Source organism: Archangium lansingense, from assembly GCF_026626635.1.
GTDB classification, from domain to species: Bacteria; Myxococcota; Myxococcia; order Myxococcales; family Myxococcaceae; genus Archangium; species Archangium lansingense.
In genome coordinates this window covers 13517948-13572441 of record NZ_JAPNKA010000001.1, presented here as the reverse complement: position 1 = coordinate 13572441, position 54494 = coordinate 13517948, and the positions used below count along the sequence as shown (strand labels likewise).

The 54494-nt window shown below is 68.1% G+C and carries 55 protein-coding genes and 2 pseudogenes (2 of these 57 running past the window's edge); 24 read left to right on the top strand and 33 right to left on the bottom strand.

Going from position 1 to position 54494, the window contains the following annotated elements:
* On the top strand, positions 1-821 hold the 3' portion of the coding sequence (locus OV287_RS55040; RefSeq protein WP_267542114.1) for an Rpn family recombination-promoting nuclease/putative transposase. 214 nt of this gene lie to the left of the window's left edge; 821 of the gene's 1035 nt are visible here — the last part of the coding sequence; the start codon falls outside the window, past its left edge; it ends in the stop codon at positions 819-821.
* Between the two features lie 20 nt (positions 822-841).
* Here OV287_RS55040 and OV287_RS55035 read toward each other — a convergent pair whose 3' ends face one another.
* The 4 genes from OV287_RS55035 to OV287_RS55020 form a co-directional block, all read right to left on the bottom strand.
* Positions 842-2029: a winged helix-turn-helix domain-containing protein gene (locus OV287_RS55035; RefSeq protein ID WP_267542113.1), complete on the bottom strand. Its 1188-nt coding sequence runs from the start codon at positions 2027-2029 to the stop codon at positions 842-844.
* 42 nt (positions 2030-2071) lie between these two features.
* Positions 2072-2215 carry a hypothetical protein gene (locus OV287_RS55030; RefSeq protein WP_267542112.1) on the bottom strand — a complete coding sequence of 48 codons (144 nt, stop codon included), beginning with the start codon at positions 2213-2215 and terminating at the stop codon, positions 2072-2074.
* Between the two features lie 64 nt (positions 2216-2279).
* A complete protein-coding gene (locus OV287_RS55025) occupies positions 2280-3146 on the bottom strand; it encodes a hypothetical protein (protein ID WP_267542111.1) in 867 nt (288 codons plus the stop codon).
* 19 nt (positions 3147-3165) lie between these two features.
* Positions 3166-4059: a LysR family transcriptional regulator gene (locus OV287_RS55020; RefSeq protein WP_267542110.1), complete on the bottom strand. Its 894-nt coding sequence runs from the start codon at positions 4057-4059 to the stop codon at positions 3166-3168.
* Positions 4060-4101: 42 nt separating this feature from the next.
* On the opposite strand from OV287_RS55020, the gene OV287_RS55015 reads away from it, so the two are divergent.
* The 4 genes from OV287_RS55015 (at position 4102) to OV287_RS55000 (ending at position 8599) form a co-directional block, all read left to right on the top strand.
* Positions 4102-5505, top strand: coding sequence for an MFS transporter (locus OV287_RS55015; RefSeq protein ID WP_267542109.1), 1404 nt, complete (start codon positions 4102-4104; stop codon positions 5503-5505).
* A gap of 107 nt (positions 5506-5612) precedes the next feature.
* Complete coding sequence (locus OV287_RS55010; protein WP_267542108.1) at positions 5613-6578, top strand: hypothetical protein; 966 nt, start codon at positions 5613-5615, stop codon at positions 6576-6578.
* Positions 6579-6650: 72 nt separating this feature from the next.
* Positions 6651-8027 carry an AHH domain-containing protein gene (locus OV287_RS55005; RefSeq protein WP_444546337.1) on the top strand — a complete coding sequence of 459 codons (1377 nt, stop codon included), beginning with the start codon at positions 6651-6653 and terminating at the stop codon, positions 8025-8027.
* A complete protein-coding gene (locus OV287_RS55000) occupies positions 8024-8599 on the top strand; it encodes an imm11 family protein (RefSeq protein ID WP_267542106.1) in 576 nt (191 codons plus the stop codon). Before OV287_RS55005 ends, OV287_RS55000 begins: the two co-directional genes overlap by 4 nt.
* Positions 8600-8612: 13 nt before the next feature.
* Here OV287_RS55000 and OV287_RS54995 read toward each other — a convergent pair whose 3' ends face one another.
* From OV287_RS54995 to OV287_RS54965, 7 genes are all read right to left on the bottom strand, one after another.
* Positions 8613-9878: a hypothetical protein gene (locus OV287_RS54995; protein ID WP_267542105.1), complete on the bottom strand. Its 1266-nt coding sequence runs from the start codon at positions 9876-9878 to the stop codon at positions 8613-8615.
* A 448-nt stretch (positions 9879-10326) separates the two neighbouring features.
* Entirely contained in the window at positions 10327-12939 is a 2613-nt protein-coding gene (locus OV287_RS54990; RefSeq protein ID WP_267542104.1) for a hypothetical protein, read from the bottom strand.
* A 58-nt stretch (positions 12940-12997) separates the two neighbouring features.
* Positions 12998-13159, bottom strand: a complete 162-nt coding sequence (locus OV287_RS54985) for a hypothetical protein (RefSeq protein WP_267542103.1) — start codon at positions 13157-13159, stop codon at positions 12998-13000.
* A gap of 133 nt (positions 13160-13292) precedes the next feature.
* Positions 13293-13664, bottom strand: coding sequence for an Ig-like domain-containing protein (locus OV287_RS54980; protein WP_267542102.1), 372 nt, complete (start codon positions 13662-13664; stop codon positions 13293-13295).
* 77 nt (positions 13665-13741) lie between these two features.
* The gene (locus OV287_RS54975; protein ID WP_267542101.1) at positions 13742-14911 is read right to left on the bottom strand and encodes a hypothetical protein; all 1170 of its coding nucleotides are present in this window, start codon (positions 14909-14911) and stop codon (positions 13742-13744) included.
* A gap of 49 nt (positions 14912-14960) precedes the next feature.
* A complete protein-coding gene (locus OV287_RS54970) occupies positions 14961-16094 on the bottom strand; it encodes a hypothetical protein (RefSeq protein WP_267542100.1) in 1134 nt (377 codons plus the stop codon).
* Positions 16091-16588: a DUF4365 domain-containing protein gene (locus tag OV287_RS54965; RefSeq protein WP_267542099.1), complete on the bottom strand. Its 498-nt coding sequence runs from the start codon at positions 16586-16588 to the stop codon at positions 16091-16093. Before OV287_RS54965 ends, OV287_RS54970 begins: the two co-directional genes overlap by 4 nt.
* A gap of 212 nt (positions 16589-16800) precedes the next feature.
* Here OV287_RS54965 and OV287_RS54960 point away from each other — a divergent pair, with 212 nt between their 5' ends.
* Positions 16801-18375 (top strand): CapA family protein, encoded by a 1575-nt coding sequence (locus OV287_RS54960; protein ID WP_267542098.1) that lies wholly within the window; start codon positions 16801-16803, stop codon positions 18373-18375.
* 153 nt (positions 18376-18528) lie between these two features.
* Here OV287_RS54960 and OV287_RS54955 read toward each other — a convergent pair whose 3' ends face one another.
* Positions 18529-19239: a hypothetical protein gene (locus tag OV287_RS54955; RefSeq protein ID WP_267542097.1), complete on the bottom strand. Its 711-nt coding sequence runs from the start codon at positions 19237-19239 to the stop codon at positions 18529-18531.
* Positions 19240-19444: 205 nt separating this feature from the next.
* Between OV287_RS54955 and OV287_RS54950 the strand changes: the two genes are divergently transcribed.
* Complete coding sequence (locus OV287_RS54950; protein ID WP_267542096.1) at positions 19445-20746, top strand: MFS transporter; 1302 nt, start codon at positions 19445-19447, stop codon at positions 20744-20746.
* Positions 20747-20834: 88 nt separating this feature from the next.
* On the opposite strand, the gene OV287_RS54945 is transcribed toward OV287_RS54950, so the two are convergent.
* Together OV287_RS54945 and OV287_RS54940 are read right to left on the bottom strand one after the other, a co-directional pair.
* Positions 20835-21926 carry a hypothetical protein gene (locus OV287_RS54945; protein ID WP_267542095.1) on the bottom strand — a complete coding sequence of 364 codons (1092 nt, stop codon included), beginning with the start codon at positions 21924-21926 and terminating at the stop codon, positions 20835-20837.
* 333 nt (positions 21927-22259) lie between these two features.
* Positions 22260-22739, bottom strand: coding sequence for a hypothetical protein (locus OV287_RS54940; RefSeq protein ID WP_267542094.1), 480 nt, complete (start codon positions 22737-22739; stop codon positions 22260-22262).
* A 165-nt stretch (positions 22740-22904) separates the two neighbouring features.
* On the opposite strand from OV287_RS54940, the gene OV287_RS54935 reads away from it, so the two are divergent.
* Positions 22905-24683 (top strand): peptidoglycan-binding protein, encoded by a 1779-nt coding sequence (locus OV287_RS54935; RefSeq protein ID WP_267542093.1) that lies wholly within the window; start codon positions 22905-22907, stop codon positions 24681-24683.
* A gap of 86 nt (positions 24684-24769) precedes the next feature.
* Here OV287_RS54935 and OV287_RS54930 read toward each other — a convergent pair whose 3' ends face one another.
* The gene (locus OV287_RS54930; RefSeq protein ID WP_267542092.1) at positions 24770-25147 is read right to left on the bottom strand and encodes a hypothetical protein; all 378 of its coding nucleotides are present in this window, start codon (positions 25145-25147) and stop codon (positions 24770-24772) included.
* Positions 25148-25301: 154 nt separating this feature from the next.
* Positions 25302-26129 carry an acyl-CoA thioesterase gene (locus OV287_RS54925; RefSeq protein WP_267542091.1) on the bottom strand — a complete coding sequence of 276 codons (828 nt, stop codon included), beginning with the start codon at positions 26127-26129 and terminating at the stop codon, positions 25302-25304.
* Between the two features lie 227 nt (positions 26130-26356).
* Here OV287_RS54925 and OV287_RS54920 point away from each other — a divergent pair, with 227 nt between their 5' ends.
* From OV287_RS54920 to OV287_RS54885, 8 genes are all read left to right on the top strand, one after another.
* Positions 26357-26938: a hypothetical protein gene (locus OV287_RS54920; protein WP_267542090.1), complete on the top strand. Its 582-nt coding sequence runs from the start codon at positions 26357-26359 to the stop codon at positions 26936-26938.
* Positions 26939-27064: 126 nt separating this feature from the next.
* On the top strand, positions 27065-27922 hold the full coding sequence (locus OV287_RS54915) for a hypothetical protein (RefSeq protein ID WP_267542089.1): 858 nt from the start codon (positions 27065-27067) through the stop codon (positions 27920-27922).
* A 41-nt stretch (positions 27923-27963) separates the two neighbouring features.
* A complete protein-coding gene (locus OV287_RS54910) occupies positions 27964-28527 on the top strand; it encodes a 3-keto-disaccharide hydrolase (RefSeq protein WP_267542088.1) in 564 nt (187 codons plus the stop codon).
* A 429-nt stretch (positions 28528-28956) separates the two neighbouring features.
* Positions 28957-29778, top strand: a complete 822-nt coding sequence (locus OV287_RS54905; protein WP_267542087.1) for a DUF2381 family protein — start codon at positions 28957-28959, stop codon at positions 29776-29778.
* 11 nt (positions 29779-29789) lie between these two features.
* Entirely contained in the window at positions 29790-30623 is an 834-nt protein-coding gene (locus OV287_RS54900) for a serine/threonine protein kinase (protein ID WP_267542086.1), read from the top strand.
* Positions 30624-30630: 7 nt separating this feature from the next.
* Positions 30631-31560, top strand: a complete 930-nt coding sequence (locus OV287_RS54895) for a serine/threonine-protein kinase (protein ID WP_267542085.1) — start codon at positions 30631-30633, stop codon at positions 31558-31560.
* 116 nt (positions 31561-31676) lie between these two features.
* Positions 31677-32417 carry a hypothetical protein gene (locus OV287_RS54890; RefSeq protein ID WP_267542084.1) on the top strand — a complete coding sequence of 247 codons (741 nt, stop codon included), beginning with the start codon at positions 31677-31679 and terminating at the stop codon, positions 32415-32417.
* Between the two features lie 86 nt (positions 32418-32503).
* On the top strand, positions 32504-33307 hold the full coding sequence (locus OV287_RS54885) for a hypothetical protein (protein ID WP_267542083.1): 804 nt from the start codon (positions 32504-32506) through the stop codon (positions 33305-33307).
* 468 nt (positions 33308-33775) lie between these two features.
* On the opposite strand, the gene OV287_RS54880 is transcribed toward OV287_RS54885, so the two are convergent.
* Positions 33776-33979, bottom strand: coding sequence for a hypothetical protein (locus OV287_RS54880; RefSeq protein WP_267542082.1), 204 nt, complete (start codon positions 33977-33979; stop codon positions 33776-33778).
* A 49-nt stretch (positions 33980-34028) separates the two neighbouring features.
* Complete coding sequence (locus tag OV287_RS54875; RefSeq protein WP_267542081.1) at positions 34029-34832, bottom strand: hypothetical protein; 804 nt, start codon at positions 34830-34832, stop codon at positions 34029-34031.
* Between the two features lie 157 nt (positions 34833-34989).
* On the opposite strand from OV287_RS54875, the gene OV287_RS54870 reads away from it, so the two are divergent.
* Positions 34990-35292, top strand: a complete 303-nt coding sequence (locus tag OV287_RS54870; protein ID WP_267542080.1) for a hypothetical protein — start codon at positions 34990-34992, stop codon at positions 35290-35292.
* Between the two features lie 209 nt (positions 35293-35501).
* Here OV287_RS54870 and OV287_RS54865 read toward each other — a convergent pair whose 3' ends face one another.
* Both OV287_RS54865 and OV287_RS54860 read right to left on the bottom strand, forming a co-directional pair.
* Positions 35502-36998, bottom strand: a complete 1497-nt coding sequence (locus OV287_RS54865) for a M16 family metallopeptidase (RefSeq protein WP_267542079.1) — start codon at positions 36996-36998, stop codon at positions 35502-35504.
* On the bottom strand, positions 36998-38407 hold the full coding sequence (locus OV287_RS54860) for a M16 family metallopeptidase (protein WP_267542078.1): 1410 nt from the start codon (positions 38405-38407) through the stop codon (positions 36998-37000). The genes OV287_RS54865 and OV287_RS54860 overlap by 1 nt, the downstream gene beginning before the upstream one ends.
* Positions 38408-38706: 299 nt before the next feature.
* Here OV287_RS54860 and OV287_RS54855 point away from each other — a divergent pair, with 299 nt between their 5' ends.
* Complete coding sequence (locus OV287_RS54855) at positions 38707-39618, top strand: type IV toxin-antitoxin system AbiEi family antitoxin domain-containing protein (protein WP_267542077.1); 912 nt, start codon at positions 38707-38709, stop codon at positions 39616-39618.
* 9 nt (positions 39619-39627) lie between these two features.
* Positions 39628-40494: a nucleotidyl transferase AbiEii/AbiGii toxin family protein gene (locus tag OV287_RS54850; RefSeq protein ID WP_267542076.1), complete on the top strand. Its 867-nt coding sequence runs from the start codon at positions 39628-39630 to the stop codon at positions 40492-40494.
* 18 nt (positions 40495-40512) lie between these two features.
* On the opposite strand, the gene OV287_RS54845 is transcribed toward OV287_RS54850, so the two are convergent.
* The 6 genes and pseudogenes from OV287_RS54845 to OV287_RS54825 form a co-directional block, all read right to left on the bottom strand.
* Positions 40513-41868 carry a sensor histidine kinase gene (locus tag OV287_RS54845; RefSeq protein ID WP_267542075.1) on the bottom strand — a complete coding sequence of 452 codons (1356 nt, stop codon included), beginning with the start codon at positions 41866-41868 and terminating at the stop codon, positions 40513-40515.
* Positions 41869-41943: 75 nt separating this feature from the next.
* Positions 41944-42666 (bottom strand): class I SAM-dependent methyltransferase, encoded by a 723-nt coding sequence (locus tag OV287_RS54840; protein ID WP_267542074.1) that lies wholly within the window; start codon positions 42664-42666, stop codon positions 41944-41946.
* Positions 42667-42762: 96 nt separating this feature from the next.
* Positions 42763-43326, bottom strand: coding sequence for an imm11 family protein (locus tag OV287_RS54835; protein ID WP_308809818.1), 564 nt, complete (start codon positions 43324-43326; stop codon positions 42763-42765).
* A gap of 22 nt (positions 43327-43348) precedes the next feature.
* Positions 43349-43486, bottom strand: a pseudogene (locus OV287_RS56785) (AHH domain-containing protein); the annotation flags it as partial.
* Between the two features lie 6 nt (positions 43487-43492).
* A pseudogene (locus tag OV287_RS56780) lies at positions 43493-43642 on the bottom strand (AHH domain-containing protein); the annotation flags it as partial.
* A 146-nt stretch (positions 43643-43788) separates the two neighbouring features.
* Positions 43789-44658 (bottom strand): collagen-like domain-containing protein, encoded by an 870-nt coding sequence (locus OV287_RS54825; RefSeq protein ID WP_267542072.1) that lies wholly within the window; start codon positions 44656-44658, stop codon positions 43789-43791.
* A gap of 532 nt (positions 44659-45190) precedes the next feature.
* On the opposite strand from OV287_RS54825, the gene OV287_RS54820 reads away from it, so the two are divergent.
* A complete protein-coding gene (locus tag OV287_RS54820; RefSeq protein ID WP_267542071.1) occupies positions 45191-45322 on the top strand; it encodes a hypothetical protein in 132 nt (43 codons plus the stop codon).
* Between the two features lie 257 nt (positions 45323-45579).
* Here OV287_RS54820 and OV287_RS54815 read toward each other — a convergent pair whose 3' ends face one another.
* Positions 45580-46965: a cytochrome P450 gene (locus tag OV287_RS54815; protein ID WP_267542070.1), complete on the bottom strand. Its 1386-nt coding sequence runs from the start codon at positions 46963-46965 to the stop codon at positions 45580-45582.
* Between the two features lie 120 nt (positions 46966-47085).
* Entirely contained in the window at positions 47086-47301 is a 216-nt protein-coding gene (locus OV287_RS54810) for a hypothetical protein (protein WP_267542069.1), read from the bottom strand.
* Positions 47302-47430: 129 nt separating this feature from the next.
* Here OV287_RS54810 and OV287_RS54805 point away from each other — a divergent pair, with 129 nt between their 5' ends.
* Positions 47431-48213: a DUF4190 domain-containing protein gene (locus tag OV287_RS54805; RefSeq protein WP_267542068.1), complete on the top strand. Its 783-nt coding sequence runs from the start codon at positions 47431-47433 to the stop codon at positions 48211-48213.
* Between the two features lie 327 nt (positions 48214-48540).
* Complete coding sequence (locus OV287_RS54800) at positions 48541-49056, top strand: secretin N-terminal domain-containing protein (protein WP_267542067.1); 516 nt, start codon at positions 48541-48543, stop codon at positions 49054-49056.
* Here the strand turns inward: OV287_RS54800 and OV287_RS54795 are convergent.
* The 5 genes from OV287_RS54795 to dnaA all read right to left on the bottom strand — a co-directional run bounded on the left by OV287_RS54795 (position 49025) and on the right by dnaA (position 53693).
* A complete protein-coding gene (locus tag OV287_RS54795) occupies positions 49025-49678 on the bottom strand; it encodes a hypothetical protein (RefSeq protein WP_267542066.1) in 654 nt (217 codons plus the stop codon). The two genes, OV287_RS54800 and OV287_RS54795, sit on opposite strands and share 32 nt — an antisense overlap.
* Positions 49675-50553 (bottom strand): alpha/beta hydrolase family protein, encoded by an 879-nt coding sequence (locus tag OV287_RS54790; protein ID WP_267542065.1) that lies wholly within the window; start codon positions 50551-50553, stop codon positions 49675-49677. Before OV287_RS54790 ends, OV287_RS54795 begins: the two co-directional genes overlap by 4 nt.
* Positions 50554-50769: 216 nt before the next feature.
* Positions 50770-51396 (bottom strand): NAD(P)-dependent oxidoreductase, encoded by a 627-nt coding sequence (locus tag OV287_RS54785; protein ID WP_267542064.1) that lies wholly within the window; start codon positions 51394-51396, stop codon positions 50770-50772.
* Between the two features lie 154 nt (positions 51397-51550).
* The gene (locus tag OV287_RS54780; protein ID WP_267542063.1) at positions 51551-52228 is read right to left on the bottom strand and encodes a hypothetical protein; all 678 of its coding nucleotides are present in this window, start codon (positions 52226-52228) and stop codon (positions 51551-51553) included.
* A 112-nt stretch (positions 52229-52340) separates the two neighbouring features.
* On the bottom strand, positions 52341-53693 hold the full coding sequence (dnaA, locus tag OV287_RS54775; RefSeq protein ID WP_267542062.1) for a chromosomal replication initiator protein DnaA: 1353 nt from the start codon (positions 53691-53693) through the stop codon (positions 52341-52343).
* A 371-nt stretch (positions 53694-54064) separates the two neighbouring features.
* Between dnaA and rpmH the strand changes: the two genes are divergently transcribed.
* Both rpmH and rnpA read left to right on the top strand, forming a co-directional pair.
* Positions 54065-54217: a 50S ribosomal protein L34 gene (rpmH, locus tag OV287_RS54770; protein ID WP_267542061.1), complete on the top strand. Its 153-nt coding sequence runs from the start codon at positions 54065-54067 to the stop codon at positions 54215-54217.
* A gap of 16 nt (positions 54218-54233) precedes the next feature.
* A protein-coding gene (rnpA, locus tag OV287_RS54765) for a ribonuclease P protein component (RefSeq protein ID WP_267542060.1) crosses the window boundary here: on the top strand, positions 54234-54494 show its 5' portion. Its footprint extends 141 nt past the window's final position; only the first 261 of its 402 coding nucleotides appear in the window; the start codon lies at positions 54234-54236; its stop codon lies off the right edge, out of view.

The window sequence follows — 54494 nt, the reverse complement described above, 5'->3', positions numbered from 1 at the left end:
TGCTGTATGTGTTGCTGGAGCACCAGTCCCATGTGGACCGGTGGATGGCGCTGAGGATGCTGCGCTACGTGGTGCGCCAGGTGGAGCGCTGGCGCCAGGAGCACCCGAAGCAAGAGCTGCTTCCGCTCATCATCCCGCTCGTCATGTACCACGGGCCGGAGGGGGCTTGGACGGCACCGCGCCGGGTGGAGGAGCTCTTCGAGCTACCGGGCGAGGAGCGGGAGCGGTGGCGGGCGCTGGTGCCGCGCTTCGAGTACCTGCTCGATGACTTGACGACCGAGCGGGAAGAGGCGCTGAGTGCGCGCTCGGGTCCGCCCCTGGCCCGGCTGGCCTGGCTGGTGTTGCGCTATGGACGGACGGAGGAGCTGGCCCGGAGGCTGCCGGACTGGGGCATGCTCCTCGCGCAGGTGCAGGCGGGCCCCGAGGGGGCCGAGCATCTGGCGGTGATCATCCGCTACCTCACGTGGGTGGGGAACGAGGCCGTCCATGAAGGGGCCAGACGGGTGTTACATTCGGTGATGGGCAAGCAACGAGCGGAGGAGCTGATGCGCAGCTATGGCGAGCAACTCATCGAGCGCGGACTCCAGCAAGGGCTGGAGATGGGGCTGGAAAAGGGTCTGAAACGGGGCCGGGAGGAGGGGTTGACCCGAGGGCGTGCCGAGGATGTCCTGCGGATCCTCACTGCGCGGGGCGTACAGGTCGACCAGGAGGCCCGGCAGCGCATTCTCTCCTGCACGGACCTGGACGTGCTCGATCGCTGGTTCGACCGGTCCCTGAACGCCACCACCCTGTCCGAAGTCCTGGACGACCTCGCTCAGTAGACGCGGGAGCCCGAGGGGCCTCAGCCCACCCGGGCTCGGGGTCGGCGCACCTTCACCGCACCGCATGCCCGGGCATGACGCGCCAGGGCCTCGTCGAGCGCCGCGTCGTCCAGCTTCACGCCCTTCTCCCTCCACAACTTCTCCACACGCAGGACGCCCTCCTGCACCCGCGCTTCCAGCCTTCCCACGAGCTGGCCCCGGTGCAGCAGCGGGCACACGTACCAGCCCCAGCGGCGCTGCTCCTCGGGCTTGTACACCTCCCACACGTACTCGAAGCCGAAGAGCTGATTCACCAGCGCGCGGTCCCATAGCAGCGGGTCCAGCGGGCCCAGGATGCGCATGCGCTCGTCCGGCGCCGTCACGGGCCGCGAGCGGAAGCCCGTGGGTGCCAGGTAGCGCCGGGGAGAGCCGGGCAGCGCCACTTCCTCTAGCAGGCCCTCGCGCACCAGGGTGTCCGGCAGCGGGGAGGTGCGCACGGGCGACAGCGTGGACCAATGTGGGCCGCTTACGCGGGAGAGCAGACCCGCGGCCTCCACTCGCTCGGCGAGGGCCCAACGCGCGAAGCTCTCGTCGCCTGTGTGGCCGGCGTGGGCGCGCGCGACATCCGGCAGGGCCCGGTGCGGCACGTCGTAGCGCTTACCGCCGGGGCCACGGCCGCACACGACAATCTCACAGCGCGTCCACAGCACCTCGAGTGCCATGGACGTGGCCTTGCTCGTGCCCTTCCACCCACTCCAGTCGAGCGGCTTCACCGCGCCATGGTCGGTCAGCTCCGCGGCCGTGAGAGGGCCACGGGCCTCGAGCTCCTCCAGCACAGCGCTCAGCACCTTCTCGGGCAGGCGCTCCAGCCGCGTGGCGAGGCGCCACCAGGGAGTCTCCAGCGAGTGCTCGCGGTAATGGGGAAAGGAGCTCGCGGGGAGGATGCAGCGCTCCTTGGCCCAGTGCTCGAAGGCGTGGCCGGGGTAGAGGTGGCGGTACACGTCCCCCTTGGAGATGCCGTCCACGCGCGCGAGCGCCACCAGGTCCGCGTTGGTGCCGATGACGTCGAGCGGATCCAATTGGATGTGGCGCAGGTGGCGCAGCAGCGCGCGCACGCCCTTGGCGCCCTCGGGGTAGGCGGGAGTGGCGAGCCCGAGGTGGCTGACGAGCCAGGCGCGTGCCTCATCGAGAGGCAGCGTCACCGCGGGAGGAAGGGTTGTCTTGGGCATGGGAATCGCAGGGGCTGCTCTCGTCGGAGGCGGCCTCGTTGGTTACGCGGGGGGCGCGGAGGGGCGGACACGACGCCAGAGGACCGAGGCGCCATGGAAGGCCAGGGCCAGGATGACAGCGGCGATGGCGATGCGCGGGTTTTCGAGTCCGCCATCCATGTCGGCATGGAGCAGGATGAAATTCATGACGCTCCATCTTAGGCGGTTGAACCTGTCTTGTAAGCGGGCAGGCCCAGCGGTTTGTGGTGGGTCATTCCCGCGTGGTGTCCAGGTCGCTCACGCGCACGAGCTGTCCCTCGTCGAGCGGCCAGAGGGAGTCCGAGCGGCGCACGGCCAGCGTGTCGCGGTAGGGAAGCCAGTCGTCCCAGGGTCCCTCATAGGACACGAAGCAGCGATGCATGAGGAGCTCGCGCCGGGCCTCGATGGGCAATTCCTGTCTCCCGCCCGTCTCGTTCTCCAGGCAGGAAGGAGCCGCCAGATCGTACCGCTCGAACGCGTTGAAGATGACGTGCTCGCGCTCCTCGTAGTCGAGCCGGAACGAGGTGCGCCAGCGTGAGTTCGAGCCCCATCCGTGTGACAGGTCCTCGACGTCCCGCCTCATTCGCTGGTGGGTGAAGTAGAGCCGGGAGCGATCGGCGATTCCCTGCCGGATTCGAAAGTCCGCATGGCAGAACACATCCACCGCCGAGCGCGAGAACACCAGCTCTCCAAACAGCAGCCCCGGCCAGTAGCGTTGCCCCAGCTGGATTCCTTCCGTGGCCTTCAACCAGTTGCCCACCGAGACGATCTCATGCCGTACCGGGCTGAACCGTCCTCCCTCGAAGGGCTCGAACCCGAGCGCCTCGAAGAAGCGCAGGTACTCCCGCCGAGAGACACGCAGCGGCAGCAGCAGGTGATCATTCACCACCGAGAGCGCGAAGAGCGTCCAGAGCTCCTCATCGGACGGTTCCTTCACGGACCGCCGGTGTCTGTAGCGCTGGAGTGGCTCGAGTAGCTCCACGGCGCGCGGGATGGCCGGCAGCAGCACGTCCTCGAAGCAGTGGGAGCCCTCGTAGTCCGTCAGCAGCTCGTACAGCTCCCGGAAGCTCTCGAGGGTGTCTGGTGTTGGCGTGTCCATGCTCGGGCTCTCGTCTGTATCAAGGGCTGGACTGGCGCAGCGAGTCCACGATGAACGTCTTCAGCGCCCGCGCCGCCGCCGTCAGGTACTCCTCGCCCCGGTGTACCAGTGCCACCTGGCGCCTCGGGCCTCCCTTCGCCACCTCCACCACGTCGAAGTCTCGCAACGCGTTGTCTCGCGCCATCAGCCCCGGCAGTAGCGCCACGCCCAGGCCCTTCTCCACCATCCGCCTCAGCCCCTCCGCGTTGTCCATCTCCACCGCCACCCGAGGCTTCACTCCCCTCGCCTCGCACGCCGCCTCCAGCGCGTACGTGCCCGCCATGCCTGGAATCACCACCAACGGCTCCTCCACCACCTCCGTCAGCGCTACCGGCCTCTTCAACTTCGTCAGCCGGTGACCCCGTGGCACCGCCAGCACCAGCTCCTCCTCCCACAGCTTCTGCGCCACCAGGTCCACCCGCCTCATCGGCAGGTTCACGATGCACAAGTCCAACTCGCCGCTCGCCACCCGTGCTTCCAGGATGTCGTGCGTCCCCTCGCTCAGCCGCGGCAGCACCTCCGGGTAGCGCTCCTTGAAGGCCCGCACCAGCTCCGGCAGCAGGTACGTCCCCACCGAGTGCAGTGTCCCCAGCGACGCCATGCCCCTCGGCGTCGTCGTCAGCGCGCCCAGCTCCGCCGTCCCTATCGTCAGTGCGTCCAGCGCCCGCCTCGCGTGTGCCAGGAACCGCTCCCCCGCGTCCGTCAGCACCACCCCTCCCGGGGTCCTCACCAGCAGCCGCACCCCCAGCTCCGTCTCCAGCGCTTGAAGCTGTCTCGACAGCCCGGGCTGTGACACCCCCAACTGCTTCGCCGCCACCGTGAGGCGTCCCTCCCGCGCTACCTGCACGAAGGCCTTGAGCTGTTCCGTGTTCATGCGCTTTCCGCATCCACTCTATGCGCAGGATGCGGTTTCCGCATGCCCCCCCGCCCGCTATTCCTTAGCGTTATGGACGCCAGTGTCTCCTCCGAGCTTCAGCCCGCCGCACGCCCCGGCACCGCCCGGCGCCTGGCCACCACCGCCGTGCTGCTCGGCCTCGTGGTCTCCGCCTTCGAGGCCACTGTCGTCACCAGCGCCATGCCCACCCTCACCCGGGAGCTCGGCGGCCAGCACCTCTACTCCTGGGTCTTCTCCTCCTACCTCTTCGCCTCCACTGTCGGCGTCCTCCTCTTCGGCAAGCTCGCCGACCACCTCGGCCGCAAGCCCGTCTTCTCCGCCGGCATGGGCCTCTTCCTGCTCGGCTCCGTCCTCTGTGGTGTCGCCCACTCCGTCCCCGCCCTCATCGCCTTCCGCGTGGTGCAAGGGCTCGGCGCCGGTGCGCTCCAGCCCACCACCATGACCATCAGCGCCGACCTCTACACCCTGCGCGAGCGCGCCGCCGTCCAGGGCCTCTTCACCGGTGCCTGGGGCGCCGCCAACGTCATCGGCCCCCTCATCGGCGGCTGGCTCGTCATGCACGCCTCCTGGCGCTGGGCCTTCCTCGTCAACGTCCCCGTCGGCCTGCTCGCGCTCGTCATGCTCCACGCCTCCTACCGCGACCCCGCGCGCTCCTCCGCCCGTGTCGACGTCTGGGGGCCTGCCCTCACCGGTGCCTCCCTGGGACTGCTCCTCTTCGCCCTCGAGCGCGGTGGTGCCTCCAGCCTCCGGCTCTCCTTCGCCCTTGTCGCCTGCGTGGGACTCGTCGCCGTCGTGCGCCAGCAGCGCTCCTCCCCCTCCCCCCTCATGCCCCTGCCCCTCCTGCGGGACCGCACCGTCCTCTGTGGCGTGCTCGGCGGCCTGCTCGCCGGCGGCCTCCTCTACACCACCATCGCCCTCGTCCCCCTGTGGATGACCGAGCACGGGGACCACAGCCCCCTCATGTCTGGGCTCGCCCTGGTGCCGCTGCTCGGCGGGTGGGCCTTCGGTTCCACCTTCGGCGTCCGCGTCTTCCTGCGCGGCGGCCTCCGCGCCAGCGCCGGGGGCGGGTTCGCCATCTCCCTGCTCGGCGCCTGCCTGCTCGCCCTCGGCGTCTCTCTGGATTGGGGCACCGCCGCCGTCTTCGTCAGCCTCGGGTTGATGGGCCTGGGCCTCGGGCCCGCCGCCTCCACCTCGCTGATCGGCCCCCAGACGCGCGCCCCCTGGCACCACCGCGGCATGGTCACCAGCTCCATCTACGCCACCCGCATGCTCGGCGGCTCCTTTACCCTCGCGGCCCTGGAGCTCGTCCCCGGCGGTTTCCCCGTGCGCTTCGCCCTCATCGCCGCCCTCGCCGGCATCGCCGCCCTGGGGCTCGCCCTCTTCGCCCCCGGCCGCGTCGTCACCGAGGTGGAGGCCTCCCCCTGAGCCCGCTCCCGGCTTCCCGCTCGCCTCCCCTCCTGGCTCCCGGGCGGCATCTCCCGGACAGTGGGTTTCTTCGCTCCCGGGCCCCAGACGCGCCATGATGCGCCGCCATGGGAAGCACGAGGCATTCATCGAAGCGGCTTGGGGCCCCCCTGGCGTTCCTGCTCGGGGCGCTGCTCTCTGGCTCTGCCGCGCGCGCCCAGGACGCGAGCACCCCGGACCCCCACCCCCCGGAGCCCGCCACCCAGGCCGCGACTCCCGCTCCCGCGCCTACGTCCGCCCCTGCCCCCGCAGCGCCCGTCGAGCCGGAGATCACCCACTGTGGTGACACGCAGGTGGGCACTGGCGAAGGCATGCTCCGGCCGCTCGGGCAGGGCTTCTACGCCGATGGGCGCCGGGTGCGCCGCGGCTGCACCCTGCTGCTGCAACGCCCCCTGAAGAACCGCCCGCCGGTGCCCTTCGCGCCGGACTCCTTCCGCCCCATTGGTTGTGGCTTCTTCCGCTACTCCACCAGCGTCTATTGGGGCCGGCCCCTGAGCGAGGAGGACCACGTGAACGAGCCCACCGGCCAGCGCGCCGATGTGCTCACGCGCGTGGACCTGGCCGACGCGGAGACCTTCGAGGTGGACGCCGATTGCCGGCCGCGCGATGCGCGCTTCTTCTATCTCAACCACACCGAGCGCTCCGAGCTGCCCGCCTTCGTCGGCGTGCCGCGCGGAGATGGGCAGGGGTATGAGGAGCTCGGCTGCGGCTTCGTCCGCTACGAGGGCCGCATCTTCTTCGGCGCCCGGCTTGTCGAGGGCGTCCATGCCGCGTCCTTCACCCCGGTGCTGGGCCGGCTACCCTACATGGAGTGCGGCGCGGGCATGTATGGGAAGGACAAGTCCAAGGTGTGGTGGCAGCACGTGCTGCTGCGCGGCGCCAAGGCGAAGACGTTCCGCGTCCCCAAGGACGAGAACCCCGAGTTCCGCATTGCGTGCAACGGGCGCCGCTCGTTCCAGCTCGACGCCGTGGACAAGAAGCCGAATCCGCTCTGCCGCGGCGCCAAGAAGCCCGTGAAGAAGCGCGGCAAGTAGGGCGGCTTCATGCGAGGGGCGTGCACGGCGCCCCCGTGTCTGGCCAATCCGAGAGGTGGATCGGAACCGCTCATGTCTTCACAAGTCTTTCTCATCCTCTGCCTGTTGTTGTTGCCGCTCCCGATCCGGGCAGCTCCACCTGAAACCGTGGAGCCGCGCGTCGCGGTGCTGGAAACCGTGACGGTGAGTGAGCACCACAGCTCTCCCCACCGTGGACTCGAGCTCGCCTTCAAGCGTCTTCCGCCAGACCCCTCCCTCGCGGGTTTCTCCGTGGAGCACGCGCGAGCATTCGTGGCGGCCCTGGAAACGGAATTCCGGGCGCCCCACTCGGAGCCCTGCTACTTGGCAAGACTCTCGGTGGGCGCGGTGCTGGCGGGTGCTCCGTGCGGGCTACCGGCGAACGCGCAGCGCTCGGCTCTGGAACGATGGGTGCGCGATGGCTACGAGGAGCTCTACGGTCCTTCCTCGATGGCGCTGCCATCCACGCTGGAGGACAGCCGGTGGTTCAGAGCACTCAAACTCTCGCCCCGCTACATGGATGACGGCGTACGCGACGCGGCCATGGAACTGCTCAGCTCTCCCACTGTCGCGTATTCCATGGCCCTGTCCATGATGCTCTATATGACGGCATGGGCGATGCCCGAGCCTGTCTTCTCCAAGGCGTTCGCCGCCGCAGTGACCCTTGGGCTGTTGATGACCTACAGCGCGGCGGAACTCTACAACGTGGGGATGGCCTGCCTGAATCTGTACCGGGAGGCAGAAGCGGCGAGGACCCCGGAGCAGTTGGAGGCGGCGGCTCAGCGCTTTGGCAGGGCAATCGGGGGAGTGGGATTTCGGGTGTTGATAACGGTGGCGGGGGCGAAACTGGCCAAGGGGCTACCGGAGGTACCCAAGGGAGGAATGTGGGCGCGCCTCTCGCCTCCGCGTTTTGCTTTCGCGGGAGGAGGAGGCGGTGCCCGGGGTGGTTTCTCGGTGGGGGCGGGGACACGCGCGCAGGTGAGCGTGGCGAACGGTACGGTGCTGCTCATGGGCGTGTCGGCGAACACGGCCGCCTCCGCGGTCTCGGCGGCGGCAGCTGTGTCACGGACGACAGGGGCTTGCCGCGAGGAGTCAGATAAAGGTGACGCGAAGGGCCACCACATCGCCACCAACAAGAACGACACAGCCGAAGTCAGGGGCGGCCCCTGGACTCCGCTGTTCGAGACGTTCTTCAAGCGGGCCGGCATGCACCTTGATGAGCCCGCGAACATCGTCTATCTCGTTGGTCATCAGGGTCCACATCCCGAGGCCTATCACCAGGAGGTCCATGATCGGCTGAGCGATGCGTTTTCAACCTGCCAGACCAGGGCCGAATGCAAGCGCAAGCTCATCGAGGCGCTTGATAAGCTTGCAGGAGACATTTGCAGGCCAGGATCGATGCTTTACAAACTCCTCACAAAGAAACCATGAGCCCTCAAGCCAGATACTTCCGCCTGACGGATAACGTGCACATCGCAGGGCGCTGGTATTTGGAAAGCCCGATGGATGGACAGGGAGAGGATATCTTCCCCTGGCAATTCCTGCAGGCGAAGATTCTCAAATGGGAAAAGCCTCTCGTCGTCCCCTTGTACCGGCCGGGACGTGCACTCGACTTCAGCCAGACTGGCCTCAACTTCGTTGTCGTCAACGAGCGTTTCGTTTCCCTCTGTGAGCGGTTGGGCATCCAAGACGAAGTCCAGTTCATCCCGGCACGGGTAGAAGAACACCCCGAGCCCTACTTCGTCCTCAACACCCTCCGCATCATCAAGTGCGTCGATGAGGCTCGATGCGAAGAGTTCTCATTCTGGGGTCCCGAGGACGGAGAGCCCGAGAGAGTGGGCCACTACCGACACGTCTCCGGGCTGAAGGTGGACCCCGAGAAGATAGGGGATACCAGCATCTTCCGCCCCTGGGGCTGGCTGGTGCCCCTCATCGTCTCCGAGCGCGTCAAGCGGGCCATCGAGGAAGAGGGTTTGATCGGCCCCAGGTTCATCGAGGTCTGAACGTCCGGCGTGCTCACGGGTTGGAGAACAGGGTCGGATCCTCCAGCGGCTCCGGCATCACCCACAGCGCCGCGGGCTCTCCGTAGCCCTTCTCGAAGGAGTCGAGGATCGGCGGCCACCGGTCCCAGAACGTCGCCCAGCCGTACTCCGTCGGCGGCGCGGTGATGGGGTTGCCGTCCCGGTCCTCATGGGCATACGCGTAATCCGCCAGCGACCACTTCAGCGTACCGAAGTGCACCACCAGCATCGGTGTCATTGTCCTCATCACCTCCGGGCGTGACACCTCGTCCGCGTGCGCTTCGGCCGATGTGAAGGCTCCCTGCACCGCGTCGTGCTGCTCCCTCCAGGCCAGGTAGTTGTTGGCTATCGCGATGAGTGCCTCGCGCTCCGTGCTCCCGTTTGTGAGCCTCGCCCGCTCGTACAGCGCGAAGGCCGCCACCACCAAGCTCCTTCCCTCCATCCCCGGGAAGAGCTCGTCGAAGGCGTGTGGCCTCGGTGTGTCGTGAGCGTGCGCCCGCGCGTAGTCGTAGGCGAGTCGCGTCTCCTCGGGCCTCGCCCCGGCCAGCGCGAACTGTGTCAGCACGCGCTCGGGTTCCATCTCTCCGGTTCCCTGGCGCCACTCCAGGTACGCGTTCGCAGCGCCGCCAATGTCCGCGAAGATGGCCACGTTGCCCCCATGCAGCGTGCGCTCCAGCGTCCGCACCACCGCCTCCGCCTTGTCCAGCGGCAGCATCCCCGGTGCGCTCCAGTACAGCGCCGCGAGGCGCGACGCGGTGGTGGTGAGCGTGCGTGGATCCGCCAGTGCCTCGCCATTCATCCCCGTGGTGAGTGCGCCGAGCGTCGCGGCCACGTCGGTCGGCAGCCCCTGCACCAGCAGCTCCAGGGAGAGCTGTTCCACCGACAGCCGCAGCGTCCCCGTGAGGCCCACCCGCTCGAGTGCCTCCAGGACGGACAGCGAGGGCCGTCCCCGGGCCGCGTCGAGAACACGCCTTGCGAGCCCCGCGCTGAGCATGCCCTTGCCCGCAGCCTGTGAGGCGTGGGGTGCGAAGGCGAACCAGTTGGGGCGTACTCCGCTCGTACCTCCAGGCTGGAAGTCTGGGTCCAGCAGCGCCTGGAAGGCATTCGCGAGCTGGATGTAGCCCTCGGTGATGCGGCGGTTGTCTTCTAGCGTGGTAGCGCCTTCCGCAGCGCGCGCCGATGGAGCGGACAGCAGGGTACTCAGCAACAGCACGGTGAGGAGGCGCCCTCCCTGGGGCGCGCGCGACGAGGCTTCATTCACGATGAGGCTCCCGGTGTGAATCAGGGGGGGAGGCCAGGGTAGTCATCGTCAGCGAAGCTCCAACCCCACCCCCTCGCCAGGCACCTCACCCAGACATCTAGAGGACACGCCGGCCTGCGCCCGGTTCGTTGGAATCCGCCGAACGTGAAATGCCAGGTTTTGGATGAAAACCTGGACATCCCGGAGGCGGCTTTAAACATACCGTCCATTATGGTAGCTGCAACTCTTGGGGCGTATACCCTCACCCCGTCCCTCTCCCGGAGGGAGAGGGTTTAACCTGGGAACCGATACACCCTCACCCCGTCCCTCTCCCGCAGGGCGAGGGGATGTTGGGGGGATATTGGGGCCACGGATGATTGGGTCAGTCCTCCACTGGGCGGAATCGTGATGCCGCCCACGTGGCGTCCACCGCTACCCATGCCTGCATGTCTAGCACGCTCGTTCCGGCTCAGCCCGGTGCTCCGAGCTCCCACGCTCCGTCGTGCCAGAAGCACGAGGACAGCACGTTCTCTACTTCCGGCTCCTCGGGCCCATCGGACAGTGGCAGCCCCAGCGTCTCGGCGAACGCCAGGTCATAGTCGAGGAAGACCGACTGCAGCGCCTGCGGGCACGACTCCGGGTACACCTTGAAGGGCACCAGCTTGTCGTCGTCGGAGATGGCGAGCAACTGCCGCGCAACCACTCGCCCCCGGGAATCCCTCGCGTAGAGGACTCGCTTGTTGATGTCGAGCACCACCGCCGCCGCTGAGTAATCACAGATGCCATTGAGGCCCAGGCAGCTTCCCACGTGCGTCCCCAGCCGCAGCGCCTCCAGCGCGTCCTGCTCGAGTGACAGTGTCACCTCGCCCAGTCCCGGCACCTCGCGGCGCAGCACTACTCCCTTCAGCCAACTCTCCCGCTCGACCCGGGGGTGCCGCGCGAACCAGGCCCTTGAGACAGGGTGATGCTCGATGAAGTCCCTCTCCCCTTCGAAGTAGCGCGCCAACAGCCGGCGCAGCGCTCGCCGGTTGTCGTGGACGAGGTTCGCCATCTGCAAGGCGTGTCGGACGCGTTCATCCTTCGTGTCGGCCTGCATCCTGCCTCGCAGCCGCTCCAGCACCCTCCGGGCGAGCACCTGGAGCCGCAGCCGTGTCCGTTGTGTCGAGGCGACGCGCAGTGCCCTCGCCCACTGTCCCGGAGGCAGCTCTCGTCCCTCCTCCAGCGCGAGCCTCGCCTTTCTTGGCAGCGGGCTCTCCACTCCCCCCACGCAATGCTCTCGCAGCAGGACGGCCAGCTGCTCGGGAGGCAGTTGGAAGGGATCCTCGCGCACCAGCGGGTGCCGGGCGAACTCCGCCAGCAGCGGCAGGGCCTCATGTCTCCACAGTGTTCCCAGCAGCCGCGCCGTCCTCGCGAGCGTCTCGGGACAGGACTCGAAGGCGTCGAGCACCAGGCCCACGTCGTGCTCCACCAGCCACTCCATTCCCTTCCCCGCCAGGGTGGCCAGGTCTTCCCGAGCACAGCACTCGTCGAAGCGCAGGAAGCTGCGCTCGGGTGCCGCCAGGAGCCGCTCTCGGACTCGTGGGTCCGGGTGTTTCACCAGGGCTTCGAGCACGTAGGCCAGCCGGTTGTCCCCGGAGAAGGGCGGCCTGCACACGCGCCCCGCCAGGGCCAGGCTGGTGGGCACCAGGTACGAGGACACCTCCCATGGGCTCTCCCCATTCGCTACCAGGCGGCACATCATCTCGACGCACCGCCGCTGATGGCTGGCCGGCGTGCGGCTCAGCTGTTCGAGCAGCGCGGGCAGGAGGCGGCGCGCCATGCTCCACCAGCGCAGGCGCTCCGGGCGCCCCTCCAGGCTGTACCAGCCCAGCGTGCTCAGCAGCGTCACCAGCGCGTAGGCGGCCTCTGGCGTCAGGCTCATCCAGGGCACGGAGGTGAGGAGCTCGGCGAAGCCCGGCAGCTCCCCACACAGCGACCACAGTGAGGGGAGCGCCCAGTGCCCGCGGGTCTCCGGCAACAGGTGGACGAAGAGTGCATCGAGGCACTCCTCTGGCACCGGGCCCGCCGCTGAGGGCAGATGCATGCTCAACGAGGCATCCAGGCCGTGTGCGGCCAGCAGGCGGAAGCCGCTCAGCAGGTAGTCACTGGGGAGGCCCGCCCCGAGGCCCCGCAGGTAGTCCCATCGCCACGAGGCTCTCCGGGTAGCAAAGGCCTCGAACTGGAGGTCATACCGGTCCGCGCTGAACGGGGTCACGCCTGGCTTCACCAGCTCCGTGAGCAGCTCCACCTGCGTCTCCGGCCCAAGTTGTGCGGCTACCTCCAACCAAGGCAGCCCCTGCTCCGGGCCCCAGCGGAGCAGCAGCCGTGCCGCCGCTGTCAGCACCGCCGGGTCGGTGTCGATCGCCAGCCTCCCGCGCAGGGCCAGCAATCGGCTGAAGCCGCGCTCCGGGCCTCGGCTCAAGAGGGCTCCGAGCCGGATGAAGCTGGCGGGCAGCTCGGCTCCGCGGGTGTCGAGCAGGCCATGGTGATAGGCCAAAGCCACGTCGGCCCGGGCGGGGGAGGCCAGCGCCACGGCCACTCGTTCCAGCCGCTCCCGCGAGTACCCCTCCTCCTCGAGCTGACGGACGGCCTCCGTCACGTGGGGTCGCAGCGGCTCGAGCAGGGCTCCCAGGGTCCGGCGGTGAAGGAGGTGGGGACGGACATCGAGCGCCTCGGGCTGCGGACGTTTCGGCGGCTGATGGAGGGTGCCTCGGTAGCCGCGCGGGTGGGCCGCCGTCCTCCGGTGAGGGGCCGGCGGAGGCTCCAGCCACGGGTGCTCCAATCCCGGCGGCGGTGTTCCATCTCCAGGCTCGGTGGTCAGGAGCACCTGGAGCACGCGCGTGAGTGTCTCGGCGGTTGCCCCTCGGGCTCGGGCCAGGCTCTCCCATGCGCCCAGGAGGGCGGTACGTCCGGGTACCTCGTTCTCGGAGAGGGTGTGCAGGGGCAATCGCAGCAGTCCGGCGTCCTCCCCCTTCTCCGACAGGGCGAGCGCCATGAGCCCCTCGGGCTCGCGCAGGATGCAGATCAACCGGACGTGAGACACGCTGCGTCACCTCGGTGTCACAGGCTACTTCGTCCGACCCTGCTCCCGCAGCCCCAGGTCAGTGGCAGGTGCCCCGGCCCTGGTCCAGGACTCCTCCTTCCACCGGGAGGAACTCCCACGTGTACGCGCCGTCCTCCAGCGTCAGCTTCATCAACCCGAACGTGCCTGCCTTGCGCACCTCGCTGTTCGGCAGCGTCGGACCGAAGACGTAGAGACTCATTCCTCCCCTCCCCACCACGAACTGCCGCAGGCCCCGCTCGGCATTCGCCACGCCCTCGGGCGTCTGTGGCGCAAAGCGCTTCTACCTACTGGACACGGATTGAAGCCTCTCGTGACGCTGCCTTGTTGGCGGCTCAGTCTGGCAGCTTGAGCGTCACGGTCTGCGTCTGCACGTGGCACTCGTCCTCGGTCACCGAGACTGATTGCCGCGCGGTGCGCTGGCCGTCCGCGCTCGTGGCAGTGATGACGTAGTCGCCCGGCTGTTCGTAGCCCGTCACCCACGTGTCGCAGTTGCCCTGCGCCTGCTCGCTGCCGTTGCACAGCGCCTGCTGCTCAGCGCCTCCGTCCAGCGTGAAGGTGACGCGGGCGTCCCTCTGCGGATTGCCCTTCGTGTCCACCACACTCACCTGCACCGAGGCGCGTGCCTCCAGCGTGCAGAAGGTCTCGTCGGGATTGCTACAGGCGGACAGCACGGCGGACAGGGTGAGGATCGCGGCGATGCGCATGAGGGCTCCTCTTCGTGGATGGGGCAGACCCTCACCCTAACCCTCTCCCAAAGGGAGAGGGGATTGCCACGGTCACTCTAGGCGAGGCCCAGTCTTCCCAACGTCACCTCGCGCACCTTCTGGATACGGAAGCGGTAGAGAAATGCGTCCGCGAAGTAGTGCGCCAGCACGATCGCGTTCGTCACCGTCACCCCCAGCGTCCACAACGGCTCCTGGCGCAGCAGGAAGTCCGTCGCCGCCCCTCCCGTGCCCGCGTCCACCAGTGGCACGAAGGGACTCTGTGCCACGCCTACAATGATGAGCGGCAGCATCACCCCCACCATCGCCGCCCATACCGCTCCCCCTCGCAGCTTCGACTCCGCCTCCCTCGCCGTGGGCTCCAGCATCCGCCCCGTCAGGAAGAAGTACTCCAGTCCGTGGATGCCCGCGCTCAGCACCACTCCCCACGCCGGCCACGCCAGGTACACCGCTACCACCACCGCGTGACCCAGCACGTACAGCCGCCTCGGGCCGCTTGTCCCTGACTGTCCTCGCAGTGCCGCTACCAGCAGTCCCGCGAACACCGCCCAGACCGCCAGCAGCACCCACGTGGTGCTGTACGGCAGCGCCCCTCCCTCCGCCTGCCCCACGTTCACCAGCGGGAAGTCTCCGGCCCTGCTTGTCATTGGCACCGCCAGCGTGCGCACCATCATCAACACCAGCGCCAGTGGCACGAATACCCGCTGCAGCCGGCGCTCGGCCTCCGAGAGCGAGGGGACTCCGGCCACCCGCGCCTTCAGCCCGTGCAGCGCCCAGAGTCCCTTCACCTGCGACAGCGTGTGGTGCGCCGCCAGCAGGTGGATGCCCGCGGACAGCAGCAGGTTGAGCTGCGGCGCCTGCTCGCCCGCGTACCAGAGCAGCGCGAAGCACAGCGCGAACACCGCCGCTGAGCCCCCCACCAGCAGCCTCGCCTGTGTGGGCGTGGTGTGCAGCAGCTCGCGCCGTACTCCCACCAGCAGGAAGGTGAGGATGACGTGCGTGCCATTGAAGAGCACGTACTGTGAGGCCCACCGCCCGAGGGCCCGCGAGTACCCGTCCACCCCCTCGCCCGTGGTGCCCGCCAGCCACACCGAGAAGAGCGTCAGCAGCGCTGGCACCAGCAGCAGGCTCACGTCCACCCGCGGGGAGAACAGCCACAGGCCGTCGAAGCGGACGGTCGATGCGGAGGGGGCCGCCGGGGGAGCGAGTGCGGGAGCAGGATGGGACATACCGCGCCCATTATAGGCGCAGGCCGCCGGAGTGCCTCGGCTGGCAGGCTCACTCCTCCCGCTCTTCCGGCCTCAGGGTGAACTGGCGGGGATGGCGCAGGACGTAGGTGCGCCCTTCGCGGACGAGCTCGCCCTCGCATCGCACGGGCCGTCCCTCCAGGTGGGCCCTGACGGCCGCCGGGTAGTCATTGGCCTCCAGCTCCAGTCGTACCTTACGAAGACTGGCGTCCACCACCCCCGCGATGGTGATGGTACCCGCGCTGGCTCTCTCGTCCCGCTCGAGCCGGATGACGAGCCCCTCCAGCTCGAAGTCCTCGCGCGGTGCGCTCGCCCGGAACATGCGCGCGGCCTCGCGCAGCACGGGGGCCTCGTCCGCTGCGAAGGCCACGTGCCGCTCCTCGAAGCCGGGGCGGCTCGGTGCCGCGCTCACGGTGACCTCGCACGTGCGCGCCCCGCTGCGCGACACCAGCCCGGCGAGCGCCTCGCACAGGTTGGCGCTCACCCCCAGGGCCACTTCTTCCTCGAAGGGCTGGAGGGTTGCGCTGGAGGCCGCTCGGAGGGCGGCACGGTGCGCACTCGCGAGCGAGGCGGCCAGTGTCGAGATGACCCGGCGCTCGAAGGGCTCATCGGGTGCGGAGCGCGGAATGCCCGGCTGGGTGAGCGCCGGTGGTACCGGAGAGCGCACCGTCACCACGTAGCTGCCTCGTGCTGGAGGCGCGAGTTGGACGGTGGTGAGGTACTCGAGCGCTCGCGCGGGTTTCCGGGTGGAGAAGACCGGGCGTGGACCCACCGCCGCACACGCCGCGGCGAGCAGCACCTCCCTCACGTTCTCGTAGATGTGCACCCCCTGCTCCACCGCCACGGAGTGCTGATCAAAGGTGGGACCCACGAATCGGAAACGGATGGTGTCCGTCGTGGCTGCCGCCACGTCGTCGAGGAGCTCTGAGATCGGGCGGGCCTCGGCCGCCTCCAAGGTCGAGAGCACCTCCGCCATCCGCGGCAGGTAGTCACCCAGGGTGGGGTCCAACGGCAGGAGCAGCTCCAGCTCCTCCCGGCCCCTCTTTACAAGCCAGACAGAGGCGCGCTCGCCCAGACGCTCGGCCTCCCACCATCCCCTGCTCCGCAGATAGGCCGCCAGTTCCAGCGGGCGCAGCGCCCTCAGGCTCTCCTTGTCTGGCTTCATGGCGCCTCTCCCCGGTCGATGCGTTCCATCATCCTCTGCAGTGCTCCCGGGCTCAGCACCTGGAGGCGTGGAAGCACGACGGTGATTGTCCCCAGATTGGTGGTGGGTCCGTGTCCTCGCAGCGATACCCAATACGCGCAATGGCGTAGCGCGAGCTCCTGCTCCGACTGCGCGAGCCAGTCATCCAGCCCGGTGGACAGGCGGACGACGAGGAGCACCCGTGGCACCAGCAGGTTCGTCTCCCGGAGTTGGTCGTAGTTGCGCAGGCCCAGAGAGAAGTAGACGCCGTCCTCCCGCAGCACCTGGGCCGAAGTGCACTTGAGCTGCACCTCGACACGTGGCCTCCGGCGCAGCACTTCCGTTCCTCGCGCCGCGATGCCCCAGTCCACGCTGTCGTCATCGACCTCGGGTCTGTACAGCGTAAAGCCCGCCACCGCAGCCACGGCGCGCAGGTAGGCCTCGCCGAACTTCTCCTTGCGCTGGTTGATGTCCATCCCCTTCCCCTGCCCCTTCCACCCGACACCACCGAACCTCGAAAGTGGAGTGTATAGGCTGCCCTCGGCCCACTCAAGCGGTAGGGTTCGCAGCGCAGATTTCCTCTACCTCACTCCTTCGCGCCCGCCCGGCTGCTCCGCCGTCGAGCGCTGGACGCCTGGACACGCATTTCTCTGGATGTGGCTCCGGCGCCCTTAAGATGCGCCCCCTCATGCGCTCCCGCTCTCTTGTGCTCTCCGTCCTCGCGCTCTCCGCTCTCGGTGGCTGCGCGACCGCTCGCGCCCCCGCCGTCGCCGAGTCCGAGACCGTCTCCCTCTCCCAGCCCTCCGAGGAGGGCTCCGCTGGGAGTGCTCCGGCCTCCGCTCCCGCTGCGGCCCCGGCTCCAGCGGCGGCGGCTGCTCCGGCGGCGGCTGCTGCTCCGGCTCCCGCCGCCACGGCCGAAGACCCTCACCCCAGCCCTCTCCCAGAGGGAGAGGGAGTTTCGGCTGACTCGCTCTATGCCCGCGGTGTCGAGGCCCTCAAGGTCAAGGACGCCCCCGCTGCCATCGCCGCGTTCTCTGCCTGCACCCGCGCCGCTCCCTCTCGCATCGACTGCCACTGGGAGCTCGGCTGGGCCTACTCGCTCCTCAACCGCTGGTCCGATGCCCTCACCGAGTGGACCTCCGTCCAGAAGCTCGACCCCAACTACCCCGACCTCGAGGACGCCCTCACCCAGGCTCGTGGTCAGTCCTCCCTCCAGCAGAAGCTCGCCTCCGCTGATTCCAAGTCCGCTCCCCGCGCCGCTCCTCCCAAGGACGCTCGCGTCCGCATCCGCGCCGTCGGCGATGTGATGCTCGGCACCGACTTCCCCGAGGGTCTCCTCCCCCCCGATGACGGCGCCTCCAGCCTCTCCTCCGTCTACGGCCTCCTGCGCGACGCGGACCTCACCTTCATCAACCTCGAGGGCCCCCTCTGCGACAACGGCGAGACCAAGAAGTGCCGCAAGAGCGGCAACTGCTACGCCTTCCGCACCCCCACCCGCTACGGCAAGTTCCTGAAGGAGGCCGGCGTCGACATCGCCTCCACCGCCAACAACCACTCCGGTGACTTCGGCGAGCTCTGCCGCCGCGAGACCGAGGCCACCCTCGACTCCCTCGGCATCCCCTGGAGCGGCCCCGCTGGCTCCGTCGCCACCGTCGAGCGCAATGGTCTGCGCATCGGCATGGTCGCCTTCCACACCTCCGCTTCCTGCAACCACCTCAACAACACCGCCACCGCCACCGCCCTCGTCCGCCAGGCCAAGCAGAACCACGACCTCGTCCTCGTCTCCTTCCACGGCGGCGCCGAGGGCTCCAAGGCCCTCAACATCCCCAAGGGTCGTGAGCTCTTCTTCGGCGAGGACCGCGGCGACCTGCGTCTCTTCACCCACGCCGTCATCGACGCCGGCGCTGACCTCGTCCTCGGCCATGGGCCCCACGTCGTTCGCGCCATGGAGTTCTACAAGGACCGCCTCATCGTCTACTCCATGGGCAACTTCGCCACCTACGGCTCCTTCAACCTCAAGGGCCCCCAGGGTCTCGGCATGGTCGTCGATGTCGAGCTCGACTCCCTCGGCCGCTTCCGCTCCGGCCGCATCCTCCCCACCAGGCAGGAGGGGAAGGGCATTCCTGTCCCTGACTCCGCTGGCGACGTCATTCCCCTCGTGCGCCGTCTGACCTCCGAGGACTTCCCGGAGACTGGTGCTGTTGTCGGCGCGGATGGCTCCATCTCGCCTCGCAAGGGCCCCATCGCCACGGGCGCGCAGTAGGGGCTTTCGAGTGGGGTCCGCCGGGTAGGAGAACAGGGGCGGATACCCTCACCCCGACCCTCTCCCGAGGGGAGAGGGAGTGATGCGCTGTGCTACTGCGTTCTTCCGAGCGTCCGGGGTTGTTTCCCCCGGGCGCTTTCGTTTTTCCAGGGCTCAGCGCGGCACGACGCAGATGGCCATCACGTCGTGCATCTCGATGCCCGGGTTCCTGTCCTCCTCTCCCACCACGGGCTCGGTGAAGAAGGCGTCGTGGTGCTCGTCGTCGTACTGGTTGCGGAAGACGGCCACCCCCGAGTGGACGAAGTGCGCCTTGATGGGTTTGTTCGGCCCCTCGGCCTCTCCAACGTCCTCGCTCCGCCACTCGCGGACCGTGCGCTGGCGGCAGGGCGATGTACACCGCTTGCCCTCACACAGCGCCTTCGGGCTCCACGTCACCGTGCCCGCCCCCGCGTTCTTCGCCACCGCGTCCTTCCTCGTGAAGCCGTACTCGCGCAGCAGCCCGGCCAGGCTCTCCGGCGGCGCCTTCCAATCCAGCGGTGCCTTGAACTCCGCATCCGCCCGCCCGAGCTCGGCCCAGGCCCGCGTGTCCTCCTCGGCGGATCCGGGGGACGCTGGCTCCGCCACCGTTCGGTGGGGCACCTCCTTCCAGCCCCCGCGTGCGTCCACCACCAGCCAGCCGAACTCCACCGTCATGAAGCGGTGCGCTCCCTCGCGATTGACGGTGTAGCGGGTTCGGAAGAGGACCGCTCCCTTCCGCGCCGCCAGTGGCGAGAGCTTCACCTCCAGTGTCGAGGGCCCCGTGGCTCCCGCCGTGTCAGCGGCCATCACTCCCAGCAACAGCAACAGCTTCAGCGCGCGTGTCATGGCGCGGCAGCCTCGCCCGTCCCTCTCTCCTGAACCAGCCCACGTGGGCCCGTGGGTATCGGTTCTTGTTTGTGTTCATATGAGTTCGCCGCCACTGGAGGCTTCCCGGGTGTCTGCCCAGCCAGTGAGCGGCCATGCACTCGGGCTCGTGTGCGCAGGTGCCCACCGAGCACGCGTCACCCGGGTGCGTTACAAGGGACGAGCCGTGACTGCCCTTCACTTGTCGCGCTTTTCCTCGCTCCGCGCCTTCGGGCACCGGAACTTCGTCTACGTCTGGTCCGGCGCGCTCGTCTCCAACATCGGCACCTGGATGGAGACCCTGGCCCTCGGCGTCTTCGTCACCACTGTGACCGGCCGCGCCGAGGCCACCGGCGCCATCGCCGCCCTCACCTATATCCCCGCCCTCATCCTCTCCCCTGTCGCGGGCGCCCTCGCGGATCGCTTCGACCGGCGCGTCTACGTCGCCGTGGGCACCTTCGTGCACGCGCTGCTGGCTGGCATCCTCACCGTGCTCGCCTTCACCGGCCACCTCACCGTGCCCGCCGTCGCCGTCATCTCCTTCCTCAACGGCTGCACCAGCACCCTCACCAACCCCGGCTTCTCCGCCCTCATCTCCGAGCTCGTCCCCCCCGAGGACCTTCACAGCGCCGTCAGCCTCAACTCGGCTCAGTTCAACCTCGGCCGCATCATGGGCCCCGCCCTCGCCGCCATCGTGCTCGGAACCCATGGCATCGCCTGGGCCCTGCTCGTCAACACCGTCTCCTTCGTGGCCGTGCTCGTCGCGGTGTCACGCGTGCGTCCCGCGGCCAGGGTCAACGCCCTCTCCCGCGAGGAGCTGTGGCCCGGCATCGTCCGCGGCGCTCGCGTCGCCCGCGAGGACGCCGGCATCTTCCTCGCCATGATGGGCACCCTCGCCGTGTCCGCCCTCATCGCCCCCTTCATCGGCCTGGTGCCCGTCTACGCCATCCGCGTCTTCCACGAGGGCGCCGCCGCTACCTCCCTCCTCGTCACCTGCCAGGGCGTCGGCGCAGTGCTCGCCGCCGTCATGCTCGGGCCCCTCATCGCCCGGCTCGGCCGCCAGCGCGTCCTCGAGGCCTGTCTGCTCCTCATCGGCGTCGCGGCCACCCTGTACTGGCTGGCGCCGACCCTCCACCTCGCCGCGCTCGCCATGGTGGGCCTGGGCTGGTTCTACATGGCCACCCTCACCGGCCTGAACACCTCCTGCCAGCTCCGCGTCCCCCGCGAGCTCCAGGCCCGCATCCACAGTCTGTACAGCATGATGCTCGGCGTCGGGTACGCCGTGGGCGTGTGGGCTCAGGGGGCTCTGGCTGACCGCGTCGGCGTCCGCTTCGTCACCGCGAGCTGCGCTGTCCTCTTCGTCGCCCTCGTGCTGTCCCTGCGCCTGCTCCGGCCCCATGCCTTCGACGCCACGGAGGCCCCCTCCAAGCTCGTCCCGGCCGTGAGTCCCAGCAGCTCCGTCCGCATCGAGGGCTCCGGCGACTTCTGAGCGGGGCGCCTGGGTGCTCCCTGATGGGGCGCGTTCCGGCCTTGTCAGGAGGCGCGCCCTCCACCGGGCGCGCGCTCCTCTTCTCGTGCTACGGGTTCATCCGGGTCAGCTCGATCTTCCCAATCTGGAAATCATCCAGACTGTTGACCGCGTTGCCCCCGCTGCTGTCGCGGCTGTAGATCTCGATGGTGTTCGTCCCCTGCAGGAACTGACCGCTCTCGACGATGAGAGACATTCCCAGCCAGGACACGTCGCTCTGCACGGGCAGCGAGCGCGGACCGTGGCCATTGATGACCAGGCGGTTCTTGCTGTAGTCCACGTCGAACAGCTGGAAGTTCAGCTTCACGGTGGGCCCGCGCGGCACCTCGGGCAGGTTGAAGGTCAACGTGAGCTTGTTGCTCGACGGAGACGGCTGCTCCCAGGTCGGGGTGCTGCTGTCTCCCAGGTGCACGATCTGATCGTGCAGGGTCAGCTTGCCCGACGGAACGTGCACCACCTGCAGGGCGCTCTCGCCTCCCGTGTACTGCACGCTCACCGCGTACCAGACATCCCCCACATGGCTCTGACTGGTCTGGGTATCCAGGAAGGCGCTCTCGAGGTCCGTCGCCGTCCAGCTCGCGTTGCTGTCGAAGCGCAAGCCGTCCGTGCTCTTGCGGATGTTGTAGCCCGTCACTCCCGAGCCGGTCATGCGCGTCCACGTGAGCCGCACGCCATTGCCCGTGAGCGTGTACGACAACCCGGTGACCGGAGGCAGCGAGCCGCTCCCCGACGCGTGCAACGAGGTCACCGACTCGATATCCGAGCCAGGCGTGGTGGAGTTGCTGGTCGCCGTGGACAGATCCTCGATGCGGACATACCGCGCCGAGGACAGCCCCGTCCCGGCGATGTCCAGCAGGCTGAACGCCGTTCCCGTACCCACCAGCACGAAGCTCGCCGGGTCGGTGCTATCGGAGATGAGCACGCGGTACTGCTCGTCCACTCCTCCCGCCGCCGTGCCCTGCTCGCGGATCTCCAGGTCCGGCCCGCTCCCGTTCACGATGGGGGTGACCCCCATGTCCAGCAGCACGTAGGCGCCGGGACCCCCCATGGCCAGGAATTTGGAATCCGGTGCCCCCAGCACATCCAACGGGTTCGCGTTGTTGTTGCCCACGTTTCCCGTCAGCACCAGGGAATCGAGCACCTGCTTGGCATAGGGCTCCGCCGCCTGCGCCTCTGCCCCGCCACTCCCAGCAACAGCGCCAGTCCCGTGGCTACCTTCATTCCCTTCATTTGTTTGTTCTCCTTCGCGTGCAGCGAGGCCCTCGGGTCATCGTCGATGACCCGGATGGAACGGCCTCGGTGTGTGGGTGATTCGGTGTCCCCCCCAGCCGGGAACTCCATATCCCACGCTCTGACACTCGAGGTGGAACACGGGGACTGGCACCCTCACCCCGACCCTCTCCCGCGGGGAGAGGGAGGGATTCTGGGATTCTGGGATTTGGCTTTGTGTGTGGGCTTGGGATGGGACTCGCGATTACTTCGCGTCCACCGTCAGGACCATCCACCGGTCCGTGGCGTGGTCGATGCGCACGTTGTTCGCGCCCGAATCCTGCAACTGCACCAGCACCTTCTCCAGGAACTGCAGCTGCTCCTGCGTCGCGTCCACGAACACGTTCTTCGCGCCCGGGCCCTTCGCCGCCTTCGGCTTCTTCGCCGCCGCAGGTGCTCCCGCCCCGTTCGTCAGCTCCGGCGCCGCCGCCACCACCCGCTGCTTCGTCTCCTCCACCGGCGTCTCCTCCACCTCGTTCACGCTCTCCTCCGCCTTCTCCTCCACCTCCACCTCACGCAGCGCCTGCTCGCGCAGCTCGTTGAACGTCTTTGCGTTCAGCGAGGCCCCGAACTTGTCCTTGTAAGCCTCCATCGCCTCGTTACGGCTGATGTCCGGCTGGTTGCGGAAGAGGTCGAGCAGGAACGTGTGGCGCTCCTGCGCCTGATCCTGGGAAATCCGTGCCATCGTTGATGTCCTCGGTTTGCTGCGTACTGCGGAACTGCCGAACGCAGGGCGGCGCAAGCTACCCGAGCCCCGCCTGGAGCGGAAGTGGCCCCCCACGCAACTCCCAACCCACATTCCGCGACAATCCCCGAGTACGTCTCCCCTGTCCTCCGAGGCCCTTTCCGCATGACCTCCATCCAGCGCGCGACCTCTTCGCCGGCTACCTCCCGCACCGAGGCGCCTCGGGTCGATACCCGCCCCACCGCCGCCCCCGAGCAGCCCTCCCAGCGCAACGCGCTCGCCACCGCTCGCAACACCGATGCCTTCGTGGCCCAGCCCCTGCGCTATGACGGCTCCAAGCCCGCCCCCGGCACCGACAACACCCAGGCGTGGATTCCCGTGGATGCTCCCGTCCGCGGCAACCCCTCCAATCGCAACGCCGCCACCTACAACGAGGTCCTCAACCAGTTCGCCGTCGGCAACAACCCGCGGTACACGCCTCGCGGTGGCAACACCTACTGCAACATCTTCGTGTGGGACGCCACGCGCGCCATGGGCGCCGAGATTCCTCACTGGGTTGATGCCAACGGCAACTCCACCGGCGTGGGCAAGGGCCGCGAGCTCAACGCCAATGCCACCGTCGACTGGCTCCACCAGCACGGCGAGCGTCACGGCTGGCGCAAGGTGAGCGCCGAGGAGGCCCAGAACCTCGCCAACCAGGGCCACCCCGCCACCGCCGTCTGGAAGAACCCCGGCGGCATCGGCCACGTCGCCATGGTTCGCCCCGGTGAAGTCACCAGCCAGGGCCCCGCCATCGCCCAGGCCGGCTCCAAGAACTTCAACAACGGCCACGTGAAGGACTCCTTCGGCAACCGCCCCGTCGAGTACTGGGTCAATGACTCGGGCAAGCCCACCGGCGGTGGTCAGCCGGCTCCGACTCCGACTCCGACTCCCACGCCGACCCCCACTCCCGGTGGCTCCGCCAGCGTTCCCCAGGTGGATCTCCAGCGCGACGCTCGGGGCCCCGAGGTCCAGAAACTCCAGGGCGCCCTCGTGAAGCTGGGCTACATGACGCCGGAGCAGGTCGCCACCGGCCCCGGCATCTTCGGCCCCAAGACCCAGTCCGCCGTCGCGAAGTTCCAGACGGATCACGGCATCAGCCCCAACTCCGGCATCTTCGGGCCCAAGACGCGCGCCGCGATGACGGCCGAGCTCGACAAGCTCAGCCGCCCCGCCGTTCCCCAGTCCACCCTGCGTCGCGGCTCCGAGGGTCCCGAGGTGAAGCAGCTCCAGGACGCTCTCGTGCGGCTGGGCCACATGTCGGCCGAGCAGGTGGCCACCGGCCCCGGCGTCTTCGGCCCCAAGACCGAGGCCGCCCTCAAGGCCTTCCAGTCCTCGCGCGGGATTGAAGTGGATGGTGTCTACGGGCCCCAGTCCCGCCAGGCCCTCACCGATGCGCTCGGCGGCAAGCCTTCCCCTGGCCCCGTCACCGGCCCCACCCCCACTCCCCCCACCGGTGGCTCGGACGCGGCCAAGGCGGCCCGCATCAATGACATGCTGAAGAACAGCGGGCTGCGCGGCCAGGGCGAGCACATCCTCGCCATGTCCAAGAAGTACAACGTGCCCCCCGAGCTGGCGCTCGCCATGTTCCAGAAGGAGGCCCAGTGGAACACCACCGGCGTCGCCCCGAAGAACAACAACCCGGGCAACCTCCGCTTCGCCGAGTGGGAGCGGCAGTTCGGCGGCGTCCCCAACGGCGGCTTCACCAGGTTCCCCAGCGTGGAGCAGGGCATCGAGGCCTACTTCCGCCTGATGGACAAGGGCTACCGCCAGTTCATCGACAACAAGGACTGGCAGGGGATGATCAACAAGTACGCCCCTCCCTCCGATGGCAATGACAGCACGACCTACGCCCGCCAGATTGCTCAGTGGATGGAGACGTACCGCGCGCAGATCAACGGCTAGCCGCCGGACGCCTCGGGCTCCCGCATGAAGAAAGGGCCGGTCTCCATCGAGTGGAGACCGGCCCTTCGTGCTTCAGTGCCGCTCAATCACTTGCAGGTCTGCGCGCACGCGGCCGGGAGCTTCCCGCTGTTGAAGTCGGCGCACGCCAGGGACTTGATGCCATCCGAGCACTCGGACGCCTTGCCCAGATCGAACGTCTTGCCCGCGTCCTCGTCAGTGCACATCTCGTCGAAGTCCTTCTTCGAGTCACACTTGGTCAGCGCGCCCAGCTTGGTCTCACACTCGGCCGCGTTGGTGCCGTAGATGCTCTTGAAGGTGTCCGAGCCCTTCACCTCCGTCGAGGAGCACTCGAACAACTTGGCGCAGCTATTCTGCACGCTGGTCTCGCACACCGACTGCGGCGTGACGCAACCCACGGCGAGCATGGACAGGGCGGCGCTGCTGATCAGGAAGAACTTACGCATGGGATTTCTCCTTGGGGTTTGGGGAAAGCGGCGCCTTGTTAGCACTGTGGGACGATTCGGGCGAGCTTCCCACCCCGACAACCAATGCTTACGCCATGCATCATTTCATCACAGCGGCACACTTCCCTAGACAGGAGAAAAATCCTGAGAGTTTTCAGCGGTTTGCGGGAAATACCGCTGCCATCTGGCGCAGCTGGGCGAGCAGTTGTCCGTCTCGACTCCACAGCTCCGCGAGGTCATCCGCGTAGCCGTGCGCGGCGTGACGCGAGTGGCCCGTGCGCAGGTAGAAGGCGTCCGGCGCGGCCTCGAGCGGCAGCGGCGCGTAGAAGTGCGCCGTGTAGTCCATGGTGGCGCCATTGCAGAAGCCGTTGACCCGGGCGAACGCCGCCGGTGGGAAGGCATCCAGCATCCCCACCACCAGCGGCGCATCCAGCGGCGAGGGGACACGCGGGCGAATCCAGCCACCCACGCGCGACTCGGCGGCCCCTGAATAGGGCACGGCTCCCACGCACCAGCGGTAGTCGAATTGCGCGCCGAAGGTGGGCAGCATCTCGCGCGGCACGGGCGGCACGTCGTCCGGAGGCGGCACCTTCGGCGGACGCGCATCCGTGTAGACGAGCGGCGTCTCGCGCGAGGTGGCGAAGGTGGCGCTCGCCAGGCACGTCACCTGTCCCGCCTGCTCCATCCGCGCCGACAGGTGCGTCACCTGGCGCCCCGCGCGCTCCACCCGCACCACCAGCGAGGCCTCGCCCTCCGTCACCGGCGCGCAGAAGTGCACCGTGAATGAGCGCGGTGCACGGGCCGGCTCGTTCAGCTCGCGCATCATCGAGCGCAGCAGCGTGCCTCCGAGCATGCCGCCATAGGCGCCGCGGCCCTGGAACCACTCGGGGCGGATGGGGCCCTGGTAGCGCCCCTCTCCGAGCGCGTTCCAGGTGGTGGCGGTGACGAAGGGGGACGCGGGCTCAGAGCTGTTCGCGGGCATGGCTTCACCCTAACGAAGGCACAGCGGGCGGGCCACGCCCCGTGGGGCTGTGCGCGGGCGGGGTGCGTACCGCGCGTGTCAGCAGGACGCTCGGTGCGTACGCGGCGTGACGTGGGTGCGGTGGGGTCGTGCCCGTGAGCCCCTGGTTTTCGTGTATCTCCCACCGTGCATGGGGGTTGCATCGGGCCTCGGCGAGCTTCGCGAGCGTTCCGAGGGGGAGTGCTGCCATGGACGGCGTGGTGGGAGTGATGACGGCGCTGGTGATGATGGCCGCTCCGGCTGGCGAGGAAGCCCTCGAGGGCCCGTTGCCGAGCGGAAGCTGGGGCGGCCGGACGTACGTGGGGGTGGCGGTGCCGCTGGCGCCGGGCGGTGTCGCGCTGGAGGGCGAGCGCGAGCTGGACGACGGGTTCTCCGTGACGCTGAGGCTGCGGGCGGCCTTCGACCTGGGGAAGTGGCTCCGCGTCCTCGAGGATGCTGATCCGGCCTACCTGCGATGGGGCGTCGAGCCCGGTGCACGTCTGTATTTGAGGGGCCCGGTGATGGATGGCTTGTGGGTGGGCGCGCGGTTCGAGCTGGAGCAGGCGTGGGTGGAGCCCGGTTCGGCAGCGGGGCCCGGGTCGTGGGCACGGCAGGAGTGGGACGTGGGAGGCGCGGTGCTCTCGGGCTACAGCTTCCGGCTCGACGAGGGCTTCACCGTGCAGGCCGCGCTGGGCATGGGCGCGCTCTACCGGGCCGCTCTCCCCGGTGTGCGCCCGTGGACTGTGATCGTGGCCCCTCGTGCCCAGCTGTCCCTTGGCTGGTCTTTCTAACGAATCCCTCCCTGTCTGCCGTGAATCTGACTCGCGGAGTGTCCGTTAGGTAGTCCTCGTGTCGTTTGTCGTCACCCCCGGCCGTCGTTCCTCCAGAGTAGGGCAACAGCAGATGGGGGGCCTTCCATGCAGTCCATTCCACCTCCGGCCGAGGACCGGGTCGTCTGCTCGAACCATCCACTCCTCGGCGCGGTCTTCACCTGCCAACGCTGCGGGAGCTTCGGCTGTGAGGGCTGCCGGAGCCCCTCCCTGCCCACCCTCTGTCAGGGGTGTGCCCAACGGGTGCTGCCCTCAGGCAGCCTCACCGCGGGCGCTCTGCTCCAGGACTCCTTCTCCCTGCTGAGCCGCAACCTCTCGGGCGTGGGCATCGTCCTGGTCATCTCCCTGCTCGGTGAGCTCCCCCTCCGATTCCTCCCGGTCCCGGTGGCGCAGCACTGGTTACTGCCGTTCCTGATCTCCACCAGTGTCACCGCCTTCTCGACGGCCGTCTTCTTCTCCTGGACCGCTGGCGGGCTCCTCCAGCAGCCCGGCCGCTCCCTGCTCTCGTCGCTCCGGGTGGGGCTGCTCCGCTGCTCCACCCTCTTCCTCATGAACCTGCTCTACATGGGCGCCATCTTCGGCGGCGCACTGCTCCTCATCCTCCCCGGCATCTACTTCGCCGTCTGCCTGTCCCTCGCCCCTGCCCTCGTCGTGCTGGACGGGCTCGGCCCTCTGCAATCCCTCCAGCGCTCCTCCCTGCTCACCGTGGGACATCGCTGGAGCCTGCTGGTCGTCTTCGGCTCCATCTTCCTCCTGCAGGTGCTGTTGACGCAGCTCATCCCGTTCTCTCGGCTCCTCCTTCCAGCGCCGGTAGCTGCCCTCTGGGTGGAATGGGGCCAGCTCTTCACGCTCACCTTCGCGAATGCCTTCTGCGCGGCCCTCCTCGACGGCGCGATCGTGCTCGCCTGGATGCGCCTCACCGGGCGCGTTCTGGTGTCCACCTGAGGCGGGCCGCCGCGGCCCTTCCCGTTCATCCCGTGAGGACCATGGACTCCCTCGTCACGCTCTCCTTCGACACTCCTGGCGCCTGGGCCATGGCGGGCCAGGGCCGCTTCGTCCCCGTGGGCCCCGGGCTCCTCGAGTCCGAGGGCGGCTCTGGCCTCCTCTGGTACACCCCCGCCGAGTTCTCCGACTTCCGTCTCCAGGTGGACTGGCTCGCCCACTCCATCGAGGACAACTCCGGCGTCTTCTTCCGCTTCCCCACCGCCGAGCTCGCTCGCAATCAGCCCGACTGGAAGGCCGGCTTCGAGGTGCAGATCGACGACCGCGGCGTGGACCCCGAGCACGGCACGATGGGGAGTCCCTTTCACCTCACCGGCTCCCTCTACACGCTCGCCCCTGCCCTGCTGATGGCCTCGCGGCCCCTGGGCGAGTGGAACTCCTTCGACATCCTCGCCCGAGGGTTGGAGTTGCGCGTCGTGCTCAACGGCGTGGAGGTGTGCTCCTTCTTCGCGCCCTCGTACAAGCCGCGCGCCGGACGCATCGGCCTCCAGGCCCACCACGAGGGCTCGCGGGTCCGCTTCCGCGCGCCGCGCATCCAGCGGCTCTAGCGCGGTGAGCAGAAGTTCCCGACACAATCGTGTGGCCTCTGCACTGCGTCCGGAGCGACGCCAAGCCGGCCTCCGGCCGCGCGCTGCACAAACTTGTCCAACAGTTGGACAAGTTTCCGAAGAGCGAGCCCGGCAGGGCTGTCCGCCACGCCCGACCTCCATCGGGCGGCGTGGGCGCTTGTGTACAGGAACTTCTGCTCACCTGCTTGGGTTCGAGCTTACCCAAAATCTTGAGGCCCCTCTGAGAGGGGAAAATCCGTGAGCGAGAAGGAGCGAGGGCGCCCGGCGGCGCTGAGGTCGGACACCCGCAGTAGCGGGCCTCCGCACTTCCGGTGCTGACCGCCCTGGGGCAACGTCTGCTAGGGTGGACCCCGGAGGTATTGTACCCTGGCACGACTCCTACCGTGGTTTCCACTCGCTCTCGTCCTGATGGGGAGCGCTGCGGCCGCGCAGCAGCCCCAATCCCCGGCCCGCGAGCGTCAGGAGCGGCAAGTCGTCGTCCCCAGCAGCCCTGCCGAGCCGGTGTCGGAGATACGGGTGGCGGCCGGCATCGCCACGACCTTCGTCTTCAACGCCGCCATCGACAGGGCCTTGGTGGAGGTGGAAGGGCGAGCGACGCGCTTCCGTCTGGTGGACGTGGGCGAGCGCACCCTCTTCCTCGAGCCTCTCGTTCCCCCCGGGGACGGAGAGCGGCTGGCGGTACGGGTACGCTACAAGGACGGGGCCTCCCCGGCGTTCGCCGTCTTCGCGCTCGTCTCCCACCCCACGGAGGTGGACACCCGGGTGGATGTTGCACGCATGCAACGCTCGCCGGAGGTGCTGGAGGCGGCGCTGGCCCAGTGTGAGGCGGGCGAGCCGGGCTACCTCGTGCTCTCGGGTCGGTTGGACCGGCGGGGCGTTCGAGCACGACCCATCGCCATCGCTCCGGACTCCCAGGTCCAAGCCGGCATGAAGCTGGAGGAAGGCACTGGGTACCGGGCAGGCACCTGGGCGCTGGCCGCGGTCCGGGTGCACAACCTGCCAGGACAACAGCCGTGGACGGCCGGGGAGGCGCGACTCACCAGGGCGGACGGCACGCCCGTGCGGGTTGTCGCCGTCCGCATGGACAGGCCGCAGCTCGCCTCAGGAGACGTAGGCCTGGTCGTGGCGGAGACGGAGGTGCCCTACTGGACAGCCGGGGAGGTATTCCACCTCGAGCTGCGGGAGAAGGGCGGCGGGCGGCACCTTGTCATCGGCACGGTGAATCTCTAGGAAGGCCGGCCATGACGGATGCCCTGCACCCGGACCACTTCAAGCCTGGAGACAGGGTGGGCCCCTGGCGCATTACCCAGGTGCTGGGCCGTGGCGGCTCCTCCCGCGTCTTCAAGGTGGAGCGGGACGGCAGCTCCTACACCATGAAGATGGGGCTGCGCCCCCTCTCTGACTCCCGGGAAGAGCTCACCGAGGAGCAGTACGTGGAGGAGAAGAGCGCTTGGCGGCAGATGGCGCGCGAGGCGGCGGCCCTCCTCACCTACTCCTCCCACCCCAACCTGCTGCGCGTGTACGCGGTGGACTTCTGGCCCAATCCCAGCATGGGCTACCCCTTCCTCGTCATGGATTACGTGGAGGGGGATGACTGGCACGAATGGCGCTGGCGCAAGTCCCCTCACGCCGCCAGGCTGGTGGAGACCTTCGGCGACGTGGTGCGCACCGTAAGCGAGCTGCACGCACGGGGTGTGCACCACCGCGACTTGAAGGCGGAGAATCTCCTCATCCGCCGGAAGGACGGCCGGCTCTTCCTCATTGACTTCGGCACTGTGCGCCTGCCGGGCACCCTCACGCAGACGATGGGCCTGCCCGAGGGAACGCTGCACCTGGTGCCCCCCGAGTTCCTGGCCTACTTGCGCACCGAGCCGGTGACGCGGGGCGAGCCCTTCCAAGGGGGTGTGGCGGCGGACCTGTACGCCTTGGGGGTGCTGCTCTACCAGGGAGGGGCTCACCGACCTCCACCCCTTCGACCCCAAGCTACCGGACAAGGAACTGCTGACCGCCATCGCCGCCGTACCTCCAACGGCGCCCCACCTCCTCAATCCCCTGGTGCCGCGCTCCCTGAGTGACATCGCCATGAAGCTGCTGGAGAAGCAGCCCGAGGAGCGCTACCCCAGCACCCAGGCGCTGCTGCGGGCGCTGGATGAGGCCGCCGAGAAGGAGAGGACGTCCTCCGACTGGAAGGTGCCCCTCACCGCCCCGAGGAGCCCAGCAGCGGCGCCGCCCGAGCAAGAGCCGGGGGCCGAGCACCCGCGGGCAGTGCCCGAGGTGGAGAAGGCGCAGCCGTGGGCGGAGGCCCCAGGAGAGAGGGCTGGCCCCACGGCGCGCAGCTCGCGGAGGAAATGGCTCCTCACCGCACTGGCCTGCGCTCTCCTCGTGGGAGCCATCGGTCTGATCATCGGACGAGCCCTGATCGAGCCCTCATCGGCGGAGCCTGGTGCGTCCGCCACTGCCCAGAGAGGAACCCCACCCGTGTCCGACTCTACCCAGCCTGTCACCGCCTCCCGTAGCTCCTCGCTCTCCAGCCTTCTCGCCGCATGGCTATGCGCCGCCACCGGCGTGGGGTGCCCCGGGGCCCAGGTGAGGCCCGAGCCGATGAGCTGCCCGGCGGACGCCATCGCGGCCATGTTCAAGGAACTCAAGATGAGCCCGGGTGGCTTTACCGACGCCCTCATCGATGTCACCCAGCCGGTAGAGGGTGGCAACTACGGGCTCTACTCGGACGGCCCCATCGTCGGCCGCGTTACGAAAGGGGAGGGGCTGCTGGCGGAGGGCACTCTGCTGTATGGGCACCTGTGGACGGGCCCCGGTCTGAAAGATGACCTTGGCCGGGAAGCCGTCATCGGGCGCTACACGCGCGCTGTGCTGCCGGATGGCAAGGAGTACCCCGTCTGCATCGCCCTGGGCGGCCCCCACGGGCGCTTGGACCGGCAGCCTGGCCCCAAATCCGGCACCGTCCAACTCCTACGAATCGCCGCGATCAACGGGGTCTGGTACTGGCCGTGAGGGTCCTCAGCCCCCTGTGTGCCTGGAGTCACCTCCAGGAAAGCCACTTCCTGAGAGGGTGTTGAACAGGAGCAGTCAGGCGAGCCGACACCGCACCGGGGAGGAGCATGTTGGACATGAAGAACAGAGGAGCCAGGACAAGGAGCACCTTGGGGCTGGCGGCTTTTCTCCTGGTGCTCGTGGCGACCCTCGGTGCCCAGGCGGAGCCGCCCTCCTCCAAGCTCCCTGGCCGTAAGCCGGACTCCAAGGAGCCCTGGGGCGCTTTTCTTGGCAAGGCCGCGCATGAGGTCATTGGCCTGGAGTACCGTGTGCAGCAGCCCACCAACCGCGTCTTCGTCGATACCAGTCTCTCCACCATTGTGAAGGAGGGGCAGTTGGGGGACCCGGAGCGTCTTCCGGAGTTCGTGAGGCTCTTGCGCCCGGACATCACCGATACCGTCGCCCTCGTGCTGTTCGAGCTCAAGCCGGACAATGAGGAGTCGCGCGTGGAAGGGAGAGAACAGGCGGGGCGCTACCTGGCGGCCCTGAATGAGGCTGTCGAGCCTGACAAGAAGCTCGTGGGAGGCACCGGCTTCGAGGGGTCGCTCTTCCTCGAATTCGAGAACGGGGGGGCACTCTGGCAGTTGTCCTGGCGCACGCCAGAGCCCGGAGTGACGCTGTACCGCTGGAGCTACCGGCGCAAGCAGCCCGGTGCTTCCTGGAAGGAGCGGGCGGCCCAGAAGGCAGAGGAGTTGCCCAGGGAAGAAATAGAACAGCGCGGTGAGTTGGCCGAGCAAGCGATCCGGGCTGCCTATGAAGGGGGCGAACGCCCCAAGGGCTTCCAGGGCCAGGTCTACCTGCCTGTGGACTGCCGCTGAGCGGGCGGGAGGTGTCCGCCGCCCTCGGAGCGCGCGAAGTGCCTGGCGCTTGAGGAGCTGCTGAACGCCGTGGTAGGGCGAAAGCCATGACCACGGAACCCTCCCCGGTGCTCGAGTTTCCGGCGTGGCTCTACGACACCACCGCCGCCATCCGCCGCAAGGTGGGAGCCGAGGGCCGCTGGTGGGCCCGGGAGTACATCAAGACCGGTGCCTTTCCCCAGCCCCGGCAGATGCGCCAGGTGCTGCCCGGCGAGGTGCTGGTGATACACTCGGGGGCCGACGGTTTCGACTGGAACCGCCCCCGCTGGCGGATGCACCTGTTCGTCGAGATCTTCGTGGACTTGGATGAAGGCGTCCCGGAGGAGGAGCATCAGCGCATGAGGGAGGCCTTCGAGTCCTTCTGCCTGAGCACCCCGTGGGGCGCCCTCTACCATGCCGTGTTTCCGCCGCCGCTGTGGAGCGCGGAGCGCATGGCGAACCGGCTCGCCTCGCTGCTCCGCTTCTGGGACGTGCTCCTGGGCCCTCGCTACGCGTTCTGGCCCGGTAAGAAGTACACGCTGGAAGAGCTCATGGACGATATCTACCGCAAGACGCTGGAGGCCTGGTGCCCCGGAGGCCCGGCCTCGGTCCGCGAGCACCTGGCCCTGACGGTGGAGCGCATGGCTCGCGCGACCCGAGAGGATTGCGAGAAGGCCGTGCTCCGGGTGATGCCTGTCGTAGTGGAGGCGAACACCGATCTCAAACACCGCGAGGTGCTCAGCGACCCGGACTTCCTGCGCGAGCGCCTCTCCGCGCTTCCTCCGAAGAAATTCGAGAGTATCTCCAGCGCCGACAAATATGCGGTGAACGGGCAGTTGTACGCCTGGGACAGGGAATTGGGGCGTCATTAGCAACGGACGAGGCCCACGGTCGTCATCGGCATGCTCACACCAGGAGGTCGACCGTTGCGCATCATCGGATGCACTGACGGTGCTGTGGTAGACGACGCCTGCCTGCCCCAGTTCAACACCCTCTAAGGCACAGGGTGAACCTGCCCCGGTTTTGTGGCTCTCCCGCAGTTTGTGTGAAACCTGGACGCATGCGGATGATTTGCGCGAGTGAGTTTCACCTGCTCGCCGCCACTGAACCACACGAAGTGAGGGAGAGCCACGTAACCGGGGCAAGCCCATGCGCCGCAGCTTCGAGCGCCTCCAGCATCGCCCTCAGTTCCTGCGCTCCTTCTTCGGGCCACTGCCGCCTCTCTCTTAACTGAACTACCTGAAGCCCATTAGTCGGGTCTGCACGACGCGAAAAAGCCTCCACCAGGAGAGGTTGTGCCAACTCCCGGGGAGGCGCAGATTGCGTGGTGTTTTCGCGACCTACCTGGCGTGAGGGCTCTTGGCCGGGGTGGGCGAGAGCTTCTCGCCGAGCTCAGTGTGGAGAGCCTTCTCCCACTGGCGCGCCCCATCCGGGGACAGGCCGTAGTTCAGGTAGTAGCCGAGGTTCGTGTACAGCGTGCCGCCCGGCTCCCCGGAATGGGGGCCGGATTGGGTGAACTTCCAAGCCTCCTTGAAGCTGCTCACATTGTTGGGGGAAGGTCGATATCGGGCAGCTCTCAGCGAGGCTCGCCCGTCACGGCAGCAGCGGCAGTCCCTGGGACAGCCGCCACAGCACGAAGCCCGTCCAGCCCACCAGGCCCAGTCCTCCGAGCACCAGTCCCGCAAGCGCCTGCTGCCGCTTGCCAATCGGGGGAGTTGCCTCCAGGTTCACCCGGCGCAGGCCCGCCACTCCGAGTCCCATCGCCAGCGGTGCGGCTACTGGCACCACCAGTCCGGCCAGTCCGCACACCAGCGCGTGGCGCGCGAGTGGGTTGTTCTCGCGGGCGTCCCACAATCGCTCCAGGCGCTCCAGGTCCACCTCTTGTCGGAAGAAGAGTCGCACGCGTGTACTGGCGTATAGCCACAGCGCCAGCCCCATCGCCGGAGCCAGCAGCGCCAGCACGCCCAGGTCCCTCCCCTTCAGCGTGAAGCCCACCAGCCATAGTGGCGGCAGCAACAGCAGCGCCGGCCGAGCCAGCGGCACCCCGAGGAACCACGCCACCACCACCGCCGTGTTCGCCGCGCCCAGCACCGACCAGTGCCACAGCCCGTCCATCCCCATTCCCACCGTGAAGACCAGGTGCAGCGGCGCGCTCGCCAGCATCAGCCACGCCCACCCGTCCCTCTTCCCCCAGAGCTCCTGCCTCAGCCGCTCCAGGTGCCCTACCTCGGGCCGCCCGCCGCAGGATTCACAGTACGTGTGCTCCCCGTGCCGGATGGACTCGGCCTCGCAGTAGAAGGCTCCGCAGCGCGCGCACGTGCCCACGGCTTCCTGGCCGGGGTGGTGCGCACAGCACGGAGTCTCTTGCAGGGCCGTCGAGGTGGCGGGGGCACTCATGCGCGCAATCTCTCATGCGCTGGCTCCTCGTGCACCGGCCGGGCGAGGGAGGCCTCGTCCCTCCCTGGGAAGCTTGGAGCGCCCCCGGTGCGCCCCACATTGAACCTCGGAGGGTCGCGCAACCCCGCGCGTCCGCATTCCACCAGGAGGCTTCACCATGGCCGACAACGAGAAGCGGAGGAAGTACGACCCCGTGCACCCCAAGGAGCGCGAGAACACCAAGCCCCCATTCGCCAAGGACCGCGTCGAGCGCGGGCTCGAGGCCGATGACACCCTGCCCCTCTACGCCGCTGATTCCATCCACGGCACCCGTGAGCAGAAGTTCGCCCTCGACAGTGACGCCGAGGTCGGTGGCTACGTCCCGGATATCCGCAGCCCCATCGACGAGGCCGATGAGGAGGCCCGCCGCGCCCGCGGCGAGGAAGAGGTGGAGAAGAACCGGTACGCGCCAGAGGACTGAGGCTCTCGGGCTCCCTGCTCGGTGGGGAACCCGGGGGACGTATACCCTCACCCCGACCCTCTCCCAGAGGGAGAGGGACTGACCCCCGTTCTCACCGTGTCAGTTTCTCTGTGCCTCGGAGGGACTGACCCCCGTTCCTCTGTGTTTGCTGCCTCGTGTGAATCCCCTCTCCCTTTGGGAGAGGGTCAGGGTGAGGGTCTTCCCCCCTGTCACCGCTTCGTCGGTGGCGCTACCGGGTCCCTCGGCACCAGCTTGCCGAGCTCCAGCGGGCCCACCTGCTGCTGGATGGTGTCCGGGTCTCCCACCAGCACCACCTGCATCGCCGACGGGCCCAGGTACGCCTCCGCCACCCGTTGCACCTCGGCCGGCGTCGCCTTCTCCAGCCCCGTCACCGTCCGCGCGTACTCGTCCATCGGCCTCCTCAGGAAGAACAGCGACGCCGCGCTCGAGCCCAGTCCCTCCACCGTCTCGAACTCGCCCGGAATCGCCCGGATGAGGCCCTCACGCGCTGCCTCCAGCTCCTTCTGCGTGATGGGGCGCTCCTGTATCCCCTTCATCTCCTGGAAGAACTCGTTGAGCGCCGGGCCCGTCACGTCCTTGCGCACCGCCGACGAGGCCGTCAGCGGCCCCACTCCCAGCCGCGCATCCGCGCTCGCCCCCGCCCCGTAGCTGTAGCCCTTGTCCTCCCGCAGGTTCATGTTCAGCCGGCTCCCGAAGAAGCCGCCGAACACCGTCGTCGCCAGGTCCAGCGCGTACTCGTCCGGGTGTCCCACCGCGATTCCCGGTCGGCCCACCACAATCATCGTCTGGTCCAGCCCCGGCTTGGGCACGAACACCACCTGCTGCCGCGGCAGCGCGGCGGGCGTGGGCGGCACCGGCGGCGGTTGGGCAGTGCCCTTCCAATCGCCGAAGTACTTCTTCGCCAGCCCCATCGCCTCGTCCAGGGTGACATCCCCCGTCACCACCAGTGCGGCCGCCTTCGGGCCCACGCTCTTCTCATAGAAGGACTTCACGTCCTTGAGCGTCAGCGTGTCCACCGTGGCCGGCAGGCCGATCACCGGGTGTCCATACGGGTGCTCCGGGCCGAACACCGCGTCCAGGTACGCCTGCTGCGCCAGGAAGCCCGGGCTGCCCATGGCGCGCACCAGCTCCGCCAGCTGCAGCTTCTTGCGCCGCTCGAAGTCCTTGTGCGCCAGGTTCGGCTTGCGCACCACGTCCGACAGCAGCGACAGCGCCGTGTCCGCGTGCCGCTTCAGCACTCGCGTCCCGATGAAGGCCCCATCCGCGTTGACGCTGATCGACGGCGACACCCCCAGGTCCTGGAAGGCCTGGTCCAGCGCTGTCGTGTCCTTCCCGGCCGCGCCCTCCAGCAGCATCTTGTACGTGACGTCCGCCAGGCCCCACTTGCCCTTCGGGTCCTGCGAGCCTCCCGCCGCGAAGGCCACCCCCACGTAGGCGAGCGGCAACTCCTTGCGCGTGCTCACCAGCACGGTGAGCCCGTTGTCCAGCTTCGCCTGCTCGAACTTCGGCAGCACCAGCTCGGGTGGCACGTCCGGCTTCGGCGGCTGCCGGCGGAAGGCGTTGGGGTCCTCCGGCGGCGGGGCCGGCGTCTCGGGCGGCTTGGGCGTCTCGGGGACGGGCTCGGGAGCCGTCTTGCAGCCGGCGGCGAGCGCCAGCACGGACAGGGCGATGAACAGGCGGCGCATCAGTGGAGCTCCTTCGCGGAGGAGATGGGGCCCTTCTGGGCGGGCACGGCGTGCACCACCACGCGGGCGTCGGGCTTCAGGTACTCGCGAGCGAAGTCCCGCACCTTGTCCGCCGTCACCGCGTCGTAGCGCGCCAGGTCCTCGCCGAGGAAGCCCGGGTCTCCCTGGTAGTGGTTGTAGCTCTGCAGCACGTCCGCCTTCCCGCCGAAGCCGCCCACCGACTGCAACCCCGCCAGCATCTGCGTCTCGAAGCGCGTGCGCGCCCGGTCCAGCTCCTGCTGCGTCATTCCTCCGCGCCGCACCTCCTCCAGCACCGCGTCCATCTCCTTGGCCAGCGCGTCACTGGACACCCCCGGCCGCGCCACCGCCTCGACGGTGAAGACAGACTGGGCCCCGAGGCTCGTCTGGGTGGCGCTCACGTTCTGCGCCAGGCCCTTCTCTAGCACCAGGCGCTTGTAGAGGCGGCTGGACTTGCCCGTGCCCAGCGCGTTGGCCAGCACGTCCGCCGTGGCATCCCCCTCGGAGAGGTACGCCGGGGTGAGCCACGCCATCGTCACCTGCGGCAGCGTGCCCACCTTCTCGTCGTGGCGGATGACCGTCTCGCCCGTGAGCTTCACCGGGGCCACCTGCGGCTTCTCCGGCTTGGGGCCGCTCGGCAGCGTGCCGAAGTACTTCTCGATCAGGGCCCGCGCCTCCTTCGGCTCGAAGTCTCCCACCACCGCGAGCGTGGCATTGGACGGCGCGTACCACTTGCGGAAGAAGCCCTTCACGTCCTCCATCGTGGCCGCGTCCAGGTCCGCCATCGAGCCGATGACCTTGCCGTGGTACGGGTGCGGCGCGGGGAAGAGCGCCTGCCAGAGCTTCTCCTGCGCGAGGCCGTAGGGGCGCGTCTCCACGCCCTGGCGCCGCTCGTTCTTCACCACCTCCTGCTGGGTGTGCAGCTTCTTCTCGTCCAGCGCGTCCAGCAGGAAGCCCATCCGGTCACTCTCCAGCCACAGCGCCGTGGCCAGGTGGTTGGTGGGCACCGTCTCGAAGTAGTTCGTCCGGTCGTAGTTCGTCGTTCCGTTGAGATCGTTCGCCCCCACCTGCTCGAGCATCGCGATGTGGACGTCATCCGGCACGTGCTTGGAGCCCTGGAACATCATGTGCTCGAAGAGGTGCGCGAAGCCGGTGCGGCCAGGCTGCTCGTTGTAGGCGCCCACGTGGTACCAGACATTCACCGCCACCACGGGCAGCTTCTTGTCCTGGGCCAGGATGACCTCCAGGCCGTTGGGCAGCTTGTACGTCTCGTAGGGGATGGTCAGCGCCTCACGCCCCGGGGCCAGTGGCTTCGCCTCTTGCTGCTGCTGCTGGGCGAAGGCCGGGAGGCCGAGGGCGAGGACGGCGGCGGCGATGAGCGCTTTCTTCATGCGGAGCGGTTGCCTCCTCGGTGTGCAGAGGCAACCGCTTAGCACGTGCCCTGTTCCCGGCGGAGCGCGAGTGAATAAGGACGGTCTTGTCCTCGCCATGGCCGACTCAGCAGAGGAGGGCTTGTACGTGGTCATGCGTCCACGTACCGGAGGTACGGCATCCTTGAGCAAGCAAGCGCACAAAGGCCGGAGGTTCCTGGTTACGAGCAAGGGCCCTTCCCGTTGACATTCTGTCCCATCGTCCTTACATTCGTCCTTAGGACGAATGTAAGGACGAGTCGACAGTTCCTGGTCGAGACATGAAGAAGAAGACTCTCGGTCAAGGCTTGGTTGAGGAGATGGCGGCCGAGCAGCGGCGGGTCGTAGCGGACTGGCATGCCTTGGTCCTCTTGCGTCGAGCGACGCATCGGATTCCTGCGGAGATGCGACGCTGGGCGAAGGCCCCTACCAGTCTGGAGGAGATTCGGGGAATCCTGAGGCGTCTGGTCGCGAGTGGTGAGTTCCAGCACCCGAGCAGTCTCCAGTTTCTCTATGAAGTCCGGGCACCGTATGCACGCACGGGGGTGCTCTCCGAAGACGAGATCCTCATGGAGGTTCACCCGTACGCGGCACTCAGCCACATCACAGCGCTCGTTTTTCATGGGATGACCGACGATTTCCCGCAGGAACTCCAGGTGGTCCTTCCGTCGGACGGAACAGGAGGCCTGCTTCCTCCTGGGATCCATTCGGAAGACGAGGAAGGGGCCAAGTATGCCTATGGGCGGACGGTGGAGGAGGTTTTTGGCAAGCCTGTTCGTTGGCATTGGCTATCGAGAGGCTCGTCCATGTTTGGCACTATGGAGTATCGCCCTCGGGGTTATCCCGTCCGCGTGACGACACCGGAACGGACGCTGCTTGATGGATTGATGCACCCGGAATGGTGCGGTGGCTTCGAGAAAGTTCTACGCGCCTGGGTTCATGTGCGTGACACGCTGGATGTGGATGAGCTGGTGGAACTTGTCGAGCAGTTTGGCGTGGCTGTGCTCCGTCAGCGTGTGGGGTTCATCCTGGATGAACTCCAACTGGAGCATCCGAAGGTGGAGCTATGGCCAGCACGAGCCAAACGTGGGGGCTCAAGTCGGCTTGTTGGGAGCGAGCCTTTCGCATCCACCTACAGCGAGAAATGGAAACTATCCGTTAATGCTCCCATCGACGTTCTCCGTGAAGTATGAGGTGGTGGCTTGGACACCACCTACCCGACCACGTTTGAGGGGATATCCTCCTGGGCGAAACAGCAGCGAATCGCACCGAGCGAGGCTCGCATGCGCTTCGCGCAATACGCGGTCCTTCGCTCCATCGCTGGTTCGCGGGCCCTGAGTCGCATTCTGGTGTTCAAGGGGGGTAATGCGCTCGACTTTGTCTGGCAGCCCAATCGCAGCACCCTGGACCTCGATTTTTCCTCAACGGATGAGGCCTTGGACGAGGAGAGGCTCCGGACGTTGATGGACCAGAGCTTGGCTCAGACGGAGCGGGTGTTGGGAGTAGCCCTCCGCGTGCAGCGAATCGATAGACAGCCTCCGGGGCCGAACAGGACGTTCGTCACCTACGAGGTGAAGGTTGGATACGCGCTCCCCGACGATCGTCGTAACCAGGAGCGAATGGCCCGAGGTGAGCCCTCCAAGAGCATTGTCCAACTCGACATCAGCTTGAATGAGCCCATCTGCGATGATCGCCCCATCAACATTCAGGCTGCGAATCCCTTGCGTGTCAGCACCATTGAAGACATCATCGCCGAGAAGCTCCGCTCATTGCTGCAGCAGCCCATCCGGAATCGAAACCGCCGGCAGGACGTGCTCGACATTGCAGTGCTGTTGCTCCGCCACGTGAGCATCGACCGCGCGCGCATCGCGGAGTATCTGCGTCGAAAAGCTGCGGCTCGGAGCGTTCCCGTGTCACGGGAGGCCTTCCGGAATCCAGAAGTCGAGAGTCGGGCCCGCGTGGATTATGAGGCGCTCAAGGGAACGACGCGCGATACCTTCATTCCCTTCGACGAAGCGTTCAGTGAGCTGCTGGGCTTCATTGCACAACTCGATATTCCCGAGGAGTGAGCCACTCCTCGCGTGTCTTCATGCTTGCTCGTGGGTCCCCGAGGGGGCGGATTTGTGCACCGGCAGCTCCAGGCGCAGCCGCGCGCCTCCCTCGGGCCGGTTCTCCGCCTTCAGCGTTCCCCCGAAGCGCTCCACCAACTCGCGCGAGATGCTCAGCCCCAGCCCCGTCCCCTTCTCCGGGCCCTTCGTCGTGAAGAAGGACTCGAACAGCCTGGGCAGCACTTCCGGCGGGAAGCCCGGCCCGTTGTCCTCCACCAGCAGCGTCACCCTCCCCTCCTCCGCCACCCCCGTCACCCGCACCTCGCCACCCTGCACCTTCGCCTCCTCCAGCGCGTCCCCCGCGTTCACCAGCAGGTTGAGCAGCACCTGTGCCAGCCTCCGCCTCGTGGCGAACACCTCCGGCAGCTCCGCCGGTATCTCCACCTTCAGCCGCGCCACGTGCTTGAGCCGCACCGCCGCGAGCCTCGCCGCGTCCGTTACCACGTCCGCCAGCGCGCACTCGCTCGGCTCCTCGTCGTCCATCCGCGAGAAGCCCTTCAGGTCCAACACAATCTGCTTGATGCGCTCCACCCCCGAGCGCGTCTCGTCGAAGGCCTCCTGGAACTCCTGTCGCTCCTTCTCCGGCAACGGCTGCGCCAGCACCTCGGTGCGCAGGAACGCCAGGTTGGAGCCCACGAAGGACAGGGGGTTGTTGATTTCATGCATCACGCTGGCCGCCAGCCTTCCCACCGTGGCCAGCTTCTCCGTCTGCGCCCGGTAGCGCTCGGCCTTCGTCAGCTTCTCCATCGACTCGCGGCGAGCGCGCTCGACTCGCGCCTCGTTCTCCGCCACCTGCGCCTTGCGGTACTGCTCCGAGCCGTACACTCCAAAGAATGTCGCCGCCCCCACCGTGCCCACCCAGGCCAGGGTGTTGAGTGCCTGGCCGTTCGTCAGCGGCAGGATGACGAGCATCCCCAGTGCACCCGTCACCCCGCAGAGGATGGCCAGCTTGGGCTCCTGGGGCTGGATGAGCGCCATCAACAACGGCAGGGAGGGCACCATCGCCATGTACGGGCTGTTGCTCCCCCCGGTGACGGAGACGAGCCCCAGGAAGCAGGTGCTGATGAGGACGCCGTGGAGGCTCCTGAGGAGCGGCAACCGGTGCTCGGGAGTCCTCACCAACAGCCAGGTGTAGACGGACATCTCCGTGACCCAGGCCAGCCGGACCAGCAGGGGCGCGAGGCTCGGGCGCTTCAGGATGAGCACGTCCAGCACGTAGAGCGCGAGGAGGGTAGCGCAGAACACCCGCGTCATCCTCCATTGCCGCCGCTTCTCCTGCTCGGAGAAGTAGCGTGGGCTCAGCCCTTCCTCCGGGGGGGGCGGCGGCTGGGACATGGTTGCGGCGGTACTCCGGCGAGAGGCTCCCCCCATTGTAGGACGTTGGGGTAGGGCTGCCCAGCCCGGCACCCCTCACCGCCGGGTGGCGATCACCACGCACAGCCCGTGACGCCCGTAGGGCTCGGGCAGCGCGTCCGCGTGTACGTCTACCTGGAAGCCCTGCGCCTCCAGCAGCGCCCGTGCGCGCGGCAGCAGGAAGGTCAGGTAGTACATGACGAAGGGCGGCTTCCACACCGCGTTGCGCACCCGCATGGCCGTGTTGAAGGCCCTCGCCAGCCAGTAGCCCGGCCGTAGCCGCGAGGGCTCCTCCCCTGTCACGAACAGGAAGCGGCCTCCCGGCTTCAGCACCCGGTGGACGGCCTCCACCAGCCGCGGCTCGTCCTCCTCGGGGATGTGGCCGAAGGCGCCGAAGCTCGTCACCAGCTCGAACTCCTCGCGCCATGGCAGCTCCAGTGCATCTCCTCGCACCCATTCGAGCGCCGCCGTCCCCGGCGCGTCCGTCAGCCTCCGGCGCGCCTCGTCCAGCATCCCCTGGCTCAGGTCCACCCCTACCACGCGCTTGTGGCACAGCGGCCTCAGGTGGCGCATCGCCGCCCCCGTGCCGCAGCACACGTCCAGCGCGCTCTCCACGCTTGCGGCTGGCCCCGCTAATTCCACGCTCGCCTTCAGCACATCGTCCGGCGTGCGGAACGGCGTGTAGTCGAACTTCGGCGCCAGCAGATCATACCCCCGCTCCATCGAGCTGAGGCCCTGCTGCATGAGCTCCATGAAGCTCGGTCCCTTGGGGTGGAACATGGGGGGTCTCCGGGAAGGAGGAGGGGCCGCTATCAAACGGCGGAAGCGGCCTGACAGTCGAGATGTCCGCGAAATCGGTGCAGGCTTACATATTCGCTACACCTCCTTGAACTTCGCCCCCGTCGCCCCGACGCGCTCCAGGGCCTTCTTGAGCTCCTCGGAGACCAGCAGTACCACGAGCCATCCCCAGGGGCGGAACACCTTGGCGTCACCGACCTTGGAGGGGTCGATGCGCAGGCCATGGACGGCTCGATAGTTGCCCGTCTTCTCCGGGCGTCCATCCTCGGGCTTCCAGTAGTGGACCTCCGCAGACGCCTGGTCGTCGATGCACTTCACAACGCGCGTGACGTTGAGGATGAAGAACTCATCGGACTGGCCTTCAACGTCCACCGGAACGAGCTGCACGTCCGTAGCGGCCAGCTCCGCGAAGATGGGGGCCACCCTTGCGTGAACGACGGGGGCACCGCCGACGGCCGTCACGCTGAAGTCCAGCGCCCTTCCAGCGCGGTAAAGGGGGACCCGAAGGTGCCCGTCCATGGCTACGGGCGCCCCGCTCTCGAACTGCCATCGGTCTACCTCGAAGCCCCGTGGATCAACGGGATCATCCAGATACCAGCGCCCGGAGACGTGGACGTCATCGGACAATCTGAAGTACCGCATGGGAATCAAGGTCTCCTTCGGGTCACTCGGTCCGTGTGACCAGCTTGTTGAGGTGAGTGCCCTCGGTGGCGATCTCCCTGGCCAGCCGCCGGAGTTCCTCCGTCAGTCCCTCTCTACACTGCTGCGGGCTACGACAGCCCTTCATCGCGTCCCTCAGCCGGTCGCAGTAGAGCGACGCCTTGATGACCTCCGGGTCGGCCATGTCCTTGAAGGACTGCATCATCTCAGGAACGATCTCTTCGATGGCGAAGGACATTCCGAGGGCATAGCGGCCATCTCCGGTGAAGAGGGGGTTGTTCATCAACACGTCCCGGCAGCCCCACCGTTTCTCCAGAGTCCCCTCGGGTCTTGGAGACATGCTGGAGCCGGGAGGCGGCTTCACCGCCCCATGCGACTCACGTCATCAATCCCCTCAACAGTTGATGAACATTCGTAACAGACGCATTTTTACCAGACGCGGTCTTACTTCACACAGGCGAACGACACGTTTCCAGTCGATGAGCCGTGTTCGAAAGGACCGAAACCCGTCGCATATCCATTCCGTGCGCAATACCGGTGGACTGCTGACCTACAGGCCAGGGCCAGGACTGCGGCTGGAGTACAACTAGATACCACCGCTGTGAGAGTAGAGATATGCGTATTGATTACACTCGCGCCAGGGCCGGGGATGCCCTGAGGCCCTTGAGGACCGGTGTCGCCCTTGGGACCCTGCGGGCCCGGAATGCCTTGCACCCCCTGCGGACCGGTGTCGCCCTTGGGACCCTGCGGGCCCGGAATGCCTTGCACCCCCTGCGGACCGGTGTCGCCCTTGGGACCCGGCGGGCCCGGAATGCCCTGCACCCCCTGCGGACCGGTGTCGCCCTTGGGACCCGGCGGGCCAGGAACGCCCTGCTCGCCCTGTGGACCCGCGTCGCCCTTCTCACCCTTGGGTCCCACCGTGCCCAGGGTCACATCGAAGGAGTCATTCTGTTCCACGTTGGGGCCGGTCGACATCGTTAGCCGGTAGGAGCCGGAGCGCATGAGTACCGGAGGCAGGGCGACGACGACAGTGTAAGGGGTGTAGGTCTTGACTTGCACCCCGATATCCATGAGGTAAACGCTGGGCGCGAGTCCGGTGGAAGTGACGAAGTTGCGGCCATGGATGGTCATCTGGTCCAGATCGTAATCCACCTCCAAGTCCGTGATGTGCATCCGATTCTGGGTCGTCTGCGCCTGCGCCTGTGCCGAGATCGTCAGTCCCGCTATCAGGCCGGTCAGTACGCCCAAGCGGATGGTCATGGACGACATGCGCAGGTGGACCACCAAAGTCCTACTCCGGAAGGCTTTCATCATGAAGTGTTCTTGTTTCTCTTGATGTGTGGATTTTTGATGCGCATGGAGGCGCAATCGTTGGCATTCACTCTTACAGCAAAGAGTCTTCGTTCAAAACGGCCTCGAGAACTGGCACTTCAGGCTGGCTGCTACTCGAACGAGCAGACGAATACCCGTGGTGCGCAGTTTTGGCCAGTGCAAACCCTGTCGAGCGGTCAAAGTGACGGTGGTGTTGCTTGCTCATGGTGCTCACTCCGCCCTTCCTGTTGCCGGGGTATGGGTTGAGCAGCCTGCTGGGGCGAGTGGGGTCCCTGTCGCTCCGGCTATGCGCGAGCCTCACGACGAACGAAGAATGAAGGCATCTCCCTCCTCACGGCGGAGAGTCGGCTCCTGTCCGCCATGTCGGTGAGCACCGTCCTCATGGTGTTCACCGACTGGCAATGGTGACCAGGGAGCTGCACATCCTCCGGCGCGCCTTTCGATTGCGGCTGCCGAGGCGTGGGCTCCCGCCAAGGCCATCCAGGAACTGGCGGGCCACGAGCGCCTCACCACCATGCAGTGGTACATGCACCTGTCCCCGGCGGTGAAGGACGCGGCCATCAGCCTGCTAGACACAGCGGGCCCCCAGCTTTCTGGAGACATGCTGGAGACGGGCTCCGCGACGAAGGTAAAGACCGGTGGGTGAGAAATGGCGAAGGGCCCGAAATCGTTGAGGTTTCCCTCGTGATTCCGGGCCCTTCTATTGGCGAGGAGTACGGGACTTGAACCCTTGGACACAGAGTGCCTCAAGCCCGCGACGGCACACACCTCATTGGGTCGCAGAGTCCAGGCGGTGCTGGAATCCAAGGAACTACTCCGCCCGGTTCTCTCGTAGAGGCCGCATGACCGGGGAGGCGTCCACGGTGGACGCCTTCGCGGCCCGTGCCTTCCTGACACAGCGGGCTAGGCGCTCACCTGTAGAGGCTCGACGAGCATGGGCAGGCCGCCCTTGGGCCGCAGGGTGACGAGTGGCTCGGGCTCCACGGTGTGGCCGGGCACGGCGCGCAGCCGGAAGCGTTGCAGCACCGCGGCGGTGATGAGGGTGGCCTCCATGAGGGCGAAGTTGTTGCCGATGCACAGCCGCTGGCCGCCGCCGAAGGGCAGGTACGCCAGGCGCGGGCGCTGGGCGGACTGCTCGGGCGAGAAGCGCTCCGGGTCGAAGCGCTCCGGCTCCGGCCACAGCTTCGGGTTGCGGTGCAGGGCGTAAGCGCTGATGGCGACGATGGTGCGCGGGGTGGGGGTGAGCCGCACTCCGGCGAGCACGTCCTCCTTCACCGGCTGGCGGGCCATGATCCACGCCGGCGGGTAGAGGCGCATCGTCTCCTCGAACACCTGGGTGAGGTAGCGCAGCCGCGGAAGGTCCTCCGCCGTGGGGGCTCGGCCGCCGAGCACGGCCTGGGCCTCGGCGCGGGCGCGGGCCTCCACCTCGGGGTGTTGCGCCAGCAGGTGCCACATCCAGGCGAGCGCGTTGGCGGTGGTCTCGTGGCCGGCGAGGAAGATCGTCATGGCCTCGTCGCGCAGCTGGGCGTCCGTCATGCGCTCGCCGGTGTCGGCGTCCTGGACGGCCATGAGGGTGGCGAGCAAGTCGTCCCCCTGCGTCTGCCCGGCGCGGCGGCGGGCGATGAGCTCGAAGACAACGGAGTCGAGGGAGTCGAGGGCCTGGCGGAAGGCGCGGTTGCGCGCGGTGGGGATGAAGTCAGGGGCGTAGAGGCCCAGGGAGAGGATGCGGTGGTTCGTCTCGGCGAGGGCGACGGTGAGTGCCTGGCCGACGCGGTCGGCGGTGCCGCTGACGTCCGTGGAGAAGAGGGCGCGGCCGACGATGCCCAGGGTGAGGTGCATCATCTCGGCGGAGACGTCGAGGGGCTCGGAGGGGTTGGGGCGGGCCTGCCAGCGCGCGAGCATCTGCTGCGTGGCCTCGACCATGGAGCCGGCGAGCGCGGCGAGGCGCTCCTTGTGGAAGGCGGGCTGCATGAGGCGGCGCTGGCGCTTCCAGAAGTCACCGGAGCTGGTGAAGAGGCCATTGCCGAGCAGGGGCCAGGCATCTCGGACGAGGCCGGCGGGCTTGCCGTACTTGTCCGCGTGGTCGAGCAGGACGTGTTTGATGAGCTCGGGGCTGGTGAGGGACAGCAGGCTGATGGTGGGCCCCATGCGCAGGCGGACGAAGTCGCCGTACTCCTGGTGGGCGCGGAGGAAGAGCTGGAGCGGGTTGTGGCGCCGCTCCTGGATGCTGCCCCAGAACCAGTGACCCCGGGGACCCGGGGCCTCTCCCAGCGTGCGTGCTTCCGGCATGGCGCGTCCCTCGTGTGAGATGGGCCGGCCCCTCGGGGGAACCGGACGAGGGAGACGCTAGCATCCGCCCGCCCGGTCATCCTCTCCGGGCGAGCGCTCGCGGGGAGTCGATAGGAGCACTCAATGCACCGGGGCGGATTCGGGCTCCTGGTAGGCGCCGCCGGAGATGCCGGTGCGGGCCTCGAATTCGTTGCAGCCGCTCATGCCCGTCACCTGGAGCTCGAACTCCCGCAGCTCCGGCTCCATGCACTGGGCGACCTCGGTGTCATCAGGTTGGGCGTTGTGGCTGTTGAAGTAGCGGCAGCCCTTGCAGTTGCCCCAATTCTTGTCGGCCATGATGTCTCCCTCTCTCCCTCGTCGGTGGTGGCCCTCCCTTTCGAGGGTGGGAGTGGCGCGTGGCGGCAACAAGCGGCGCCTGCTCCGCCCTTCGAGGAAGAGGCGGGCGGCTTTGTGAGACACTGGGCCATGCTCTCCGCTCCCCGCTGTGCCGAGCACCAAGACGTGCCGGCCGCGGGCATCTGTGGGCGCTGCGGCGGCTTCTTCTGCGAGGGATGCGCCACCTGGGTGCTCGGCGCCGTCTACTGCACCGCCTGCGGCGCGCTCCCCGAGGTCAACTACCTGGAGACCTTCCGGCTGAAGTTATGGGGCAAGCGGGACACGTGGGCCTGGTTCCTCGGCTTCTTGGGCCTGGCGACATGGGTCCGCGGCCTCGTGCTGCTGGCGAGCGGGGACCCTCTCGCCGCGGCCCTCTTGCTTGCCTGCTCGGCGGTGGGCGTGGGGTGCTTTTGGGGTCAGCGGTGGGCCCGCGTGGGGCTGCTCGCCCTGCCCGTGGGGCTGGGGGGGGCCGGGCTGGTGCAGGAGCAGGTCCTGCCCGTCGTCGCCACCCTGTTCCTGCTGCCCATGGCCTTCTCCATTCACCAGGACCCGAGGCACAAGCTCTTCTTCCGGCTGCCCCTGCCGGAGCCCGTCCTGCGGCGGCTGTGGAACCGTTACGAGAACAATCCCCTGGCGCTGGTGGGCCTGCAGCTGGGGCTGTACGGGGTGTTCTTCCCCCTCTTCGCGCCGGTGGCCCTGGGGCTGGGGCTGGCGGCCTTGAGGCGCGTGAATCCCGAGGCCCGGCCGCCCATTGGACGCAGGGGTCAGGCCCTGGCCGCGATGGCCCTGGGTGTGGGCTCTCTTGCGCTGTGGGGGGGCTTCCTCGGGCCGCGCCTCCAGGAGCTGCTGGGCGAACTGCTCGCCACGGGGTAGCTCCAGGGGGCCGTGTGAAGGTGCCGCACGACCCCCTCCAGGGTGGAGGCCTGGAGGGGGTCCGGTCCCGAGCCGAGGTGGGAGGCACCCACCGTGCGCGGACCGGCGTCCTGGCGCGTGAGCGTCAGGGGTGCCGGTTCGGGAACCCTTCTGAAATTCAGGACCCGCGAAGTCATTCTCCGGCCACAGGCTGGCCGGGGTGTGGGGCGGAGACGCTGCATATCCCACCCGGAAAGTTCGTGGAGGACAAAAGGCGGGGGAGCACATGAAGCGAGTGGGGACAGGGGGTTAGAGTGGCTCGTTCCGAATAGCCGCTGGAGGAGTCCCATGAGGCATGCCCGAGCCGTGTTCCTCGCGCTGACGCTCGCCGCCACGCCCGCGGTGGCCAGGCCACCGAAGGAGACGAAGCGCATCTCGTTGGACGTCACACGAGCCAACGTGCACGACGTGCTGAGGATGTTGGCGGACGTGGGCCGGTTGAACCTGGTGGTGTCCGAGGAGGTGCAGGGCACGGTGACGCTGTCGCTGCGCAACGTGGCCTGGACGGAGGCGCTGGACGTGGTGCTGGCGTCGCGAGGGCTGGGGATGGAGCGGCGGGGCAGCGTGCTGCGGGTGGCGTCGCTGAAGACGCTGCAGGAGGAGGCCGAGACGCTCGCGCGGCTGAAGCAGGCCAGGGAGCAGACGGCGCCGCTGCGCACCTGGCTGATTCCCGTCAACTACGCGAAGGCGTCGGAGCTGCTGCCGCACGTGCAGGGCGTGCTGTCGCCGAGGGGCCGCGTGAGCGTGGATGCGCGCACCAACACGCTCATCGTCACGGACGTGGAGGCGCCGAAGCTTCCGTAGGCGCGGCTGTTGTTTCCTCTTGAGAGGCGCGGCCGTACCAGCTGAGCGCGAGCAGCACATCGCCGCGCCAGGTGGGGGAGAGGCCGCGCTCCAGGTCCACCCCGCCGCGAGCGGTGAGGGTGAGGCCCCAGGGTCCCAGCCGTCCGCGCGCGCCGAGCAGGGCGCGCAGGGGAATGCGGGGGCCGCCAGTGCGCAGGAAGGCCTCGAGTCCGGCCTGGGCGCCGAGGAAGCCCTCGAGGCGGGGGCCACCGAGGCTCGCGGTGAGGCCCGCATGCGGCCCGAGGCCCACGTCAGCGGGGCCGCGCATCACCCCGTAGGTGGTGAGCCCGAGCTGTGCCGAGGCCTGGAAGGCGCCCTCGCCCGAGGTGAGCTGCCACTGGCCGGCGCCGCGCAGCTCCAGCACTCCGGTGGACGGGAGGAAGAAGAGCTCGCCGCCGAAGGCGATGGGCCGGGACTCGGGCACGGGAGGCCGGGGAAGGAGGAAGCCCAGGCCTACGCCTTGGGGGCCCGCGAGCAGCGAGAGGTGCGGGGCGTCCACGCGGCCGCGGGCGGTGAGGATGGGAGCCTCGGCGGCGGCCACCGGGGCGAGCAGCAGCACACTGGAGAAGACGAGGGCCTTCATCGGGCGGTGACCTCCGTGCCGGGCACCTGGCGGATGTCGTCGGCGCCGGTGCCCTGTCCGGTCAGCGCGGCGTTGAGGAAGAGGGTGAGGACCTCGGCGATGCGCTCGTGCGCGGTGTCGAGCGGGATGGCGGGAGCGCAGCCGTCCTCGATGTCCCGCTGGTCGCTGGCGGTGAACTGGAAGTGGGTGACGCCCTCGAGGACGGCGAGCACCGAGGGAGAGGGGAGCAGGGCGGCGTCCGCGCGGACGCGGGGGAGGTCGGAGAGACAGTCCAGCTCACCGGCGAGCGAGAGCGAGGGGACGGCGAGCGAGGGGAGACGGTCGAGGTCGGCCGGGTCCGGGTAGCTGGCGAGGAGGGCGAGGGCCGCGAAGCCACCGTCGAGGGCGAGCTTGGTGGCCACGACGCCGCCGAGGGAGTGGCCAGCGACGGCGATGCGCGTGGGGTGGACGAGGCCCTCGAGGAGCGAGTCCTCCGGGGGCGAGGTGAGGAGCTCATGGGCGAAGCGGCCGTTGTCGATGGCGGACAGGGGCATGTCGAGCGGGTGCGAAGGCATCGCGACGACGTAACCGCGAGCGGCGAGGGACTCGGCGAGCCAGAGGTAGTCCTCGGGGGGGACGAAGCCGCCGTGGACGAGGACGAGCGCCGGGAGGGGGGAGCCGTCGGCGGGCCTGGCGGGGCGGCCCTCGGCGTCCGAGGGGAAGAGCACGCGCACGGACACGAGGTCCGTGTGACGGGCGCGCACCTCGAAGAAGGCTTCGGCGACGGGAGTGGGGGTGGTGTGCAGCAGCTTGCCCGAGGTGGGCGCGGGGAGCGCGCAGCCGGACAGGGCGAGCCAGAGGCAGAACAGGGAGAGGGACAGCGGGGCCGGCTTCATACGAGGGACTCGCGGGGGCTGACGGGTGGGCACTGTGTAAGGCCCGGGTCCTCGGTTTGCCAGGCCGCGAGCCAACCCGAGTGCACGCGATACCCTCACCCCCGACCCCTCTCCCGGAGGGCGAGGGTAGGGAGGCGGAGCGCCTGCCGACCGCGAGGCGCGCGAAGTTGTCCAACGGTTGGACAACTTTTGGAAGAGCGCGCCCGGAGTCGGGGCTCAATCGCCCACGATGCCGATGCGGACGCGGTGGTGCTCGGTGCCAGTGGCGGCCTTGAGGGTGAAGTCCGCGACGTCCTCGGCATACACCTGACGGCCGCCGGTGGGCAGGGACTCCACGGCGGTGCGGTACTTGCCTGTCTTCACGCCGCTGGGCATGACGGGAGGGCACACCACCACCCAGTCGAGCTCGCTCTCCTGCAGCACATGGAGTGCGCCCCGGTGGTCCTCGAAGGCATGGCGCAGGAAGGGAGGCAGGCCGTGCTCTCCGGTGAGGCCCCCCGCCGGGTGGGGCAGCAGTCCCGCGGCGCCCACCACGACGAGCCGCTGGATGCCCTCGGTCTTCATCGCCGTCACGATGGCGCGAGTGGCCTCGGTCACCACGGTGACCGTATGCGTTGCGTCGCGAGCACCGATGGTACTGACGACCACCTCGGCTCCGCGGATGGCCTCGGCCACGGTGGTGCCGTCCTCCAGGCTGCCCTTCTTCACGAACAGCCGGCCGTGCTTCATTCCCAGTCGCTTCGGGTCTCGCACATACGCCGTGACTTCATGCCCCTGCCCCAGCGCATCGTGCACCAGTGTGTGCCCGACGCGCCCCGTCGCTCCGAAGACCGTCAACCGCATGGGTGTTGCTCCTCCGTGCCCCGTCCCGTGTCCATGGGCCGGGCCCGTCAGGCCCTGGCTCGAACGAGCGCGGCCCCGGGTGTATAGCGCCCTCGGCACCGGCTTGTCCGCAAGCTGTTTACGGCACGGGGCACACGGAGGTGGGGGTGGCCCGTTACCGCGTCGCGGCCATCCCCGGGGCCCGGGCCAGGTGCTCGACCGCCGCCGTCAGCTTCCGCACCTCTTGCTGCAGACCCGCGATGGCCTGGCCGTGCTCACGCAGGTGCCCCTCGTGGCGCTCGAACGTCTGTTTCACCACACCCAGATGCGTGTCGTGCTGGTCGAGCCGCTTGGAGAATTCGGACCGGAGGTTATTCGTCTCCTGGTGCATGGCCTCGAGCATCAGCTGCTGTGAACGGTCGATTTGAGCCAGGAGTTGGATGCTCTGTTTCTGGCCTTCCTCTCGGAGTTCCTGCAGGGCAGAGGCCAGCTGCCGGTCTCGTGTCTTGCTGTTGGCGGCTTCCTGGTCCACCTTGAGCGTCAACTCCGTGAGTTGCCGGTCCATGCTGTCCAGGCGCTGGTCGGTGCGCTGCTGACCCTCTTCCAGCGATTGCAGTCGCTGGTCGGTGCGCTTCTGACCGTCTTCCAGCGATTGCAGGCGCTGGTCAGTGCGCTGCTGACCCTCTTCCAGCGATTGCAGTCGCTGGTCCATGCGATCCATACGCTGCTCCAGCCGCTGCTGGCCCTGCTCCAGCCGCTGCTGACCCTGTTCCATCAAGGCGAGGATTCGCTGCTCGCCTGGCGTGAGGGACTGCTCGCCCATCCCCATGGGCACCGACGTGGACCGCTCCATCGACGCACTCCTCCTGTGATGACTTCCCGAGTAGGTTGACCCATGAGGTCACCTCTCGTCAAGTCACCGCTCAAGTCAGGTGCTCGGGTGTCTGCCCTCCTGAGAGGGCGGCTCACTCGCCGATCAGCTTCGCTTCCAGCTCATCCAGCTCGCGCTTCACTGCCGTGTCCGTCTCGCGCAGCTTCTCCACCTTGCGCACCGCGGAGATGACGGTCGAGTGGTCCTTGTTGAAGCGCGCGGCGATCTCCGGGAACGAGCCCTTCGTCAGCTTGCGGCTCAGGTACATGGCCACCTGCCGTGCATGTGCGAGCGCCTTGTGCCGACGGTCCTCCTTCAGCGCCTCCACGGGCACCTTGTAGTACCGGGCCACTTCCTTCTGGATGCTCTCCACGTCCACCACTTGCCGCGAGGGCAGCACGTCCTTGAGCACGTGCGAGGCGAAGTCCACCGTCACCGGGTGCCTCGACAGCGAGTGGATGGCGCTCACCTTCACCAGCGCTCCCTCCAGCTCGCGCACGTTCTTCTGGAAGGCCCTCGCGATGAAGTGCGCCACCTCGTCCGGCAGCTCCAGCCCCTCCATCACCGCCTTCTTCTGCAGAATGGCCACCCGCGTCTCGAAGCTCGGCTCCTGGATGTCCGTAATCAGCCCCATGCTGAACCGGCTGCGCAGCCGCTCCTCCAGCCCGGGCACCTCCGCCGGCACCATGTCGCTCGTCAGGATGATGGCCTTGCCCTGCTCGTGCAGCGTGTTGAACGTGTGGAAGAACTCCCGCTGCGTCTCTTCCTTCCGTCCGAGGAACTGCACGTCGTCGATCATCAGCACATCGCACTCGTCCCGGAACTTCTTCCGGAACTCCGGCATCCGCTGCTCGCGTACGCTCTCGATGTACTCGTTGGTGAACTGCTCGCTCGACAGGTACACCACGCGCTGCGTCGGGTCCTTGTCCCAAATCTTGTTGCCGATGGCGTGCAGCAGGTGCGTCTTGCCCAGCCCCGTGACGCCATAGATGTAGAGCGGGTTGTAGGCCCGGCCCGGGCTGTCGGCCACCGCCTGGGCCGCCGCGGCGGCGAGCTGGTTGCTGTCGGCCACCACGAAGCTCTGGAACGTGAAGCGGGCGTTGAGCCGGGGCGGCCGGGCCCCGTCGGACTTGACCGGCGGTGCGTGTTGCAGCTCCGGCGGAGGCGCCAGGCCCGGCACCACCTCATAGGCCACTCGGGAGAGCTGATCCGTCACCTTCGTCAGCGTGGACTCCATCAGCCCCCGGTAATGGTCGTCCACCCAGTCCTGGTAGAAGCGGTCCGGCACCGCCAGCACGAGCGCGTCCTCGCGCACGTCCAGCGCCTGCATCTTGCCGATCCAGCTCAGGGCGTAGTCCTTGCCCTCCCGCTTGAGGCAGTCCAGCATCCGGGCCCAGAGATTCTCGGCACTTGGCTGTGGGGGCAGGGAGCGGGCGAGCGCGGTCACGTAAGCCTCCGAAGCCCCGGCGAGACCGCCAGGGAGGGGGCCGACCGTGCTAACAGGCCCCCCCTGGGCGATCAAGTTTGCGGCCCCAACCCCAGACATTCCGCACCCCTAGAGCCTCTGGTGCGATCGCACGCCCGGGGCGGAATCCCAGGCCCCCTCCTACCGGTTGTGGTGCGAGTCCTCCCACCCCCTGCCCGTTTCACCCCGGGTGTGGGGCGCAAAAGGGAGCCGGACCCTCAGAACCGGACAGCCCGGAGTGATCCGACGTTGACTTGGGTGGGAGATCGGGTTACGAGCGCCGCCTTCCTCAGTCTCATGGATAAGGGCGCCCCCTTTTCGAGCGGGCGTCTCGTCGTCCCAGGAGTCCAGCCGTGTCCAAGCGCACCTATCAACCTTCGAAGATCCGGCGCAACCGCACCCACGGTTTCCGCAAGCGCAACTCCACCAAGGCCGGTCAGGACGTGCTCAAGAGCCGCCGCGCCAAGGGCCGTAAGCGCCTGGTGGTGTCCGCCTACAAGAAGTAGCAGCCGGGACGCTCGCGTGAAGGCCGAGGGCCAGGCGCCACCTCGCGACGAGCGCTTCCCCAAGGCCTTGCGCCTGCTGACGCGGCGCGAGTTCCTCGAGGTCCAGGAGAAGGGTCAGAAGCTTCCTTCTGAGTGTCTCCTGGGACTCGCCCGGCCCAACGCCCGGCCCTACAGCCGCGTGGGCCTCACCGTCTCCAGCAAGGTGGGCAATGCCGTGGAGCGTGCCCGCCTGCGAAGGCTCCTGAGGGAGCTGTTCCGCAAGCGTCGCGAGCAATGG

What these genes read in the sequence shown, in the direction of transcription:
- OV287_RS54865 (WP_267542079.1), bottom strand. Translation starts at nt 36,998, where the DNA reads ATGCGCCGCCTGTTCATCGCCCTGTCCGTGCTGGCGCTCGCCGCCGGC.
- OV287_RS54785 (WP_267542064.1), bottom strand. Translation starts at nt 51,396, where the DNA reads ATGCGGTTGACGGTCTTCGGAGCGACGGGGCGCGTCGGGCACACACTG.
- OV287_RS54820 (WP_267542071.1), top strand. Translation starts at nt 45,191, where the DNA reads ATGCAGTGGTACATGCACCTGTCCCCGGCGGTGAAGGACGCGGCCATC.
- OV287_RS54905 (WP_267542087.1), top strand. Translation starts at nt 28,957, where the DNA reads ATGGGGAGCGCTGCGGCCGCGCAGCAGCCCCAATCCCCGGCCCGCGAG.
- OV287_RS55000 (WP_267542106.1), top strand. Translation starts at nt 8,024, where the DNA reads ATGAGCCCTCAAGCCAGATACTTCCGCCTGACGGATAACGTGCACATC.
- OV287_RS54875 (WP_267542081.1), bottom strand. Translation starts at nt 34,832, where the DNA reads ATGAGTGCCCCCGCCACCTCGACGGCCCTGCAAGAGACTCCGTGCTGT.
- OV287_RS54960 (WP_267542098.1), top strand. Translation starts at nt 16,801, where the DNA reads ATGCGCTCCCGCTCTCTTGTGCTCTCCGTCCTCGCGCTCTCCGCTCTC.
- OV287_RS54845 (WP_267542075.1), bottom strand. Translation starts at nt 41,868, where the DNA reads ATGTCCCAGCCGCCGCCCCCCCCGGAGGAAGGGCTGAGCCCACGCTAC.
- OV287_RS54985 (WP_267542103.1), bottom strand. Translation starts at nt 13,159, where the DNA reads ATGAGTCTCTACGTCTTCGGTCCGACGCTGCCGAACAGCGAGGTGCGC.
- OV287_RS54930 (WP_267542092.1), bottom strand. Translation starts at nt 25,147, where the DNA reads ATGCGTAAGTTCTTCCTGATCAGCAGCGCCGCCCTGTCCATGCTCGCC.
- OV287_RS54895 (WP_267542085.1), top strand. Translation starts at nt 30,631, where the DNA reads ATGAAGCTGCTGGAGAAGCAGCCCGAGGAGCGCTACCCCAGCACCCAG.
- OV287_RS54965 (WP_267542099.1), bottom strand. Translation starts at nt 16,588, where the DNA reads ATGGACATCAACCAGCGCAAGGAGAAGTTCGGCGAGGCCTACCTGCGC.
- OV287_RS54855 (WP_267542077.1), top strand. Translation starts at nt 38,707, where the DNA reads ATGAAGAAGAAGACTCTCGGTCAAGGCTTGGTTGAGGAGATGGCGGCC.
- OV287_RS54970 (WP_267542100.1), bottom strand. Translation starts at nt 16,094, where the DNA reads ATGAAGCCAGACAAGGAGAGCCTGAGGGCGCTGCGCCCGCTGGAACTG.
- OV287_RS54835 (WP_308809818.1), bottom strand. Translation starts at nt 43,326, where the DNA reads ATGCGGTACTTCAGATTGTCCGATGACGTCCACGTCTCCGGGCGCTGG.
- OV287_RS54920 (WP_267542090.1), top strand. Translation starts at nt 26,357, where the DNA reads ATGGACGGCGTGGTGGGAGTGATGACGGCGCTGGTGATGATGGCCGCT.
- OV287_RS54955 (WP_267542097.1), bottom strand. Translation starts at nt 19,239, where the DNA reads ATGACACGCGCGCTGAAGCTGTTGCTGTTGCTGGGAGTGATGGCCGCT.
- OV287_RS54795 (WP_267542066.1), bottom strand. Translation starts at nt 49,678, where the DNA reads ATGAAGGCCCTCGTCTTCTCCAGTGTGCTGCTGCTCGCCCCGGTGGCC.
- OV287_RS54980 (WP_267542102.1), bottom strand. Translation starts at nt 13,664, where the DNA reads ATGCGCATCGCCGCGATCCTCACCCTGTCCGCCGTGCTGTCCGCCTGT.
- OV287_RS54925 (WP_267542091.1), bottom strand. Translation starts at nt 26,129, where the DNA reads ATGCCCGCGAACAGCTCTGAGCCCGCGTCCCCCTTCGTCACCGCCACC.
- OV287_RS55005 (WP_444546337.1), top strand. Translation starts at nt 6,651, where the DNA reads ATGTCTTCACAAGTCTTTCTCATCCTCTGCCTGTTGTTGTTGCCGCTC.
- OV287_RS54910 (WP_267542088.1), top strand. Translation starts at nt 27,964, where the DNA reads ATGGACTCCCTCGTCACGCTCTCCTTCGACACTCCTGGCGCCTGGGCC.
- OV287_RS54780 (WP_267542063.1), bottom strand. Translation starts at nt 52,228, where the DNA reads ATGGAGCGGTCCACGTCGGTGCCCATGGGGATGGGCGAGCAGTCCCTC.
- OV287_RS54915 (WP_267542089.1), top strand. Translation starts at nt 27,065, where the DNA reads ATGCAGTCCATTCCACCTCCGGCCGAGGACCGGGTCGTCTGCTCGAAC.
- OV287_RS55020 (WP_267542110.1), bottom strand. Translation starts at nt 4,059, where the DNA reads ATGAACACGGAACAGCTCAAGGCCTTCGTGCAGGTAGCGCGGGAGGGA.
- OV287_RS54790 (WP_267542065.1), bottom strand. Translation starts at nt 50,553, where the DNA reads ATGAAGCCGGCCCCGCTGTCCCTCTCCCTGTTCTGCCTCTGGCTCGCC.
- OV287_RS54800 (WP_267542067.1), top strand. Translation starts at nt 48,541, where the DNA reads ATGAGGCATGCCCGAGCCGTGTTCCTCGCGCTGACGCTCGCCGCCACG.
- OV287_RS54810 (WP_267542069.1), bottom strand. Translation starts at nt 47,301, where the DNA reads ATGGCCGACAAGAATTGGGGCAACTGCAAGGGCTGCCGCTACTTCAAC.
- OV287_RS54840 (WP_267542074.1), bottom strand. Translation starts at nt 42,666, where the DNA reads ATGTTCCACCCCAAGGGACCGAGCTTCATGGAGCTCATGCAGCAGGGC.
- OV287_RS55010 (WP_267542108.1), top strand. Translation starts at nt 5,613, where the DNA reads ATGGGAAGCACGAGGCATTCATCGAAGCGGCTTGGGGCCCCCCTGGCG.
- OV287_RS54890 (WP_267542084.1), top strand. Translation starts at nt 31,677, where the DNA reads ATGAAGAACAGAGGAGCCAGGACAAGGAGCACCTTGGGGCTGGCGGCT.
- OV287_RS55015 (WP_267542109.1), top strand. Translation starts at nt 4,102, where the DNA reads ATGCCCCCCCGCCCGCTATTCCTTAGCGTTATGGACGCCAGTGTCTCC.
- OV287_RS55030 (WP_267542112.1), bottom strand. Translation starts at nt 2,215, where the DNA reads ATGAATTTCATCCTGCTCCATGCCGACATGGATGGCGGACTCGAAAAC.
- OV287_RS54975 (WP_267542101.1), bottom strand. Translation starts at nt 14,911, where the DNA reads ATGTCCCATCCTGCTCCCGCACTCGCTCCCCCGGCGGCCCCCTCCGCA.
- OV287_RS54860 (WP_267542078.1), bottom strand. Translation starts at nt 38,407, where the DNA reads ATGAAGAAAGCGCTCATCGCCGCCGCCGTCCTCGCCCTCGGCCTCCCG.
- OV287_RS54815 (WP_267542070.1), bottom strand. Translation starts at nt 46,965, where the DNA reads ATGCCGGAAGCACGCACGCTGGGAGAGGCCCCGGGTCCCCGGGGTCAC.
- OV287_RS54870 (WP_267542080.1), top strand. Translation starts at nt 34,990, where the DNA reads ATGGCCGACAACGAGAAGCGGAGGAAGTACGACCCCGTGCACCCCAAG.
- OV287_RS54825 (WP_267542072.1), bottom strand. Translation starts at nt 44,658, where the DNA reads ATGATGAAAGCCTTCCGGAGTAGGACTTTGGTGGTCCACCTGCGCATG.
- OV287_RS54805 (WP_267542068.1), top strand. Translation starts at nt 47,431, where the DNA reads ATGCTCTCCGCTCCCCGCTGTGCCGAGCACCAAGACGTGCCGGCCGCG.
- OV287_RS55025 (WP_267542111.1), bottom strand. Translation starts at nt 3,146, where the DNA reads ATGGACACGCCAACACCAGACACCCTCGAGAGCTTCCGGGAGCTGTAC.
- OV287_RS54940 (WP_267542094.1), bottom strand. Translation starts at nt 22,739, where the DNA reads ATGGCACGGATTTCCCAGGATCAGGCGCAGGAGCGCCACACGTTCCTG.
- OV287_RS54900 (WP_267542086.1), top strand. Translation starts at nt 29,790, where the DNA reads ATGACGGATGCCCTGCACCCGGACCACTTCAAGCCTGGAGACAGGGTG.
- OV287_RS54935 (WP_267542093.1), top strand. Translation starts at nt 22,905, where the DNA reads ATGACCTCCATCCAGCGCGCGACCTCTTCGCCGGCTACCTCCCGCACC.
- OV287_RS54885 (WP_267542083.1), top strand. Translation starts at nt 32,504, where the DNA reads ATGACCACGGAACCCTCCCCGGTGCTCGAGTTTCCGGCGTGGCTCTAC.
- OV287_RS55035 (WP_267542113.1), bottom strand. Translation starts at nt 2,029, where the DNA reads ATGCCCAAGACAACCCTTCCTCCCGCGGTGACGCTGCCTCTCGATGAG.